The 52,347-nt window shown below is 66.9% G+C and carries 46 protein-coding genes and 4 tRNA genes (1 of these 50 cut by a window edge); 36 read left to right on the top strand and 14 right to left on the bottom strand.

The features are described from left to right. Positions 1-469: 469 nt before the first annotated feature. Positions 470-1,384, bottom strand: coding sequence for a LysR family transcriptional regulator (locus BM172_RS16940; protein ID WP_026635095.1), 915 nt, complete (start codon positions 1,382-1,384; stop codon positions 470-472). A 128-nt stretch (positions 1,385-1,512) separates the two neighbouring features. Between BM172_RS16940 and BM172_RS16935 the strand changes: the two genes are divergently transcribed. Further along, positions 1,513-1,908 carry a RidA family protein gene (locus tag BM172_RS16935; RefSeq protein WP_026635096.1) on the top strand — a complete coding sequence of 132 codons (396 nt, stop codon included), beginning with the start codon at positions 1,513-1,515 and terminating at the stop codon, positions 1,906-1,908. Between the two features lie 93 nt (positions 1,909-2,001). Here the strand turns inward: BM172_RS16935 and BM172_RS16930 are convergent, their stop codons facing one another. Further along, the gene (locus BM172_RS16930; RefSeq protein WP_231504190.1) at positions 2,002-2,553 is read right to left on the bottom strand and encodes a GspH/FimT family pseudopilin; all 552 of its coding nucleotides are present in this window, start codon (positions 2,551-2,553) and stop codon (positions 2,002-2,004) included. A gap of 150 nt (positions 2,554-2,703) precedes the next feature. Between BM172_RS16930 and uvrB the strand changes: the two genes are divergently transcribed. The 4 genes from uvrB (at position 2,704) to BM172_RS16910 (ending at position 5,689) form a co-directional block, all read left to right on the top strand. Then, the gene (gene uvrB, locus BM172_RS16925; RefSeq protein ID WP_026635097.1) at positions 2,704-4,725 is read left to right on the top strand and encodes an excinuclease ABC subunit UvrB; all 2,022 of its coding nucleotides are present in this window, start codon (positions 2,704-2,706) and stop codon (positions 4,723-4,725) included. 76 nt (positions 4,726-4,801) lie between these two features. After that, positions 4,802-4,876 (top strand) — tRNA-Val (locus tag BM172_RS16920). 246 nt (positions 4,877-5,122) lie between these two features. Further along, positions 5,123-5,440: a flagellar hook-basal body complex protein FliE gene (gene fliE / locus BM172_RS16915; protein WP_026635098.1), complete on the top strand. Its 318-nt coding sequence runs from the start codon at positions 5,123-5,125 to the stop codon at positions 5,438-5,440. A gap of 15 nt (positions 5,441-5,455) precedes the next feature. After that, a complete protein-coding gene (locus BM172_RS16910) occupies positions 5,456-5,689 on the top strand; it encodes a hypothetical protein (protein ID WP_026635099.1) in 234 nt (77 codons plus the stop codon). Here the strand turns inward: BM172_RS16910 and BM172_RS16905 are convergent. Genes BM172_RS16905 through flgB form a run of 4 tightly spaced genes read right to left on the bottom strand, consistent with a single transcriptional unit; the run spans position 5,686 to position 8,053 of the window. Then, positions 5,686-6,501 carry a flagellar hook-basal body complex protein gene (locus tag BM172_RS16905; RefSeq protein ID WP_051548625.1) on the bottom strand — a complete coding sequence of 272 codons (816 nt, stop codon included), beginning with the start codon at positions 6,499-6,501 and terminating at the stop codon, positions 5,686-5,688. The two genes, BM172_RS16910 and BM172_RS16905, sit on opposite strands and share 4 nt — an antisense overlap. 9 nt (positions 6,502-6,510) lie before the next feature. Beyond that, positions 6,511-7,209: a flagellar hook capping FlgD N-terminal domain-containing protein gene (locus BM172_RS16900; protein WP_035323287.1), complete on the bottom strand. Its 699-nt coding sequence runs from the start codon at positions 7,207-7,209 to the stop codon at positions 6,511-6,513. A gap of 2 nt (positions 7,210-7,211) precedes the next feature. Continuing rightward, entirely contained in the window at positions 7,212-7,610 is a 399-nt protein-coding gene (gene flgC / locus BM172_RS16895; RefSeq protein ID WP_026635100.1) for a flagellar basal body rod protein FlgC, read from the bottom strand. 2 nt (positions 7,611-7,612) lie between these two features. Then, on the bottom strand, positions 7,613-8,053 hold the full coding sequence (flgB, locus tag BM172_RS16890) for a flagellar basal body rod protein FlgB (protein ID WP_269320410.1): 441 nt from the start codon (positions 8,051-8,053) through the stop codon (positions 7,613-7,615). 46 nt (positions 8,054-8,099) lie between these two features. Here flgB and flgA point away from each other — a divergent pair, with 46 nt between their 5' ends. Then, positions 8,100-8,843: a flagellar basal body P-ring formation chaperone FlgA gene (gene flgA / locus BM172_RS16885; protein ID WP_143096544.1), complete on the top strand. Its 744-nt coding sequence runs from the start codon at positions 8,100-8,102 to the stop codon at positions 8,841-8,843. Positions 8,844-8,930: 87 nt separating this feature from the next. Then, complete coding sequence (locus tag BM172_RS16880; RefSeq protein ID WP_026635103.1) at positions 8,931-9,377, top strand: CopD family protein; 447 nt, start codon at positions 8,931-8,933, stop codon at positions 9,375-9,377. A gap of 58 nt (positions 9,378-9,435) precedes the next feature. Here the strand turns inward: BM172_RS16880 and BM172_RS16875 are convergent, their stop codons facing one another. Then, entirely contained in the window at positions 9,436-10,446 is a 1,011-nt protein-coding gene (locus BM172_RS16875) for an NAD-dependent epimerase (RefSeq protein WP_026635104.1), read from the bottom strand. A 254-nt stretch (positions 10,447-10,700) separates the two neighbouring features. Between BM172_RS16875 and thrS the strand changes: the two genes are divergently transcribed. From thrS to BM172_RS16830, 9 genes are all read left to right on the top strand, one after another. Beyond that, positions 10,701-12,602: a threonine--tRNA ligase gene (gene thrS / locus BM172_RS16870; RefSeq protein ID WP_026635105.1), complete on the top strand. Its 1,902-nt coding sequence runs from the start codon at positions 10,701-10,703 to the stop codon at positions 12,600-12,602. 44 nt (positions 12,603-12,646) lie between these two features. Continuing rightward, positions 12,647-13,171, top strand: a complete 525-nt coding sequence (gene infC, locus BM172_RS16865; protein WP_331279771.1) for a translation initiation factor IF-3 — start codon at positions 12,647-12,649, stop codon at positions 13,169-13,171. Between the two features lie 227 nt (positions 13,172-13,398). Continuing rightward, positions 13,399-13,596: a 50S ribosomal protein L35 gene (rpmI, locus tag BM172_RS16860; RefSeq protein WP_026635107.1), complete on the top strand. Its 198-nt coding sequence runs from the start codon at positions 13,399-13,401 to the stop codon at positions 13,594-13,596. Between the two features lie 16 nt (positions 13,597-13,612). Further along, a complete protein-coding gene (rplT, locus tag BM172_RS16855; RefSeq protein WP_026635108.1) occupies positions 13,613-13,972 on the top strand; it encodes a 50S ribosomal protein L20 in 360 nt (119 codons plus the stop codon). A gap of 214 nt (positions 13,973-14,186) precedes the next feature. Next, entirely contained in the window at positions 14,187-15,182 is a 996-nt protein-coding gene (pheS, locus tag BM172_RS16850; protein ID WP_026635109.1) for a phenylalanine--tRNA ligase subunit alpha, read from the top strand. A 142-nt stretch (positions 15,183-15,324) separates the two neighbouring features. Then, positions 15,325-17,703, top strand: coding sequence for a phenylalanine--tRNA ligase subunit beta (gene pheT, locus BM172_RS16845; protein WP_026635110.1), 2,379 nt, complete (start codon positions 15,325-15,327; stop codon positions 17,701-17,703). Position 17,704: 1 nt separating this feature from the next. Continuing rightward, positions 17,705-18,004 carry an integration host factor subunit alpha gene (ihfA, locus tag BM172_RS16840; RefSeq protein WP_026635111.1) on the top strand — a complete coding sequence of 100 codons (300 nt, stop codon included), beginning with the start codon at positions 17,705-17,707 and terminating at the stop codon, positions 18,002-18,004. Next, the gene (locus BM172_RS16835) at positions 17,985-18,341 is read left to right on the top strand and encodes a MerR family transcriptional regulator (RefSeq protein ID WP_026635112.1); all 357 of its coding nucleotides are present in this window, start codon (positions 17,985-17,987) and stop codon (positions 18,339-18,341) included. Before ihfA ends, BM172_RS16835 begins: the two co-directional genes overlap by 20 nt. 67 nt (positions 18,342-18,408) lie before the next feature. Then, positions 18,409-18,485 (top strand) — tRNA-Pro (locus BM172_RS16830). An 87-nt stretch (positions 18,486-18,572) separates the two neighbouring features. Here the strand turns inward: BM172_RS16830 and BM172_RS16825 are convergent. Further along, positions 18,573-18,887, bottom strand: coding sequence for a UBP-type zinc finger domain-containing protein (locus BM172_RS16825; protein ID WP_026635113.1), 315 nt, complete (start codon positions 18,885-18,887; stop codon positions 18,573-18,575). Between the two features lie 142 nt (positions 18,888-19,029). On the opposite strand from BM172_RS16825, the gene BM172_RS16820 reads away from it, so the two are divergent. Then, positions 19,030-19,785, top strand: coding sequence for a hypothetical protein (locus BM172_RS16820; RefSeq protein ID WP_051548627.1), 756 nt, complete (start codon positions 19,030-19,032; stop codon positions 19,783-19,785). On the opposite strand, the gene BM172_RS16815 is transcribed toward BM172_RS16820, so the two are convergent. Then, a complete protein-coding gene (locus tag BM172_RS16815; protein WP_090423607.1) occupies positions 19,782-20,789 on the bottom strand; it encodes an NAD(P)H-quinone oxidoreductase in 1,008 nt (335 codons plus the stop codon). The genes BM172_RS16820 and BM172_RS16815 overlap by 4 nt on opposite strands. Positions 20,790-20,886: 97 nt before the next feature. Continuing rightward, positions 20,887-22,119, bottom strand: a complete 1,233-nt coding sequence (gene serA, locus BM172_RS16810) for a phosphoglycerate dehydrogenase (protein WP_026635115.1) — start codon at positions 22,117-22,119, stop codon at positions 20,887-20,889. 113 nt (positions 22,120-22,232) lie between these two features. On the opposite strand from serA, the gene BM172_RS16805 reads away from it, so the two are divergent. Then, complete coding sequence (locus BM172_RS16805) at positions 22,233-23,636, top strand: FAD-binding oxidoreductase (RefSeq protein ID WP_035323293.1); 1,404 nt, start codon at positions 22,233-22,235, stop codon at positions 23,634-23,636. 44 nt (positions 23,637-23,680) lie between these two features. Then, positions 23,681-24,634: a prolyl aminopeptidase gene (gene pip / locus BM172_RS16800; protein ID WP_026635117.1), complete on the top strand. Its 954-nt coding sequence runs from the start codon at positions 23,681-23,683 to the stop codon at positions 24,632-24,634. A 172-nt stretch (positions 24,635-24,806) separates the two neighbouring features. On the opposite strand, the gene BM172_RS16795 is transcribed toward pip, so the two are convergent. The 4 genes from BM172_RS16795 to BM172_RS16780 form a co-directional block, all read right to left on the bottom strand. Continuing rightward, positions 24,807-27,641: a lamin tail domain-containing protein gene (locus BM172_RS16795; RefSeq protein WP_026635118.1), complete on the bottom strand. Its 2,835-nt coding sequence runs from the start codon at positions 27,639-27,641 to the stop codon at positions 24,807-24,809. 184 nt (positions 27,642-27,825) lie between these two features. Next, positions 27,826-28,467, bottom strand: a complete 642-nt coding sequence (gene upp, locus BM172_RS16790) for a uracil phosphoribosyltransferase (RefSeq protein WP_026635119.1) — start codon at positions 28,465-28,467, stop codon at positions 27,826-27,828. 119 nt (positions 28,468-28,586) lie between these two features. Beyond that, entirely contained in the window at positions 28,587-28,922 is a 336-nt protein-coding gene (locus BM172_RS16785) for a PsiF family protein (protein WP_026635120.1), read from the bottom strand. A gap of 114 nt (positions 28,923-29,036) precedes the next feature. Further along, entirely contained in the window at positions 29,037-30,533 is a 1,497-nt protein-coding gene (locus tag BM172_RS16780) for an aminotransferase class III-fold pyridoxal phosphate-dependent enzyme (RefSeq protein WP_026635121.1), read from the bottom strand. Between the two features lie 282 nt (positions 30,534-30,815). Between BM172_RS16780 and BM172_RS16775 the strand changes: the two genes are divergently transcribed. From BM172_RS16775 to BM172_RS16695, 17 genes are all read left to right on the top strand, one after another. After that, complete coding sequence (locus BM172_RS16775) at positions 30,816-31,742, top strand: ABC transporter ATP-binding protein (RefSeq protein WP_026635122.1); 927 nt, start codon at positions 30,816-30,818, stop codon at positions 31,740-31,742. A 50-nt stretch (positions 31,743-31,792) separates the two neighbouring features. Beyond that, positions 31,793-32,539 (top strand): ABC transporter permease, encoded by a 747-nt coding sequence (locus tag BM172_RS16770; protein WP_231504196.1) that lies wholly within the window; start codon positions 31,793-31,795, stop codon positions 32,537-32,539. 105 nt (positions 32,540-32,644) lie between these two features. Further along, positions 32,645-33,835, top strand: a complete 1,191-nt coding sequence (locus tag BM172_RS16765) for a sensor histidine kinase (RefSeq protein ID WP_035323294.1) — start codon at positions 32,645-32,647, stop codon at positions 33,833-33,835. Next, positions 33,835-34,995, top strand: coding sequence for a sensor histidine kinase (locus tag BM172_RS16760; RefSeq protein WP_035323296.1), 1,161 nt, complete (start codon positions 33,835-33,837; stop codon positions 34,993-34,995). Before BM172_RS16765 ends, BM172_RS16760 begins: the two co-directional genes overlap by 1 nt. Further along, the gene (locus tag BM172_RS16755; protein ID WP_026635125.1) at positions 34,992-35,594 is read left to right on the top strand and encodes a response regulator transcription factor; all 603 of its coding nucleotides are present in this window, start codon (positions 34,992-34,994) and stop codon (positions 35,592-35,594) included. The genes BM172_RS16760 and BM172_RS16755 overlap by 4 nt, the downstream gene beginning before the upstream one ends. Positions 35,595-36,255: 661 nt before the next feature. Beyond that, positions 36,256-36,326 (top strand) — tRNA-Ala (locus BM172_RS16750). A gap of 5 nt (positions 36,327-36,331) precedes the next feature. Then, positions 36,332-36,402 (top strand) — tRNA-Val (locus BM172_RS16745). A 371-nt stretch (positions 36,403-36,773) separates the two neighbouring features. Beyond that, positions 36,774-37,898 (top strand): slipin family protein, encoded by a 1,125-nt coding sequence (locus BM172_RS16740; protein WP_026635126.1) that lies wholly within the window; start codon positions 36,774-36,776, stop codon positions 37,896-37,898. A 54-nt stretch (positions 37,899-37,952) separates the two neighbouring features. Further along, the gene (locus BM172_RS16735) at positions 37,953-39,164 is read left to right on the top strand and encodes an RtcB family protein (RefSeq protein WP_026635127.1); all 1,212 of its coding nucleotides are present in this window, start codon (positions 37,953-37,955) and stop codon (positions 39,162-39,164) included. A 90-nt stretch (positions 39,165-39,254) separates the two neighbouring features. Next, positions 39,255-40,460 carry a DUF3142 domain-containing protein gene (locus tag BM172_RS16730; protein WP_051548629.1) on the top strand — a complete coding sequence of 402 codons (1,206 nt, stop codon included), beginning with the start codon at positions 39,255-39,257 and terminating at the stop codon, positions 40,458-40,460. A 73-nt stretch (positions 40,461-40,533) separates the two neighbouring features. Further along, positions 40,534-42,960 (top strand): hypothetical protein, encoded by a 2,427-nt coding sequence (locus BM172_RS16725; RefSeq protein ID WP_035323298.1) that lies wholly within the window; start codon positions 40,534-40,536, stop codon positions 42,958-42,960. A gap of 30 nt (positions 42,961-42,990) precedes the next feature. After that, entirely contained in the window at positions 42,991-44,076 is a 1,086-nt protein-coding gene (queA, locus tag BM172_RS16720; RefSeq protein WP_177218831.1) for a tRNA preQ1(34) S-adenosylmethionine ribosyltransferase-isomerase QueA, read from the top strand. Positions 44,077-44,238: 162 nt separating this feature from the next. Beyond that, entirely contained in the window at positions 44,239-45,354 is a 1,116-nt protein-coding gene (tgt, locus tag BM172_RS16715) for a tRNA guanosine(34) transglycosylase Tgt (RefSeq protein ID WP_026635129.1), read from the top strand. A 239-nt stretch (positions 45,355-45,593) separates the two neighbouring features. Continuing rightward, positions 45,594-45,932, top strand: coding sequence for a preprotein translocase subunit YajC (yajC, locus tag BM172_RS16710; protein WP_026635130.1), 339 nt, complete (start codon positions 45,594-45,596; stop codon positions 45,930-45,932). Positions 45,933-46,055: 123 nt separating this feature from the next. Further along, entirely contained in the window at positions 46,056-47,927 is a 1,872-nt protein-coding gene (secD, locus tag BM172_RS16705) for a protein translocase subunit SecD (protein WP_026635131.1), read from the top strand. A 13-nt stretch (positions 47,928-47,940) separates the two neighbouring features. Then, positions 47,941-48,894 (top strand): protein translocase subunit SecF, encoded by a 954-nt coding sequence (gene secF, locus BM172_RS16700; protein WP_026635132.1) that lies wholly within the window; start codon positions 47,941-47,943, stop codon positions 48,892-48,894. Between the two features lie 537 nt (positions 48,895-49,431). Further along, positions 49,432-52,347, top strand: partial view of a TonB-dependent receptor gene (locus tag BM172_RS16695; RefSeq protein ID WP_026635133.1) — the 5' portion only. It continues 93 nt past the right edge of the window; 2,916 of the gene's 3,009 nt are visible here — the first part of the coding sequence; its start codon is at positions 49,432-49,434; its stop codon lies off the right edge, out of view.

Here is a 52,347-nt window from a genome sequence, read left to right as displayed (position 1 = left end):
TCAGGTGCCTACGAAGCCTGGGTGCCATACAACACTCCTCACGCCTTGGCGCTTATAGTGTGTTGCAACGACCGGCTGAAATCGCAGTCGAAAGCGGAGCTTCCGGAGCTGCATCTTATCGAGGCTCGGAGAAGTACTGCCATAAGTTCGATCTGGCTTGGGTTGCAAAGAGGAGCCCGCCACAAGTGTTGAAAATTGAGCGGCAAAACACGGCGCCAGGCGAGTGCAGCCGGGAGATTGTTGAAAAATAAGCAGCCTAAATCACTGAAATAAAAGTACAAGCGCACTGACTGTTAATCAGGGGGCGTTGGTTCGAGTCCGACATCGGGCGCCATATACCGCAAGGGCCGCGAGCGATCGCGGCCCTTTGCTTTTGTCTGCTATCCGGGCTCTTATCTATTGTCGGTGGGCCGAACCCGTTCCGGCCTGGCCCGGTAGAGCTTGTTCGCGGCTGCTTATCGTTGCTGCTTCAACGAGCCACAGGTGCATGCTGCGCCATCAGCTCCACCATCCAATCGATGAAAACGCGAAGCTTTGCGCTTACATGCCGGTTGGGCGCGAACGCCAGATAGAGCGGCATCGGGTCCATGTGCCAGGCGCCGAACAGTGGCACCAGGTCGCCTCTGGCCACGGACTCCTTGGCCATGTAGCGAGGCAGCCACAGCACGCCAAGCCCGACGAGACCGGCTTCGAGATATGCATTGCCATCGTCGACGGACAAGACGCAACGTCCCTGGACTCGTACGGCTTCGCCGCCTTTGCGCATGACATAGGGAAGGGCCTTGCCGCTGCGCGACCACAGGTAGCCAACGACGCGGTGGTGTGTGTCTTCCAGCTCGCGCGGATGTGAGGGCTCGCCCGCGCGCTCGAGGTAACTCGGCGCGGCGTACACACCCAGTGGCAGATCTCCGATATGCCGCGCCTTCAGGGACAGGGAGGTGAGTTCGCCGCCGCGCACGACGCAATCGACGTTCTCGCCGATGATATCGACCATGCGATCGCTCACGCCCAAGTCCAGCCGCAGGTCGGGATAGCGCGCATGAAAAGCAGGAAGGGCCGGCACAAGAATCATGCGGGCCAGCGGACTGGGCACGTCCACCCGCAACCTGCCCCTTGGTAGTGCCGATGCCTTGGAAAGGCTGCTCTCGGCATCTTCCAGATCGGCCAGCAGCCGGATCGCGCGTTCGTAATACGCGACGCCATCGGCGGTGGCGTTGACCTTGCGCGTGGTCCGGTTGAGGAGCTTCACGCGCAGTCTGGCCTCCAGCTGTTGCACCAGCTGGGTCACGCTGGTCTTGCTCAAGTCCAGGGTCTGCGCCGCCCTGGTGAAGCTGCCGGTCTCCACGACACGGACGAACGCCTGCATCGCATCGAATCGGTCCATGGCTGCTCCACGCGGCGAGGAATTGTTTGGATTCTACAAACAGTGCCGACGGGAATGCCCGGTTTATCGTGGCCGCGCGGCTGCCTAGAGTGCGCCTCATCGTTTCGATCATTGATGGAGATGGATCCATGGCAACACGCGACGTCGTTTTTCCCTCCGGCCGTCGAGCGCTTTATGAGCGCAACCGCTACTCCCCGGCTGTTCGCTCGAACGGCTTCCTGTTCGTTTCGGGGCAGGTCGGGAGCCGCGACGACGGTACGCCCGAGCCGGACCTGGAGCGGCAGGTCGAGCTGGCGTTCGAGCATCTGAATGAGGTGCTGGCGGCGGCCGGATGCACGTTCGAGGACGTGATCGACGTAACCGTCTATCTGGTCGATCCTGCATCGACATTTGAGAAGGTCTGGGGCGTCGTGCCGGCGTATTGGGGTAGTGCGCCTTACCCGGCGCTGACGGCGGTCGGTGTGACCTGGCTTTATGGGTTCCAGTTCGAAATCAAGGCGATAGCGAAATTGCCTGCTGGTTAGGGTCCGCTTGAGCAGGAGTTGTCTTCCGCGAGGCCCTGCAGCAAGGCGGGACCTCGTGCTTTGCGCATGCCCGCCATCGCTGCGCGCCGCGCCTTACCCGCTTCCGCATAGACGCAATTCCGCCGGCGTGCCCTTATCGCCGCGTACACGGCCGGCGTTTGAGACTTTCACGCTCAGCGCGCGGCTGTCGTCGCCGCGGTGGCAGATCAGCAAGGTGACATTGCTGCCACCGGCCGAGCCGTCGGGCTGGAACTGCACGCTGCGGCGCCCCTGCGCGCTGCGGATGCGCAGTTGCCTGGACGGATTGCTGCGGCGAAGGCCGGGCGCGCCCTCGAGCTGGCCGGATCGCTCGCCGCGCAGGCCGACCAGCCAGTCGCCGCCCCAGTCGGCCTCGTCGCTGCAATGCGCACCATCGCGCGTAGGGCAGGCGAGCGCGACCCGGCCGGCCTGGACCGCGAGCGTGCGGGCGTGGTTGAGCACGGCGATCAGCTCGGTCTGCGCCTGGCGCAGTTCGCCGCTCGCCGCCAGGCGACGCAGCGAGGGCAGGCCGATGCAGGCGAGCACGGCCGCGATGGCGACGACCAGGATCTGCTCGACCAGGGTCGTGCCCCGCGGCGGGATGCGGCATGTCGGGCGGTTCGGCACGCAAGGCTCTCCAGATGAACCGCCACCATGCTAGACAGGCCGCCGCCTCGCGCCTGCCGGTCTTTCACGCGCATTCCTGTAAGAGCCTGCTGACACAGCCTGTCAGCAGGGGCGATTTAAAATGCTGCGACGCGACCGCATGTGACTGCCATGACCGACCGTTTCGAACTCGTCTCTCCCTACCAGCCCGCCGGCGACCAGCCCCAGGCCATCGAGCGCCTGGTCAAAGGCTTCGATGCCGGCCTGGCCTCGCAGACCCTGCTCGGCGTCACCGGCTCGGGCAAGACCTTCACCATCGCCAACGTGATCCAGCAGGTACAGCGGCCGACCATCGTGATGGCGCACAACAAGACGCTGGCCGCGCAGTTGTACGGTGAGTTCAAGGAGTTCTTCCCGCACAACGCGGTGGAGTACTTCGTCAGCTACTACGACTACTACCAGCCCGAGGCCTACGTGGTCGCGTCCGATACCTTCATCGAGAAGGACGCCTCGATCAACGAGCATATCGAGCAGATGCGCCTGGCCGCGACCAAGGCGCTGCTGTCGCGCAAGGACTCGCTGATCGTGGCCACGGTGTCGGCGATCTACGGTCTGGGCGATCCGGAGGATTATCTCTCGCTGCGCCTGATCCTGGCGCGCGGCGAGCGCATCGAGCAGCGCGCGCTGATCCGCCAGCTCACCGAGCTGCAGTACACCCGCAACGAGCTGGAACTGCGCCGCGGCACCTACCGCGTGCGCGGCGAGATCATCGATGTGTTCCCGGCCGAATCGGAAACCGAGGCGCTGCGCATCGAACTGTTCGACGGCGAGGTGGAAAACCTCTCGCTGTTCGACCCGCTCACCGGCGAGACCATCCGCAAGGTGCCGCGCTACACGGTGTACCCGCGCACGCACTACGCCAGCACGCGCGAGAGCGTGCTCAACGCGATCGAGACCATCAAGGTCGAGCTGAAGGATCGCCTGGAATATCTGTACAAGGAGAACAAGCTGGTCGAGGCGCAGCGCCTGGACCAGCGCACGCGCTTCGACCTGGAGATGATGGCCGAGGTGGGCTATTGCCAGGGCATCGAGAACTACTCGCGCCATCTCACGCGGCGCGGTGCCGGCGAGCCGCCGCCGACGCTGTTCGACTACCTGCCGGCGGATGCGCTGCTGGTGGTCGACGAATCGCACGTGACCATCCCGCAGCTCGGCGCCATGTACAAGGGCGACCGCTCGCGCAAGGAAAACCTGGTGGAGTACGGCTTCCGCCTGCCGTCGGCGATGGACAACCGTCCGTTGCGTTTCGAGGAATGGGAGCGCCGCGCGCCGCGCACCATCTATGTGTCGGCGACGCCGGGCAAGTACGAGATGGGAAAATCCGACGACTCGGTGGTCGAGCTGGTGGTGCGCCCGACCGGCCTGATCGATCCCGAGGTGGAGGTGCGCCCGGTGCGCACCCAGGTCGACGACCTGCTCGGCCAGATCCGCGATCGCGTGGCGATGGGCGACCGCGTGCTGGTCACCACGCTGACCAAGCGCATGGCCGAGAACCTCACCGAATACCTGAGCGAGCACAACATCAAGGTGCGCTACCTGCATTCGGATATCGAGACGGTGGAGCGCGTGGAAATCATCCGCGACCTGCGCCTGGGCGAGTTCGACGTGCTGGTGGGCATCAACCTGCTGCGCGAAGGCCTGGACATGCCCGAGGTCTCGCTGGTGGCGATCCTGGACGCCGACAAGGAAGGCTTCCTGCGCTCCACCGGCTCGCTGATCCAGACCATCGGCCGCGCCGCGCGCAATGTGCGCGGCAAGGCCATTCTCTACGCCGACAACATCACCCGCTCGATGCAGGCGGCGATGGACGAGACGGCGCGCCGCCGCGAGAAGCAAGTGGCCTACAACGAGGAGCACGGCATCGTCCCGCAGTCGGTGGTGCGCCGCATCGCCGACATCATGGAGGGCGCGCGCAGCGCGGTGCCGACCCGCGGGCGCGGCGGCAGGGGCGCGAAGGCCGCGGCGGTGGCGGAGCAGGGGGCGGACTACAAGGCGCTCAGCCCCGACCAGGCCAGCGCCATGATCAAGAAGCTCGAGGCCCAGATGTACAAGCACGCCGAGAACCTGGAATTCGAGGACGCGGCCCGCCTGCGCGATCAGATCCACCAGCTGCGCGAGAAGGCCCTGCGCTGAACCGGCGGCGGGCAGTTGTGGCTGCCGGGTGGCTCGTGTATGCTACGCGGCTCGCGCCGTCCTGCGGCGCGACTTCGGGCGGTTAGCTCAGCGGTAGAGCACTTCCTTGACATGGAAGGGGTCACAAGTTCGATCCTTGTACCGCCCACCATTTACCGACAGAAACGGCGCGATCTTCAGATCGCGCCGTTTCTGCTTATGGCGGCGGGCCAGCCGCCCCATCGGCGCTCCCTGCTCAAGAAGCATTGAGATTGCTTGATCGCCGCGGTGCGCGCGGCCTTGCCTACGCACCGCGCGCAGCTTCATTCACATTCGTTTGAGATTACCCGCGGGCTCCCGAGCCCGCCCGGACAATGCGCGGCCTTCCCAGCCACGACCTCTGTCCCCGGAATCTCTCATGAAGATCGAACTGTCCAGTCCGATGCTCCAGGCCATGCTCGGCACCCGCGCGGGCATGGTTCCCGGCGTGGCGGAACAGGCTGAGGCCTCGGCCGGCCCCGGTTTCGCGCAGACCATGAAGTCCGCGATCGACCAGGTCGATGCGCAACAGCATGCCGCCAGCGACAAGACCGCTGCCGTCGAAAGCGGCCAGAGCGACGACCTGATCGGCGCCATGCTCAGCAGCCAGGAAGCCGGCCTGTCGTTCTCGATGATGATGCAGGTGCGCAACAAGCTGATGAGCGCCTTCGACGACATCATCAAGATGCAGGTCTGACGGGTGCGCTGAGCCATGCTTGCGAAACTCAAAACGACCGCTGCAGGTCTGGGCCAGTCCCTCAAATTCCCCTCGCCGGCCGCGCTGACGAAACTGCTGCCCCTGGTGGTGCTGGCTATCGGCCTCACCGCGCTGACCATGATGTTCATGTGGCGCAGCGAGGCCGGCTACAAGCCGCTGTTCGGCGCGCAGGAAAACGTTGCCGCTGCCGACACCATGGCCGCGCTCGACGCGGAAAAGATCCCCTAGCCGTCGGCGTGGTTGGTGGTGGTGGACATCTCACCGGCATACATGGTGCAGTCGGCGTAGTCGATATCGAGCGCCATGGGCAGGGCGCCGTCAGGCGTGCCCAGGTCCAGGGTGACGTTCTCGGTCGGCGCGGTCATGTTGCCGTCGGGGCCGAAGCTCATGTCCGTAGGCGTGCCGACTTCCGTGCCGTCCATGGCGTAGTGCACCTGCATGCTGTTGCCTTCGCCTTTCACGAAGTACTGGGTGACCGTGTGTTCGCGGCCGAGCGAATCGTAGACGCGGCTGACCTGCATGCCGTTATAGGACGACGGGTCATCGGCGCTGAACGGCGTCGTGGCCGGCTGCTCCCAGTCGGCCGACATGTTGGCGGCGAAGGTGAGTTCGGAACTTTGCTCGGCGCCGCTGCCGCCGCTGGGCACGACAATGTCGTCGATGTTACCGTCGCCATCCTCACCGTAGCCCTGCACGTGGCGGCCGAACGCATCCACCAGCAGCCCGTCCTTGTTCACGTTGAACATGCCCACGCGCGAATAGCTCATCGCGCCGTCCTCGCCGCGGCTGACGAAGAAGCCGCGGCCCTGGATCGCGGCGTCCAGGCCGCGCCCGGTGGACAGCAGGTTGCCGCCGATATCCATCGATTGCGAAGTGGAGCCGATGTACACGCCCTGCGGCGCGCCTTGCATGTACGACGAGGCGAAATTGGCGCGGCCCGACTTGAAGCCGAACGTGCCGCTGTTGGCGATGTTGTTGCTGATCTGGTTGAGCTGGCCGTTGACGGCCTGGATGCCGGACAGGGCGATATTGAGGCTCATGGCGGTTCCTTAAGAAAGAAAGGGGACGTGGCTGTCGGGACGGCCGAGGAAGCGCGAGATGTCGGCGGCGGTGACGTCGCCGACGCCGGCTACGCTCAGCACTACCTGGCCGTCCGCGCCCAGCCGGACGCTCTGCAGTTCGCCCTGGATTTCGGTGCGCACGGTTTCCCCGGTATTGGTATCCACGCGCATGCTGTAGTTGCCGGGTGGCAGGCCGAGTTTTTCGGGGTCGATGTCGAAATCGACTTCGCCGGCTTCCTGCGGGCCCAGGTCGATCGGATGTTCCACGCCATCGGGGCCGGTCAATACCAGCTTGGTATCGCTGGCGCTGTCGTTCAGCACGAAGCCGCCCTTGACGGGCTGATCGCCAAGCGCTACCGAGTCGGTGGCGACCATCACCTGCGAGCCGACCTGCGAGCCGAGCGTGACCACCAGCATGCTTTCCTGCATCGCCGCGGCGGCCGCATTGATGCTGGCCATCGACTGCATCGCTTCGACCTGGCTGAGCTGGGCGAACTGGGTGACGAACTGGCCTGCTTCCATGGGCGCCAGCGGATCCTGGTTCTGGATCTGCGCCGCCAGCAAGGTGGTGAACATGTCGGAGATGGACGAGTTGCCGTTGTTGCCGCCAGCGGCGCCGGGATCGGCTGCGCTGTTCTGGTTGGCCGGCGCGGTGGCGTTGCGATGGAGCGATTTGTCGATCAGCATGGTCAGCCTTGCCCCATCTTCAGCAGTTCCTGTTGCAGGCCGTTCACGCGGGCCATCACTTCGAGATTGGTCGAGAACGCGCGCGAAGCGGACATCATGTCGGTCATTTCCTCGACCGGGTTGACGTTCGAGTCGTAGACCATGCCCTGCTCGTCGGCCATCGGATGATCGGGTTCGTAGCGGGCATTCAGCGGCTCGTTGCTGCTGACGACATCCAGCACCTGTACGCGCGCGCCACTGCCCTGGAACACGGATTGGAATACCGGTTTGCGCGCGCGATAGGCGCTGCTCTCGGTGCCGGTGGTTTCCGCATTGGCGAGGTTGCTGGCCACGGTATTCAGGCGCACGGTCTGCGCGCTCATGGCGGAGCCGGCGATCTGGGCGATGCTTTTGAAAGTCACGGTCAGCTGTTCCCGTTGATGGCTGCCGAAAGACCTTTCAGTTTCATATTGAGAAAGGTCAGGCTGGTCTGGAAATCGATGGCGTTCTGCGCGAACTCGGCCTGTTCGGCGGCGAGATCCACGGTGTTGCCGTCCTGCGAGGCGCTGCCGGGCACGCGGTACTTGAGCCGGTCCGAAGCAAACTCCAACGCTTGCGCATCACCCTGCGCGGCCTCGCGCAGGCTCGCGCGGAAATCGATGTCGTGCGCCAGGTAACCCGGCGTGCTTTCGTTGGCGAGATTGGATGCGATCACTTCGGCGCGCTCCGCGCGGAGCTTCAGTGCGGCCGGATGCACGCCAAGCGCTTGTTCAAGACTCAATCCCATCGCGGGCCCCTCGGTGTCGAATACGAAGGCGGCGATGGTAGGAGCGGCTCCATCGCCGCTTGAGAAATCTAAAGACACCTTGAGCGGCGCGTGCGCATGGGCGCACGCATAATGCGTCGCCGCGTTGGCGCGGCAGGATGGAGATGAATGGATGGTTGTCTGGTATCTACGGCGCGGCGTGCTGTTGGCTTTGCCGCTGCTGGTTCCGCTGCATGTGCGCGCCGGCGAAGTCGATGGCGTGGTGGCGAATGCCGCGCGCAGCTGGTTGGTCGATTGGGTCCGGCAGAAGGCGTGGCCGGATCCGCGCATCGATGTGGTGGTGCTTGCGCAGCGCCGTCCGGCACCGCAATGCGGGCAGTCGCTGCAGATCGTGCCGATCGATGTTTCGCAACCGGCGAAATTGCGCTTTTCCGCGCGTTGCCCGGATGGAACGGCGCAAACCTATACGGTGCGCGCAGCGGTGCATACCAAGGCGCTCGCCGTATCCATGGCGCAGCCAGCCGGCGAGCCGATCGGCAAGGGCGATCTGCAGCTTGCGGATGTCGACCTGGCGCTCATGCCGGATGCCACGCTCGACCCCGGCGAGATCGCCGGCCGTGTCAGCCAGCGGCCGCTGCGTGCGGGGCAGGTGGTGCAGGTGCGTTTCCTGAAAGCTGCGGCCGGTGTGCGCCGCGGCCAGCTGGTCGAGATCGTGTCGCGCCAGCAGCAGTTCCGGATCAGCGCGCAGGGCACGGCGATGGAGCGGGGCGAAGGCGGCGCGCTGGTGCGCGTGCGCAACGGAGCGAGCGGAAAGCTGATTACGGCCCGGGTGATGGGGCCGGGCGTGGTGGAGCCGGCCGGAGCCGGCGCACCGGCAGCCGGCGATTGAGGTGCGCGGCGTGTGGCCGCAAGCACTGACGATGCGGCGTGGATCGACGTACCATCGCGCGGTTCGCCGCCGCCGACTGGAACGACCATGACCTACCTGTGGATCAAGAGCCTGCACCTGCTGTTCGTGATGGCCTGGGTGGCCTCGATCTTCTATCTGCCGCGGATCCTGGTGAACATCGCCGAGGCCGGCAGCGAGCCGGCGACCAAGGCGCGGCTGGAACTGATGGGGACGCGCCTGTACCGCTTCGGCCACAACATGTTCGGCATGGCGCTGCTGTTCGGCGCCACGCTGTGGCAGGGCTGGCGCTTGTTCCCGGGCACGCTGCCGAACTTCGGCCAGGCCGAATGGCTGTACGCCAAGCTCACCCTGGTGGTGCTGCTGCTGGTCTATTACGTGTGGACCGGCCGGCTGGTGAAGCGCAGCGCCAGGGGCGGTGCGCTGCCCAGCGCGAAGACACTGCGCCTGATGAACGAGCTGCCGGTGTTCGTGTTGCTCGGCATCATCTTCCTGGTGATCGCCAAGCCGTTCTGAGCGGAGTCATGGCGCCTGTTGGGGTTCGCTGCGCTCACCCCAACCTACGCCGGTTGTTTCAGGGCAGGTGGTGATATTCGCGGTACCACGCGACGAAGCGCCGCACGCCTTCCTCGATCGAGGTGTTCGGCGCGTAGCCGACGTCGCGGCGCAGCGCGGAGACATCGGCCCAGGTGTCCGGCACATCGCCCGGCTGCATCGGCAGCAGGCGCTTTTCCACGCTGCGGCCGAGGTTCTGCTCCATCAGCTCGATGAAGCGCAGCAGCTGCACCGGCTGGTCGTTGCCGATGTTGTAGACGCGGTACGGCGCCTGCGAGCTGCCCGGGTTCGGCTGCTCGACGTCATGGGACGGATCGGGCTGGGCGACGTGGTCCAGCGTGCGGATCACGCCTTCGACGATGTCGTCGATATAAGTGAAGTCGCGGCTGTGGTTGCCGAAGTTGAACACGTCGATCGGCTCGCCGCGGCTGATGCGGTCGGCGAACAGCATCGGCGACATGTCCGGGCGGCCCCAGGGGCCATACACCGTGAAAAAACGCAGGCCGGTGGTCGGCAGGCCGAACAGGTGGCTGTAGGTATGCGCCATCAGCTCGTTGGCCTTCTTGCTGGCGGCGTAGAGGCTGACCGGGTGGTCGACCGGGTCTTCCACCGAGAACGGCAATTTGCGGTTGGCGCCGTAGACCGAGCTGGACGAGGCGTAGACCAGGTGCTCCACCGCGTGATGCCGGCAGGCTTCCAGGATGTGGGTGAAGCCGACCAGGTTGCTGCGCACGTAGGACTGCGGGTTCTTCAGCGAATAGCGCACGCCGGCCTGGGCGGCCAGGTTGGCCACGCGCTGGGGCTGGAAGCTGGCGAAAGCCTGTTCGACTGCCTCGCCGTCGGCCAGGTCGGCACGCTGGTGCGTGTAGCGAGGGTGGCCTGCGAAACGGGCCAGGCGGGCTTCCTTCAGCGCCGGGTCGTAGTAGTCGTTGTGGTTGTCGATGCCATGGACCTCGTCGCCGCGGACGAGCAGGCGCTCGGCGAGGGCGGAGCCGACGAAGCCGGCGGTGCCGGTGACCAGGATGCGCATGGGGCTGTACTCGGAATGGATGCGGCGAATTCTATCGGCAGCGGCGTTTCGGACACCTGCCGAATTGACGCCGGAGCGGCGCTAAAGTAGCGTTCTCTACTTCCTATCGATCGGAACCAAGGTGGCCCGCGTCCAAAGCGCCGGCCGAGCGTGCGACATGACGACTACCAAGCGCCAACGCTGATTCCGCCACGCCTTGTGATTCCACAAAAAGGCGCTGGGCGCCTTTTTTGTTACCCAGAGCATCATTCCCCATGATCCAGATCACGCTACCCGACGGCAGCAAGCGCCCCTTCGACCATCCCGTCACGGTGCAGGACGTGGCCGCCTCCATCGGCGCCGGCCTGGCCAAGGCCACCCTGGCCGGCAAGGTGGACGGCAAGCTGGTCGACGCCAGCTATCCCATCGCGCAGGACGCCAGCCTCGAGATCGTCACCGAGAAGAGCCCCGAGGCGCTGGAGATCCTGCGCCACTCCACCGCGCACCTGCTGGCCCAGGCCGTGCAGCGCCTGTATCCCGGCGCGCAGGTCACCATCGGCCCGGTGATTGACAACGGCTTCTATTACGACTTCGCCTACGAGCGTCCCTTCACGCCGGACGACCTGGCCAGGATCGAAGAGGAAATGCACAAGATCGTGCAGGAAGCGCTGCCGGTGACGCGCAGCGTGAAGTCGCGCGACGACGCGGTGTCGTTTTTCCGCGGCATCGGCGAGGAGTACAAGGCCGAGATCATCGAAAGCATTCCGGCCAATGAAGAGCTCTCGCTGTACACGCAGGGCGAATTCACCGACCTATGCCGCGGCCCGCACGTGCCCAACACCGGCAAGCTGCGCGCTTTCAAGCTGATGAAGGTAGCCGGCGCGTATTGGCGCGGCGATTCCAACAACGCGATGCTGACGCGCGTGTACGGCACGGCCTGGCTCAACGACAAGGACCTCAAGGCCTACCTGCACCAGCTGGAAGAGGCCGAGAAGCGCGACCACCGCAAGATCGGCAAGGCGCTGGACCTGTTCCACCAGCAGGAAGAAGCGCCGGGCATGGTGTTCTGGCATCCGAACGGCTGGGCCATCTGGCAGGCGGTGGAGCAGTATGTGCGCGGCGTGTACCGCTCCAGCGGCTACCAGGAAGTGCGCGGCCCGCAGATCATGGACGTGAGCCTGTGGAAGAAGTCCGGCCACTGGGACAACTACCAGGAAAACATGTTCTTCACCGAGTCGGAGAAGCGCACCTACGCGCTCAAGCCGATGAACTGCCCCGGCCACGTGCAGATCTTCAACACCAGCCTGCACAGCTACCGCGACCTGCCGGTGCGCTACGGCGAGTTCGGCGGTTGCCACCGCAACGAGCCGTCCGGCGCGCTGCACGGGATCATGCGCGTGCGCGCCTTCACCCAGGATGACGGTCACATCTTCTGCACGGAAGAGCAGATCGAATCCGAGGTCACGGCCTTCCACCAGCAGGCGATGAAGGTGTACGGGGACTTCGGTTTCGAGGACATCGCGCTCAAGATCGCGCTGCGCCCGGACAAGCGCATCGGCAGCGACGCCGTGTGGGACCGCGCCGAGGACGCGCTGCGCGCGGCCCTGCGCTCGGCCGGGGTGGAATGGCAGGAGCTGCCGGGCGAGGGCGCCTTCTACGGCCCCAAGATCGAGTACCACATGAAGGACTCGATCGGCCGCGGCTGGCAGGTCGGCACCATGCAGGTGGATTTCATGATGCCCGAGCGCCTGGGCGCCGAGTACGTGGACGAGCACAGCCAGCGCCGCCATCCGGTGATGCTGCACCGGGCCATCGTGGGCTCGATGGAGCGCTTCATCGGCATCCTGATCGAGCACCACGCCGGGCACCTGCCGGCCTGGCTGGCCCCGGTCCAGGCCCAGGTCTTCAGCATCACCGACGCCCAGGCCGACTACGTGCGCGAGGTCACGCAAGCCCTTGTCGGCAAAGGTTTCAGAGTCAAGGCGGATTTGCGCAACGAAAAGGTCGGCTATAAAATCCGCGAACATACGTTGCAAAAGGTCCCGTACCTGCTCGTGGTCGGTGACCGTGAGAAGGAAGCTGGGGCCGTTTCCGTGCGTACCCGTGCCGGTGAAGACCTGGGCAGCATGCCGCTGGCCGCCTTCATCGAGCGCCTGGAGGCCGAAACGCGGCGCTGAGCGCCCGTCCGGCCAACTCGTTAATTCTTCTGGAGGATAGTGGTATCGCTACCACCGACAACAAGGGTAATCGCCGCAACCATGAGATCCGCGTCCCGCGCGTACGCGTGATCGGTGCGGATTCTGAACAGCTGGGCATCCTCACGCGCGACGAGGCCCTGCGCCTGGCCGAAGAAGCCGGGATGGACCTGGTCGAGATCCAGCCGAACGGCGATCCGCCGGTCTGCCGCATCATGGATTACGGCAAGTTCAAGTTCGAAGCCCAGAAGAAGGCCCAGGCGGCCAAGAAGAAGCAGAAGCAGGTCGAGATCAAGGAAGTGAAGTTCCGTCCGGTCACGGACGTGGGCGACTACCAGATCAAGCTGCGCAACATGCTTCGCTTCCTGGAAGAGGGCGACAAGGTCAAGGTCACCATCCGCTTCCGCGGCCGCGAGATGTCGCACCAGGATCTGGGCCAGAACCTGGCCAGGAAGATCCAGGAAGACGTCGGCGAGAACGGCGTGGTGGAGTCCTTCCCCCGCCTGGAAGGCCGCCAGATGGTCATGATGATCGGCCCGAAGAAGAAGTAATCCGGGCCGGTATCCCGCAATGGCGGCCCTTGGGCCGCCGTTGGCATTTCCGGGACCTGGCCGGGCCTGGAGCCCGCCGCACCGCACCACTGGCAAACCGCCCCCGATCCCCGTACAATCGCCGGTTCGACCCACCAGGACGGGTCGTGAACCGATCGTGGCAGGACGGAAAGCGCGGCTCCAGGGCCGCCGCCAGATCAGTCAGAAACCGAGATACGGAGCAACCCATGCCCAAGATCAAGACCAACCGGGCGGCGGCGAAGCGTTTTCGCAAGACCGCTTCCGGCAAGTTCAAGGCCGGTCACGCCTTCAAGTCGCACATCCTGACCAAGAAGTCGACCAAGCGTAAGCGCAACCTGCGCGCTACCAATCACGTCAAGGCCTGCGACACCAAGGGTGTTGCTCGCATGTTGCCGTACGTCTAAGGCGGAGGACTGAACCATGGCTCGTGTAAAGCGTGGCGTTACCGCCCGTCGTCGTCACAAGAAGATCATCGGCCGCGCGAAGGGCTACTACAACGCCCGTCGCAAGGTCTTCCGCGTAGCTAACCAGGCCGTCATCAAGGCCGGCCAGTACGCCTATATCGGCCGCAAGCAGAAGAAGCGCCAGTTCCGCGCCCTGTGGATCGTGCGTATCAATGCTGCCGCCCGTCAGTTCGGCCTGTCCTACAGCCGCCTGATCAATGGCCTGAGCAAGGCCGGCATCACCGTCGACCGCAAGGTCCTGGCGGACATCGCCGTGCACGACATCAAGGCTTTTGGCGCCATCGCTGAAAAGGCGAAGGCCAGCCTGGCCGCTTGATCGTCAAACACTGACGAAATGATGTGAATCAAGCGGGGAGAGGGCCTCAAGCCTTCTCCCCGTTTTTGTTTTGGGTCGGATGACTCGGGAATGGGGGATAGGGGCAGGGAATAGGAAGTGCAGAAGCAGCACCTCGCAGCTCGTGATTGACTGCTTTTCCTATTCTCAACTCCCTATTCCCGATTCCCTGCCAAAAACCACAGGAACCGCACCGATGGACGACCTGGACACCCGGGCCGCGCAAGCCCTGGCCGAGATCGCCGCAGCCGACACGCTCGATGCGCTCGACGCGCTGCGCGTCGGCCTGCTCGGCAAGAGCGGCATCGTCACCGCCGCGTTGAAGACGCTCGGTGCGCTCCCGCCGGAAGAGAAGAAGGCGCGCGGCGCCGAGGTCAACCGGATCAAGGAGCGTCTCGCCGACGCCCTGGCCGCGCGCAAGCAACTGCTGGAGCAGGCCGAGCTCGATCGCCGCCTGGCCTCCGAGAAGCTCGACATCACGCTGCCGGGCCGCGACGGCGAGCGCGGCGGCATCCATCCGATCACGCGGGCGCTGGAGCGCATCTCGGCGATCTTCGGCCGCCTGGGCTACCAGCGTGCCGATGGCCCGGAGATCGAGGACGACTGGCACAATTTCGAGGCGCTGAACTTCCCGCCGCACCATCCGGCGCGCGCCATGCACGACACCTTCTACTTCGGCGACGGGCGCCTGCTGCGCACGCATACCTCGCCGGTGCAGATCCGCTCGATGCAGGGCCGGCAGCCGCCGATCCGCATCATCGCGCCGGGCAAGGTCTATCGCAGCGATTCGGACCAGACCCATTCGCCGATGTTCCACCAGATCGAAGGCCTGCTGGTCGACGAGACCTCCAGTTTCGCCGACCTCAAGGGCACCCTGGCCGAATTCATCCGCGCCTTCTTCGAGCGCGATTTCGAGATGCGCTTCCGTCCCAGCTACTTCCCCTTCACCGAACCCTCGGCCGAAGTGGACATCCGCTGGGATGCGGAAGACGGCTCCACGCGCTGGCTGGAGGTGCTCGGCTGCGGCATGGTCCATCCGAACGTGCTGAAGAACTGCGGCATCGATCCGGAGCGCTACACCGGCTTCGCCTTCGGCCTGGGCGTGGAGCGTTTCGCCATGCTGCGCTACGGCGTGTCCGACCTGCGCGCGTTCTTCGAGAACGATCTGCGTTTCCTCAGGCAATTTGCCTGAGGAACGGGAATAGGGAATGGGGAATCGAGAATAGGAAGAGCTGGCTCTTTCGCGCTTCGAGTCCCGAGTCCAGCCCTCCCTGTTGCCATAACGCGCTTTTCCTATTCCCTATTCTCCATTCCCTATTCCCGGATCAAAACCCATGAAATTCTCCGAGAACTGGCTGCGCGAACTGGTCGACATCAAGGCCGACCGCGCCGCCCTGGCCCACGCGCTGACCATGGCCGGGCTGGAAGTGGAAGAGCTGACCCCGCTGGGTGAGCAGCTCGCCGGCGTGGTGGTGGCCGAGATCGTCGGCGCCGAGAAACACCCGGAAGCCGACCGCCTCCAGGTCTGCCGCGTCGACGCGGGGCAGGGCGAGCCGCTGCAGATCGTGTGCGGCGCGCCGAATGCCCGCGTCGGCATCAAGGTGCCGCTGGCCACCGTGGGCGCCGAGCTGCCTGGCGGCATCCAGATCAAGGCGGCCAGGCTGCGCGGGGTGGAATCGTCCGGCATGCTGTGCTCGGCCAAGGAGCTGGGCATCGATGCCGACGCCTCCGGCCTGCTCGAACTGCCGGCCGATGCGCCGGTCGGCCAGCCGCTGGCCGCCTACCTCGGCCTTCCCGACGCCAGCATCGAGCTGAAACTCACCCCGAATCGCCCGGACTGCCTGGGCCTGGTCGGCCTCGCCCATGACGTCGCCGCGCTGTTCGGCAGCCACGTGCGCATGCCCGCGCTGGCCGAAGCGCCGGTCGGCGTCGACGCGCGCCGCGGCATCCGCCTCGAAGCCGGCGCCGACGCGCCGCGCTACCTGGGCCGCATCATCGACGGCGTCGACCCGCAGGCGCGCACGCCGCTGTGGCTGGCCGAGCGCCTGCGCCGCGCCGGCCTGCGTCCGATCAGCGCGATCGTCGACGTCACCAACTACGTGATGCTGGAACTGGGCCAGCCGCTGCACGCCTTCGACGACGACCAGCTCGAAGGCGACATCGTGGTGCGCCATGCGCGCGCGGGCGAGACGCTGAAGCTGCTCGACGGTTCGCAGGCCAGGCTCGATCCCGGCTTCCTGGTGATCGCCGACGAGCACAAGGCGCTGGCCGTGGCCGGCGTGATGGGCGGCTACGACTCGCGCGTCACCGACGCCGCGCGCCGCATCTTCCTGGAATCCGCGCATTTCGCACCGGCGGCGATCATGGGCCGCGCGCGCAAGCTGGGCATGCATACCGATGCCTCGCACCGCTTCGAACGTGGCGTCGATCCGGAGCTGCCGCGCCGTGCCTTGGAGCGCGCGACGGAGCTGCTGCTGGCTATCGCCGGCGGCAAGGCCGGTCCCGTGCTGGCCGCCGAAAACCCGGCCGACCTGCCCAAGCCGGTGCCGGTGGTGCTGCGCCGCACGCGCCTGAAGCGCGTGCTCGGCCTGGAAGTCGCCGACGCGGAAGTGGCGCGCATCTTCGGCGCGCTCGGCATGCAGGTCGAATCGATCGCCGACGGCTGGCGCATCACCGCGCCGACCAGCCGCTTCGACATCGAGCGCGAAGAGGACCTGGTCGAGGAAGTGGCGCGCATCTACGGCTACGACCACGTGCCCACGCATACGCCCTCCGGCGCGCTGCGCCTGGCCACCGAGGCCGAGGCGCGGGTGCCCGAGCTGGCGCTGCGCGAGCAGCTCGCCTCGCGCGGCTACTACGAGGCGGTGAACCTGTCCTTCCTGTCGGCCGAGCTGCTGGCGCGCTGGGGTTTCGTCGACGCCCTGGTGCCGCTGGCCAATCCGCTGTCGGCCGACCTGGCGGTGATGCGTCCGTCGCTGCTGCCGGGCCTGATCGAGGCGCTGCGCCACAACCGCGCGCGCCAGCAGGAGCGCGTGCGGCTGTTCGAAGTGGCGCGGGTGTTCGCCGCCGGCGATCCGCCGGTGGAGACGCCCAGCCTGGCCATTGCCGCCTGCGGTTCCGCCCGCGCGGAACAATGGGGCGAGGCCAGCCGGCCGCTGGATTTCCATGACCTCAAGGGCGAGCTCGACGCGATCGTCGCCTGGGGCGGCGAGCCGCAGCGCTGGTCGGTGCATGCCGACGGCCTGCCGGGCTGGCTGCATCCGGGCCGCGGCGCGCGCGTCGCACGCGACGGCCACACCGTGGGCTACCTCGGCGCGCTGCACCCCCAACTGGCCAAGGCGCTGGACCTGGGGCCGGATGTGCACGTGCTGGAACTGGCCCTGGAACCGCTGCTCGCCCGTCGCCTGCCCAAGGCCACTGCCGTGCCGCGCTTCCCTTCGGTGCGCCGCGATATCGCGGTGGACCTGCCCGAGGAAGTGAGCTGGGCGCAGGTCGAGCAGACCGTCCGCACGGCCCTCGGCGGGCCGCTGATCGAGCTTCGGCTGTTCGACCGCTACGCCGGCAAAGGCGTCGAGACTGGCCGAAAGAGTCTCGCTATGGGCTTGATTTTGCAGGACGCTTCACGCACGCTTACTGACGACGACGCGGACCGCTTCGTGCGCGAAGCGATGGCTGCGTTGGAGACTTCATGCAAGGCAAGATGGCGAGGATGACATGGCGCTGACCAAGGCGGAGATGGCCGAGCGCCTCTTTCTCGAGGTGGGCCTCAACAAGCGCGAGGCGAAAGAATTCGTGGACGCCTATTTCGAGGTGGTCCGCGAGGCGCTGGAAAAGGGCGAGCAGGTGAAGCTGTCGGGTTTCGGCAACTTCGACCTGCGGCAGAAGAACCAGCGTCCAGGGCGTAACCCGAAGACCGGCGAGGAGATCCCGATCTCCGCCCGGCGCGTGGTGACGTTCCGGCCGGGGCAGAAACTCAAGGTGAGAGTGGAGAGCTATGCTGGACCAAGGGAATAACACCGAGCTCCCGGCCATCCCGGCCAAGCGCTACTTCACCATCGGTGAGGTCAGCGAGCTGTGCGGCGTGAAGCCCCATGTGCTGCGCTACTGGGAGCAGGAGTTTCCTGCGCTCAATCCGGTCAAGCGTCGCGGCAACCGCCGCTACTACCAGCGCCACGACGTGCTGATGATCCGGCAGATCCGCGCCCTGCTGTACGACGAAGGCTTCACCATCACCGGCGCCCGCGCCCGGCTGGAAGGCCCGCAGGCGCGCATGGAGTCGAGCATTTCGCACCAGATCGTGCGCCAGGTGCGCATGGAGCTGGAAGAAGTGCTGAGCCTGCTGCGCCGCTGAGCGGGCGGGCTTCCAAGCTTTCGCAAGTCCCGGCCTAGCTGCTAGACTTGCCCACTTGCCGTAGCGTCGGGGCGTAGCGCAGCCTGGTAGCGCATTTGCCTGGGGGGCAAAGGGTCGTCGGTTCGAATCCGGCCGCCCCGACCAATTACGGTGACATTCGAAAGGCGCCCTTGGGCGCCTTTTTAATTTGGTAAGCCGGCGCCCTTGGGCGCCTTTTTCTTTGACGTGGCATTACTCGTCCACGTACCGCGGTATCGGCCCCGGATGCGGCGTCTTGCGGTCCGAGAGATCGAACATCGCCTCGTCCACGTAGCACCAGCCCCAGCCCTCCGGCGGATCGTAGCCCTCGATGATGGGATGCCCCGTCGCGCGGTAATGCTTGGTGGCGTGCCGGTTGGGCGAGTCGTCGCAGCAGCCCACGTGGCCGCAGGTCCGGCAGATACGCAGGTGCACCCAGGGGCTGCCGGTCTTCAGGCATTCCTCGCAGCCGGCGGCGCTGGGGGTGACCTCGCGGATGCCGTCGAGATGGCTGCAGCTGGCTTTCATGGCGGTCTCCTTGCATCGGCCTGGCGCGCGAAGCGGCCATGCCATGGGCTTTCAGAGTTCTTCAAGGCTTTTTCAGATGCGTTTCAGGACTCGAACGCGTCGGCTGGCGAGGCTGTGGATATCCCCGCCATCGAGAGGCTACATGAAGACACTCGCTCCCATCGCCGCGCACGCCCCCGTAGGCTTCGGCGATCGCACCGTCTGCAAGCTGCGCAGGGTGCTGGACCGCTGGTTCTACTTCGGCATGGCCTGGCTGGTGCTGGCGGTGGTCGCCTACGGTTTCGGCCGCGGCCTGGGCGAAAGATTGCTGCATCGGGCGGAGCCGTTGCCGTGGATCCTGCATGTGCACGCCATGGTGTTTTCCGGCTGGGTGCTGCTGTTCCTGGCGCAGTCCGGATTGGTGCACCGGCATGCCGTGCGCCTGCATCGGCGGCTGGGCATGTTCGGCGCGGGCCTGGGCACGGTACTTCCCCTGCTGGGCGTAGCCACCGCGCTGGCGATGCGCCAGTGGCACGCGCGCCAGGGGGCGGTGCACGACACCTTCCTGGCGATCTCCTTCAACGACATGCTGACCTTCGCGGTGGCTTTCGGCCTGGCGCTGCGCTGGCGACGGCAGCCGGACGTCCATCGGCGCCTGATGCTGATCGCCACCTGCGCACTCACGGTGGCCGCCTTCGCACGCTTCCCGCGCGCGCTGGTGCCGGCCAATGCCTGGTATGCGTATGTGGATGGGCTGATCGGCCTAGGCCTGCTGCGCGACCTGATCGTGGAGGACCGCGTGCATCGGGTCTATGCGATCGGGCTGCCGTGCGTGGTGGCGGGGCAGGCGCTCGCGCTTTACCTGGCGTTCGCCGCACCCGCGGGGTGGCTGGCGCTGCTGCACGCCGCGCTGGACTAGGCCACCTTCAGCACGATCTTGCCTACATGCTCCCCGCTTTCCATCAGCCGGTGCGCATCGGCCGCACGCACCAGCGGAAACACCTCGTGCACCATCGGCAGGCAGCGTCCGGCGGCGAGTACCGGCCACACATGCGCGCGCAGGTCGTTGGCGATCTCGGCCTTCTCCGGGCCGCTGCGCGCGCGCATGGTCGAGCCGGTCACGGTGGCGCGCTTGAGCGCCAGCATCTGCAGGTCGACTTCGTCCGCGCGGGTGCCGCCGAGGAAGCCGATCACCACCAGTCGCCCGTCGCGCGCCAGCGCCGCCAGGTTCCGCTCGAAATAGGCGCCGCCCATGATGTCCAGGATCACGTCCACGCCGTGCCCGTCGGTCTTGGCCAGGATGGCCAGGGCGAAGTTCTCGTCGTGGTAGTTGATCGCCTCGGCGCCGAGATGGCGCACTACCGCGCACTTGCGTTCGCTGCCGGCGGTGGCGAAGGCGGCGATGCCGAATTCGCGGCACAGCATCAAGGCGGTGGTGCCGATGCCGCTGGTGCCGCCGTGGATCAGCACGCGCTCGCCCGGCACGGCGCGGCCGATGCGGAACAGGTTGGCCCACACGGTGAAGAAGGTTTCCGGAATCGCCGCGGCGTGGATCGAATCCACGCCATCGGGAATCGGCAGCGCCTGGCCTGCCGGCAGCGCGCAATATTCGGCATAGCCGCCGCCATTGGTCAGTCCGCACACGCGGTCGCCGACTGCGAAGCCCTCGGCATCGGCGCCCAGCGCGACGATCTCGCCGGCGATCTCCAGGCCCGGCGTCGGATGCGCGCCGGGCGGCATGGGATAGCGGCCCAGGCGCTGGATCACGTCGGGGCGGTTCACGCCCGCCGCCTGCACCCTCACCAGTATTTCGTCGCTTGCAGGTACCGGCAGCGGCACCGTGCGCGGCTGCAGCGCCTCGGGTGGACCGGGCGTATCGATCCCGATCTCGATCATCCGGTCCGGCAGGAGGATTTTGCTCATGGCGCGCGGATCATTCCTTTGCGTCCGCTTCGTTTACGCGGCGAGCGGTGAAGGACGCGTATCGGCAACGCGCCTTCCGTTCAAACAAGTGCGCGCTTCAGTACAGCACGCGACTGCGCAAGGTGCCCGGGATCGCCGCCAGCCGGTCCTTCAACGCGCCGGCCTGCGCCTCGTCCGCGGACACGTCGATCACCACGTAGCCCACCTGCGAATCGGTCTGCAGGAACTGCGCGTCGATGTTGATGTTGCCGGCCGAGAACAATTCGTTGATGCGCGACAGCACGCCCGGCACGTTGCGATGGATGTGCAGCAGGCGGCGGCTGTTCGGATGTTCCGGCAAGGTCACCTCGGGGAAGTTCACCGCCGACAGGGTGGAACCGTTGTCGCTGTAGCGCACCAGCTTGCTCGCCACTTCGATGCCGATGTTGTCCTGCGCCTCCAGCGTGCTGCCGCCGATATGCGGAGTGAGGATCACGTTGTCCATGCCGACCAGCGGCGACACGAACGGATCGTCGTTGCCCTTGGGCTCCAGCGGGAACACGTCCACCGCCGCGCCGGCGACATGGCCGGTGCGCAGCGCCGCGGCCAGCGCGTCGATGTCGACCACGGTGCCGCGCGAGGCATTGATCAGCGCCGCGCCCTTGCGCATCTTGGCCAGCTCGGTGGCGCCGATCATCAGCTTGGTGGCCGGGGTTTCCGGCACGTGCAGGGTCACCACGTCGGCGCGTTCCAGCAGGTCGTCCAGGCTGCCGGCGGCGCGCGCGTTGCCCAGCGACAGCTTGGTCTCGATGTCGTGGAAGATCACCCGCATGCCCAGCGACTCGGCCAGCACGCCGACCTGGGTGCCGATATGGCCGTAGCCGACGATGCCCAGCACCTTGTCGCGCACCTCGAAGCTGCCCGCCGCCGACTTGGTCCAGCCGCCGCGGTGGCACAGCGCGTTCTTCTGCGGGATGCCGCGCAACAGCATGATCGCCTCGGCGATCACCAGCTCGGCGACGCTGCGCGTATTGGAGTAGGGCGCGTTGAATACCGGCACACCCTGCTGGCGCGCCGTTTCCAGGTCGACCTGGTTGGTGCCGATGCAGAAGCAGCCCACCGCGATCAGCCGGCGCGCCTGCTCAAGCACGTCGGCGGTGAGATGGCTGCGCGAGCGGATGCCGACGATGTGCGCCTCGGCGATGCGCGCTTTCAGTTCCGCTTCCGGCAGCGATTTCTCATGGAACTCGATCTGGCTGTAGCCGGCGCGGCGGAAGACTTCCACGGCGCTCTGGCTGACGCCTTCGAGCAGGAGGACCTTGATGTCTGCTTTCGGATACGAGGTTTTCATGGGCCGCCGGGCGTGTTCGGGTGAAGGATGGCAAAGCGGCACTATGCGGCAGCGCAGCACTGGACCGCAACGGCTGCGGCTGGCAGGCTGGACGACTCGCTTCCGGAGCCGCCATGACCGCACCCGCTCAGTCCCCCAAGGTCGCCGCCCTGGCCGAACTGGCCGCCCGCCTGCCCGGGCTGCGCCTGCTCACCGCGCCGGCCGACCTGGAGCACTACGGCCGCGACTGGACCCGGCGCTGGACCCCGGCACCGTTGGCCATCGCCCTGCCGGCCACGGTAGAGGAGGCCCAGGCCGTACTGCGCTGGGCCAACGAGCACGGCGTGGCGGTGGTGCCCTCCGGCGGCCGCACCGGCCTGTCCGGCGGCGCGGTGGCGGCGCAGGGCGAGCTGGTGCTGAGCCTGGAACGGATGAACCGCGTGCTCGGCTTCGACCCGATCGACCGCACCCTCACCGTGCAGGCCGGCATCGCCCTGCAGGCCGTGCACGATGCGGCGCGCTCCCATGGGCTGATCTACCCCGTCGACTTCGCCGCCCGCGGCTCCTGCTCCATCGGCGGCAATATCGCCACCAATGCCGGCGGCATCCGGGTGATCCGCTACGGCAACACGCGCGAATGGATCGCCGGCCTGAAGGTGATCGCCGGCAATGGCGAACTGCTCGAACTCAATCGCGGGCTGATCAAGAATTCCAGCGGCTACGACCTGCGCCACCTCACGATCGGCTCCGAGGGCACGCTCGGCATCGTGGTCGAAGCCACCCTGCGCCTGGCCGAGCCGCCGCCGCCGTCGCAGGTGATGCTGCTGGCGCTGCCGGACATGGCCGCGCTGATGCAGGTGTTCGCGCTGTTTCGCGCGCGCCTGAAGCTGCAGGCCTTCGAGTTCTTCACCGACATCGCGCTGCGCCACGTGCTGGCGCATGGGGCGCAGCGCGCGCTCGACGGCGAGCATCCGTTCTACGTGGTCACCGAATTCGACGCCGCCGACGAGGCCGCGCAGGACGCCGCCCTGGCCGCGTTCGAGCACGGCGTCAACGAGGGCTGGATCGCCGACGGCGCGATCGCGCAGAGCGAGGCCCAGGCTGCCGCACTGTGGCGCCTGCGCGAAGGCATCACCGAGAGCCTGGCACCGCACAAGCCGTACAAGAACGACATCTCGCTGCGCATCGGCGCGCTGCCGGCGTTCCTGGATGAGATCCAGGCGCTGCTGGGCGATGCCTATCCGCATTTCGAAGTGGTGTGGTTCGGCCATATCGGCGACGGCAACCTGCACATCAACGTGCTCAAGCCCGAGGGCCTGGCGGATGCCGAGTTCATCGCGCAGTGCGAGCAGGTGACCAAGCTGCTGGCCGCCGCCCTCCAGCGCCACGGCGGCAGCATCTCGGCCGAGCACGGCATCGGCCTGGTCAAGAAGCCCTACCTGGAAAGCACGCGCAGCGCGGCGGAAATCGCGCTGATGCGCGGCGTGAAGCAGGTGTTCGATCCCAACGGCATCCTCAACCCCGGCAAGCTCTTCTAGGGCCTTGCGGTATCCTCCGCGCTTTGATCGCCGGAGACGCCCGCATGACCCAGCACCGCCGCAAGCTGTATCCCGAGCTCGAGCCGTTCGACACCGGCACGCTGCAGGTGTCGGAGCTGCATACGCTGTACTACGAACAGTGCGGCAACCCGGACGGCAAGCCGGTGGTGTTCCTGCACGGCGGTCCCGGCGGCGGCATCAATCCGCAATACCGCCGCTTCTTCGATCCCAAGGCCTACCGCATCGTGCTGTTCGATCAGCGCGGCTGTGGCCGGTCCACGCCGCACGCGGAGCTGACCGACAACACCACCTGGCACCTGGTGGCCGATATCGAGCGCATCCGCGAGCACATGGGCATCGATCGCTGGCAGGTGTTCGGCGGCTCGTGGGGCTCGACCCTGGCGCTGGCCTATGCGCAGACCCATCCGGACAAGGTCACCGAGCTGGTGCTGCGCGGCATCTTCATGCTGCGCCGCTGGGAACTGGAATGGTTCTACCAGAAGGGCTGCGACGCGCTGTTCCCCGATGCGTGGGAGAGCTATCTGGCGGCGATTCCCGAAGCCGAGCGCGGCGATCTGATGAGCGCGTACCACCGCCGCCTTACCAGTACCGATCCATCGCTGCGCGTGGAAGCGGCGCGCGCCTGGTCGGTGTGGGAAGCGGCGACCAGCCATCTCTATCAGGATCCGAGCCATATCGCCTCGAGCGGCGAGGACGAATTCGCGCTCGCCTTCGCGCGCATCGAATGCCATTACTTCGTGCATGGCGGCTTCTTCGAGCACGACGACCAGCTGCTGCGCAATGTCGAGCGCATCCGCAGGATTCCCGCGGTCATCGTGCAGGGGCGCTACGACGTGGTGTGCCCGATGCGCAGTGCCTGGGATCTGCATCGCGCCTGGCCGGAAGCCGACCTGCGCGTGGTGGCGGATGCGGGGCATTCGGCGCTGGAGCCGGGCATCGTGCACGAGCTGCTGGAAGCCACCGACCGCTTTCGCTGAGCTGCCGCCGACACCAAAGAGAAAGGCCACGCCCGGCGACGGGCGTGGCCTTTTGGTTACTGCGGATTGGCGTAGGTTGGGGTGAGCGAAGCGAACCCCAACATGACCGCCTTCATGCGCATCGCAGCGTTGGGGTTCGCCTGCGGCTCACCCCAACCTGCGCACTAGGCACTTAATGATCCTTGCCGTGACCGTCATGCCCATGGTGGCCGTGATCGTCATCGTGGCCATGGTCGTTGTCATGCCCATGATCGTGGTCGCCATGCGGATCGAACATCGCCGGCGCGAACAGGTCGAGCACGAAGCCGTCGTGGTCCGAGGCGCCGATCGCCTTGGTCCAGTCCGCCGCGTTGGCGGCATCGGCTTCGGTCTGCGCCGGTGCGTCGAGATCGGCGCGGCCGTACTGCATGTGCAGGAAGCGGAACGAGGCGGCGCGGTTGAGCAGGGCATGGTCGAGCACCTGCACCGTCGGCACTTCGCGGCCGGAGTTGCCGCTGCCGGCCTGCGTATAGCCCTGGATCTCGCCGAAGTTCTCGGTGAACAGGAACGAGTAGCGATCGTTCTCCGGCACCGATTCCACCGCGTTCCACAGCGCCGGATGCACGATGTTCTGGCCCAGCTTCAGCAGGTTCTCGCTGTCCTTGTACTTGCCCGAGATCATGCCGACCACGTCGACCCAGCCATCGCTGAACTGGTAGGCGTTGAAGTCGCCCACCACCAGCAGCGGCTGCGAGGGATAGCGGGTCTGCAGTTCCTGCACCTGCTTGGCCAGCGACACCGACTGGGTGAAGCGCTTCAGGCGATCGCGCACGGCGGTGGCGTTGTCCTTGTCCACGTTGGTGCGGGCCTTCGGATGCACCGAGATGACGTGGAAGCGCATGCCGCGCACTTCGGCCGTCAGCAGCAGCGGCGGATGGTCGTGGACGAAGGCGGTGCTGCCGTTGTCGTCCCAGGTCTCGTCCGCGCCGAGCTGGCGCACCGACAACACGCGCACGCCGCGATCGGCGCGCACCAGGAAGCCGACGTTGATGCCGCTGGGGTCATGGCCCGGCAGCAGGTAGGCGTCGTATTTCACCGGGTAGTCGTCGCCCAGCTGCTTGGCCAGGCCCTGCAGCACGGCCAGGCTCTTCACCTCTTCGGTCGATAGCACGTCCGGCAGCTTCAGCACGCTGCCGACATAGGCCGACAGGCGGCGGGTCTTCAGCGCCACCTGGTCCGGCGTCGGCTCCTTGCTGTCGCCGCTGCAGGTGAAGGTGGTGTTGAACTCGCTGTCGCAGAAGCGCTCCATGTTGAACGCGCCGATGCGCAGCGCGAACGGCGGCGTCGGCAGCACGGGGCGCGGCATCGGCGCGGCGCGCTTCACGTCGATCCTGGTCGGGATGAAGGTATAGGCGCCGAAGTCGTACGAGATGATGCCTTCCGCGCGGAAGGTGGTGCCGGCGACGAACGGCGTGTTGATCGGCACCGCGCCGAAGTCGTCGGTGTTCATCTTGAACACTTCCGGATTGCCGCTCCAGTTCGGCAGGTCGACGCCCGCCGGCACCGGCACGCTGAAGCGCACGCCCGGCTGGCGCAGCGAACGCTTGCCGTTGGCGGTGATGCTCACTTCCGCGAACGGTTCGGTGCTGAAGCGCTTGTTGCCGGTGTTGATCATGCCGTTCTCGATCACCACGCGCATGCCGACGAAGCACTGGAAGTTGGTGGCGCCGCAGGACAGCTTGTTCGGATCGGACGACGGCGTGCGCGCGCCGAACACCACCGCCTTCGGCAGCGTGGCGCCGTGCGCGGTGACGGTGACCGTGGCGTTCTTCAGTTCCGTCAGGTGGTAGTAGTTGTCGACCTTGGCGGCCACGTCGACCACGTCGCCGATGGCGACCGTCGGCTTGGCCGAGGTGAACACGTACACGCCGTTGGAGGTGAGCGGATCGGCATCGGCACGGCTGTCGGGCGTCTGCATGGTGAAGCCGGCCGGGCCCACCGCGGTGACGATATTGCCGGTGGTGGTCACCGACTTGCCTAGCAGCGGCGAGGTCTGCTCGCGGCCCTGGATCTGCCAGATCTCCGCGGCGACCGGGATGTCGTATAGGATCGCGCCGATCGCGCTGTCGCGCGCCAGCGTGGCGCCGCCGGTGACCTGGTCGAGCTTGACCACGAAGGCCTTGTCCGGCGAGCCGGTGGTGCGGCCGTGCACGACCACGTTGAAGCTGGCCTGGGTCTGGCCTTCGGCCACAGTCAGCGTGGTGTCGACGGCGTCGTAATCGCCCGCGGCGACGGTGGCGCTGTCGTCCTGGGTCACCGCATGCACGCTCACGCCGCCGGCCGGAGCCGGCTGGTTGAGCGTGACGGTGAACGGCATGCTGACGTTGGCCGCGCCGTGCACGGTGGCGCTGGAGTCGGCGATCGACAGCGACAGGTTCATCACGGCGCAGGCGCTGGCCGCGTTGTGCGGCGCGGTGGGCGTGACCACCACGAAGTCGGCCTGGTTGTCGCCGGTGTTCTGCGGCAGGCCGGCGCCGTTGGTCTTGCGGCCGTAGCCCTTGTCCGCATTGGTGCTGCCCAGCGAGGTCAGCGGCGTGCCGGCCTTGTAGGCGGAGCCGGCGGAAAGGCCGACCTGGTCGACCGGCTGGCCGCCGGCATCGAGCAGGGCGAGGCCGCCGTCATCGGTGACGCCGGTGCTGTATTTGAGGTCCCCGGCGACGCTGCCGGAGTAGCCGCCGCTCGCGCTGTTGGTCAGCAGCAGGTGGCAACCCGGCGCGATCGAGGTTCCGCTCGGGAAGGTCAGGCGCGTGCCGGTGGTGCCGCTCGCGTTCGAGGCGTTGAATTTGTAGCCGGAGAGGTCCAGCGTGGTGGTGCCGGCGTTGAACAGTTCGACGAATTCGTCGTTGCCGCCGGACGGGCCGCGTACGCGGAACTGGCTGATGCTGAGGTCGGCCGCCTGGGCTGATGCGATCGACGCGATTCCTAGCAGCGCGGCCCATAGGGCGCGCCGGGCGTGCTTTGCTTCCATTGACCCACTCCCTCTCTGGGGATCCGGACGGATCCTTCCGCGGCGGAGGCTAGCAAGTTAATGCGACAAAATTGCTAATCAGGTTCTCAGCACAGGACGTAGGTTGGGGTGAGCCGCAGGCGAACCCCAACAGTGCGCAACGTTGGGGTTCGCCTTCCGCTCCCCCCAACCTGCGCCGGCCATGTCAGCCGGCGGGCAACTGCTTCGTGCCGAAGATCTTGTCACCCGCATCGCCCAGCCCCGGCAGGATGTAGCCGTGCTCGTTGAGGTGGTCGTCGATGGCGGCGGTGTAGATCTCGATGTCCGGATGCGCCTGTTCGATGCGCTTCAACCCTTCCGGCGCGGCGACCAGGAACAGGCCCTTGATGCGCTTGCAACCGGCCGCCTTGAGCATGTCCACCGTGGCGACCAGGGTGCCGGCGGTGGCCAGCATCGGGTCCACGATCAGGGCGATGCGCTCGTCCATGCGGCCCGTCAGCTTCTCGTAGTAGGCGATCGGCTGGAGCGTTTCCTCGTCGCGCTGCAGGCCGACCACGCTGACCTTGGCGGCGGGGATCAGGTCCAGTACGCCGGGCAGCATGCCCAGGCCGGCGCGCAGGATGGGCACGATGGTGATCTTCTTGCCCTTGATCTGGTGGACCGTGAGCGGGCCGGCCCAGCCGTCGATGTGCTTGTCCACCGTCTCCAGGTCCTTGGTGGCCTCGTAGGTGAGCAGCGCGGCGACTTCGGAGGCCAGCTCGCGGAACTCCTTGGTGCTGATGCCGGCGCGGCGCATCAGGCCAAGCTTGTGCTGGATGAGCGGGTGGCGGACTTCGACGAGCTTCATGGGGCGTCCTGCGTAGGCGGAGTGCGGGGATTATGGCGTACCGGGCCTGGGCGGTCCCAACAAAGCAAAGGCGCCGCTCCAGCGAAGCGGCGCCTTGCGGCGGACAACCGATGGGTGGCTTACGGGCTCGCCGCGGCGCTGCCGCTCAGACACGAGCTCATGAACTTCTTGCGGTCGTCGCCCTTGAGCGACTTGGCTTTCGGGTCCGCGTTGCAGGCCTTCATCTTTTCCTGCTGGGTCATCTTCGCCGGCGCGGCGGCTTCGCCCTTCAGGCAACTGCTCATGAAGGCCTTGCGCTCGTCGCCTTTCTTGCCGGTCGCCTGCTTGCTGCAGTCGGCCATGCGCTGCTGCTGCGGGGTCAGCTCCTTCTTGGCCTGCGGCGCGGCGAAAGCGGCGGTGGAAACGGCGAGGGCCAGGGCGATGCTGGCGGCGGTCAGGCTGAAACGCAAGAACATGCGGGTACCCTCCTGGATTGACCGGCGAGTGCCGGCGGGCGCAAGTCTATGCCGCTCGCCGCGGTTGGCTAGAGGGGGAACGCCGGGCGCGCGGCCCGGCGTTCATGCGAAGCCTCAGGCAGCTTCCGCCTTCAGCTTGCGCGGGCCCTGCTGCAGCGCCTGGCGCACGTGGGCGACCACCAGGTCGACCTCGGCGCTGGTCACCTTGAAGTGCGGCGTGAAGCGCAGCGAATTGACGCCGCCATGGATCACGCCCACGCCGCGCTCGCGCATGTATTCCTCGATCGAACCGGCGCCGTAGCACTTGAACTCCGGCGACAGCTCGCAGGAGAACAGCAGGCCGGTGCCCTGCACCTTGGTGATCAGGCCGCCGAGTTCGTTCTTCAGCGCGTTGAGCTTGTCGACGAATTCCTTGCCGCGCTCGCGGATGTTGGCGCGCACCTCGTCGGTGAGCTCGTCCAGCGTGGCCAGCGCGACGTCGAGCGCGCGCGGGTTGGCGGTCATGGTGTTGCCGTAGATGCCCTTGCGGTACAGGCCGGCGGCGCGCTCGTTCACCGCCAGCACCGACAGCGGATACTGGCCGGCGTTGAGCGCCTTGGAGAAGGTTTCCATGTCGGGCGCGGGCAGGTTCTCGAAGCCGGGATAGTCGGTAAGCGAGAGCACGCCGTGCGCGCGCAGGCCGGCCTGGATCGAATCGATCAGCAGCATCGAGCCGTGCGCTTCGGTGAGCTCGCGCGCGGCCTTGTAGAACTCCGGCGTCACCGCGCGGCCGGGATCGCCTTCGCCCATCACCGGCTCCAGGAACATCGCTTCGATGAACCAGCCGTGGCGATCCGCATCGGCGAACGCGGCTTCCAGCTGCGCCACGTCGTACGGTGCCACGGTGATCAGCGTGTCCTCGTGGCGATAGCTGGCCAGGTGCTGCTGGTAGGTCTTGCGGGTGGAATCGGAATACAGCGCCGGCTTTTCGGTGCGGCCGTGGAAGGCGCCCTTCACCGCGAGGCGCTTGATCGTGCGGCCCGCATAGCGCGCGCCCGGCTCGGTCATCGCCTTGGCGTTGACGTCGGCGATGCGGCAGGCCAGCGAGACCGACTCCGAACCGGAATTCAGGCACAGATAACGCGCATACGGATTGCCGCCGCGGTTGCGGCCGAGCTCGCGGTCCAGCGCCTGCGCGAAGCGCATCTGCGAGACGTTCGGCGTCATCACGTTGGCCATCACCTGCGGGCGGCTCATCGCCGTGCGGATCGCCTCGTTGTTATGGCCGAAGCCGAGCATGCCGTAGCCGCCGTTGTCGTGGATCACCGAGCCCTTCAGCGTGACCACCCACGGGCCGCGCGCGGCGGCGGGCAAGTAACGGTTGATGCCGTCGTCGGGATAGAAATTCACGAAGCCCGCCTGCGCCACCTGCAGCTGCTCGGCTTCGTCGAGCTTGAGGAAGTCGCTCAGGTCGGCGCGCAGCGCGCGATGTTGTTCGACCGCCTCGCCGATCGCCTGCGCCAGCTCCGGGTGGCTGGCGGCAAAGCGCTCGATGATCGCGTCGTCCAGGCCGGTGGTCTGCGGCGCGCCGCCGAAATCGCGCAGTTCGCGCAGCTGATCGATCACACCCATGATGGTTCCTCCTCAAGGTACGCAGGGGCCATGGGGGATGGCGCGTCCTGCCAACATCGCGATGAATGCTTGGCGGGTCCGATAACGATCTGGAATGCCCGCTCAGTCATGCGCGCCGCGCAGGTTCATGCGTCGGCGATTCACCGAGGATAACCCGCCTTCGTCGGCGCCGTAACCCCGGGGGAGCCGGGCGGATGACGGCTGTCACCTGCACGGGCTGACGCCCGCGAATGCCCGCCGGGCCTTGCGATGCCTAGCATCTCGGGCAAAGGAGGGAAGCCCATGAACACGACTGGTTCACCTATCGCGCAGCTGTCTTCGGTGGTGAAGCGCTACGGCAATCACACCGCCGTCGACGGCCTGGATCTGATGCTGCATCGCGGCGAAATTTTCGCGCTGCTCGGCCCCAACGGCGCCGGCAAGAGCACCACCATTTCGATGCTGCTTGGCCTTGCCAGGCCCGACGCGGGCCGCGTCGAACTGTTCGGCGAGGATCCGCAGCAGCTCGTGGCGCGCCGCCGCATTGGCGTGATGCTGCAATCCGCCGCGCTGCCGCCGACGCTGCGCGTCGGCGAACTGCTGCGGCTCACCGCCAGCTACTACCCCGCGCCGCGCGACGAGCGCGAGACGGCGGAACTGGCCGGCGTGGCCGATCTGCTGAAGCGTCCTTACGCCGCGCTGTCGGGCGGCCAGCAGCGTCGCGTGCAATTCGCGCTCGCGCTGTGCGGCCGCCCCGAACTGCTGTTCCTGGACGAACCCACCGTGGGCATGGACCTGGAAGCGCGCCAGAAACTCTGGGTCGCGCTGCGCCACCTGGTCGCCGAAGGTGCGGGCGTGGTGCTGACCACGCACTACCTGGAAGAAGCCGAGGCGCTGGCGCACCGCGTCTGCGTGATGGCGCGCGGCCGCGTGCTGAGCGAAGGCAGCGTGGACGACCTGCGCGCCCGCGTCGCGCTCAAGCGCGTGCGCTGCATCACCCGCCTGCGCGCGGCCGAGGTGGCGGCGTGGCCGGAAGTGGCCGAAGCGCGCGACGAAGGCGAACGCCTGTGGCTGTCCACCGATCGTGCCGAAAGCGTGGTGCGCCGCCTGCTCGACGCCGACGCGCAACTGGGCGAACTGGAAGTCCAGCGCGCCGGCCTGGCCGAAGCGTTTACCGAACTGACACGCGCCGCCGAGGCGCCCACCGAAGCCACCCGCGAGGCCGCCTGATGAACGCCGTCTCCTCTGCCGTCATGTCCGCCGCATCCGCTTCCCGCGAGATGAGCTTGCGCCGGGTCCTCGGTGCCTACCTGCAGGAAGCGCGTGCCGAATGCCTGCGCTATCTGCGCAACCCCGGCTTCATGATCCCGACCCTGATCCTGCCCACCGCGTTTTATCTGATGTTCGGCATCCTGATCGGCCACGCCAACGGACCCGATGCACCACGCTATCTGCTCGCCGCCTACGGCACCTTCGGCGTGATGTCGCCGGGCCTGTTCGGTTTCGGCGTGGCCTTGTCGATGGAGCGCGACAACGGCCTGCTTACGCTCAAGCGCGCCTTGCCGATGCCACCGGGCACCTATCTGCTCGGCAAGGTGGTGATGTCGATCTTTGCGGCGGCGGTGGTGTCCTGCATCCTGGTGCTGCTTGCCACGCTGGTCGCCCACGTGCAGCTGTCCCCGGCACAGATGGCGGGGCTGTTCGCCACCAACCTGTTCGGCGCGTTGCCGTTCTGCGCGATGGGCCTGATGCTGGGCATGCTGATCAAGGGCACTGGCGGGCCAGGCATCGTCAACCTGATCTATCTGCCGATGGCCTTCATGTCGGGCCTGTGGTTTCCGCTGTCGCTGATGCCCAAGGCCGTGCAGGACATCGCGCTGGTGCTGCCGCCGTATCACCTCAACCAGGTGGCGCTGACCGTGGTGGGACTGGGGCACGACGCGGTGTGGCCTCACGTGGCGGCCCTGGCGGCCTTCTCGGCGGTCTTCCTCGCCATCGCCGCGCGCCGCCTGCGGCGCCACGGTTGAAGTAGCATGCGGGAGGCCGCGCAACTCTCGGTTGCGCGGCCTGAATCGATCAAGACGATTGTTGCGCCAGTTGTTGTCACGCGACCTGTGGGGAGGGTCACCGCCATGCTCAAGCAGTTGCGCTCCTGGTTCGCGCCAGCGCCGGATTCGCGTGTCGCTTCGATCCGGCGGCAGGGCAAGTCGGTGTGGGCCGAGAGTGTGCACCTGCTGTGGTCGGTGTGGGTCTTCATCACCCCCGCCATGGGCAGCCACTACGACTTGAGGTGGGCACTCCTCACGCTGCTGTCGTACCCGCTGTTCCTGACGCTGTTCGCCAAGTCGATGCTGGCGGCGCGGCGGATCGCTCCGCGCTACGCGATCGGGCTGATGGGCATGAGCATCGTGCTGGCGCCGTGGTACCCGAGCGGCATGGCGTATTTCGTCTACGGCTGCGTGTCGTACAGCATGGCCAGCGCGAAGCGGATCATGCCCTTGCTGTTGCGCCTGTTGCTGGCCAATTCCTTCTATGTGGTCGTGGCGGGTTTCATCGGTTATCCGTGGCAGGCGCTGGTATCGATCCCCTGCACGACCATCATCATCGCCGTCGTGACCCACGTCGAACGCTATGCGCACGAGAAGGACGCGGCGCTGAAGCTGTCGCAGGAAGAAGTGCGCCGCCTTGCCGCCACCGCCGAGCGCGAGCGCATCGGCCGCGACCTGCACGACCTGCTCGGGCATACGCTGTCGCTGATCACGCTGAAGCTGGAGCTGTCGCGCAAGCTGTTCGACCGCGATACCGAGGCGGCCAAGCGCGAGGTGGCCGAAGCCGAACGCGTGGCGCGCCATGCCTTGGCGGAAGTGCGCTCGGCGGTCACCGGCATCCGCGCCACCGACCTCGCCGCGGAGCTCGCGTCGGCACGCCTGCTGCTGGAATCCTCCCGCGTACACCTGGATTACCTGGCGCCGCCAGCCGACATGCCGGCGGAGATCGAGCGCGGCCTGTCGCTGATCCTGCGCGAGGCCGTCACCAACATCGCCCGCCATGCGCAGGCGAGCAAGGCGCGCATCGACCTGGAACGCGATGCCCACACCTTGCGCCTGCGCGTGAGCGACGATGGCCGCGGCGGCGTCGGCGAAGACGGCAACGGCCTGTGCGGCATGCGCGAACGCGTGCGCGCGCTGGGCGGCCATCTGAGCATCGAATCGCCACGCGGCCGCGGCACCGTGCTGCTGGTCACCGTGCCATGGCCGCAGCCGAAGCTGCTGCAGCCTGTGGCCATGGAAGCCGCGCCACGGCCGCAGTCGACGAGCGTGTGATGCGCCTGCCGTTCGCGCCCGCGCCGGATTCGCTGTACAGCCAGCTCCGCTCGCCGGCGTTCGTGCTGCGCTCGGCGCTGGGGCAGGCCATCTGGGTGGTGATGCTGCCGGTCGTGCCTTTCAGCGTGCATGGCTTTGCCTGGTCGTGGTTCGCGCCGACCTTGCTGAGCATGGCGGTTTTCCTCTATCTGCACGCGCAGGTGTATTTCGGTTCCTCGCGCCGCCTGCACTGGTATGTGATGGGCATGGTCGTGATGGGCCTGGGCCTGTGGCGGGCCAATCCGGTGGCGCTGGGCTATGTGGTCAGCGCCTGCACCGCCTTGTCGGCGTCGCCTTCGTATCGCCTGTGGCTGCGGGGCGTGGCCATGATCGCGCTGGCGACGCTGCTGGCCACCGTGCTCTGGGTCCAGGTGCCCTGGTGGGTGATGCTGGTGATGTTCGTCGGCGCCGTCCTCGGCGGATCCAGCAACTTTCTCTACATCAACAATCTGCGCAAGGACGCCGACCTGCGCCTGACGCAGATCGAAGTGCGCCGCCTGGCCATGCTGGCCGAGCGCGAGCGCATCGGCCGCGACCTGCACGATCTGTTGGGGCATACGCTGTCGCTGGTCGCGATCAAGTCAGAACTGGCGCGTCGCCTGGCGCTGGAAGACCCGCCGCGTGCCCAGCAGGAAATGACCGAAGTGGAGCGCGTGGCGCGCCATGCGCTGGCCGAAGTGCGCGCCGCGGTGACCGGCATGCGCCGCAGCGACCTCGCTTCGGAAATCATCTCCGCGCGCCTGATGCTGGAAGCCTCCGGCGTGAGCTTCGACAGCGAACTGCCGGAAGGCAGCGCGCTGCCTCCCGCGGTCGAGGCGCCGCTGGCGCTGGTGCTGCGCGAGGCGGTCACCAATATCCATCGCCACGCCCGCGCCAGTGCGGCCAGCGTGCGTTTCGTCCACGACAAGGCAAGGTTTCAGATGCACATCAGCGACAACGGTTGCGGCGGGCTTGCCGCGCACGGCAACGGCGTCAGCGGCATGCGTGAGCGCGTGCGGGCCCTGGGCGGCAGCCTGGAGATCGATTCGCCGAAGCGGCGCGGCACCTGCCTGCGCATCGAGGTGCCGCTGGCCAGGCTGGCGCACGCGGCCCCTGCGAGCCTGCCGGAGAGCGCCGCATGATTCGCGTACTGCTCGCGGAAGACCAGGCGATGGTGCGCGGCGCGTTGACCGCGCTGCTCAATCTCGAGTCGGATATCGAAGTGCTCGGCTCCGCGGCGGACGGCGAAGCCGCGTGGCGCGAAGTGCAGCGCCTGAAGCCCGACGTGCTGGTCACCGACATCGAAATGCCTGGCATCACCGGCCTCGAACTGGCGCAGCGCATCCAGCGCCACGAGCTGCCGATGAAGGTGATCATCGTGACCACCTTCGCCCGTCCGGGTTTCCTGCGCCGCGCGCTGGATGCGGGCGTGTCGGGTTACCTGCTGAAGGACGCGCCGGCGGAGAACCTGGCCGAGGCGCTGCGCATGGTCCATCGCGGCGGCCGCGCGATCGATCCGCAGCTTGCGCTCGAAGCATGGTCGGAAGCCGATCCCTTGAACGACCGCGAGCGGCAGGTGCTGCGCCTTGCCGGCGAAGGACAATCGGCCAGCGAGATCGCCGCGCAGTTGAATCTCTCGCACGGCACGGTGCGCAATTATCTTTCCGAGGCGATCGGCAAACTGGGTGTCGCCAATCGCATCGAGGCTTATCGCCTCGCGCGCCAGAAAGGCTGGCTGTAAGAATTATTCTTAAGCGTTAAAAAAGTGCTTGCTTCGATAATCGGGCTCGCGTAATGTTCGCGCCTCGCCAATAGCGGCGATGTGCATTAACTGAAAAGGCCAGGATTAAACCCATGTCGCTCCACGTCACTCACAACACGCTGTCCTCGCGCGAAAGCCGCGACGCGCTGCCGTGCGTGCATGGCATGCGGCCGGCGCTGGGCGGCTGCTTCATCCATATCGACTGATCTCAAGCTTGCGCGGAGATCGGTCACCCCGATCTCCCGAGGCAACGCGAACGCCCTCGGGTTCACCACCCGGGGGCGTTTTGTTTTCGGCGTTCGCAAGGACGAGTTCATGCACCGGAAGGTGATGGGACTGTCGATGACCGGAAGACCACTTCCGCCCTGAGGCATCCGGCCGCATCGCGACCGAAGCAGGGGCGACCGCGAGCGGCGCTTGGATGCGCTGTGCCTTGATGCTTCGGTACGGGCGGGCGGGTGATCGGCAGTGTTTCAACAGGATTCGGGTGCTTTGCGCCCATGCGCATGACCGGTTGGCGACAGCCGGCCATGCGAAGCATCGCCACGACAGGCTCCAGCGGTACGGGTTCAAGCGCCCGTCCGGTGCGCGCGGCTTTGCCGGCAGCGTATGCCGGGCCTGCACGTTCGGTGTTTCGCGAATGACGTTAGCTCAGTCGGGTAGAGCATTGGCTTCGCATGCCATTGGCCGCCGGTTCGAATCCGGCACGTCGCTGCTTTGGAAAGCTCAGTGGTCGAGCATCGGCCTGACACGCCGGGTGTCGCGGGTTCGATTCCCGCTCCAAACCCCGGGAGCGAAAGCTCCCAGCACAGGAATCGCCCCGCGCGGCGCCGAAGGCCTCATCAGGGAAGGTGAGCCTTCGTCGCCGCAGCGCAGGCCACGCCGGACTGTCGTCCCGAAATGGGGCGGAGGTTCGCCGGCAAGCGGATGGCGTCCGTCTCCCCCGTGGAGGCGCGACGGTCCCGCGTCGCCGACGCCAGGGGCGCTTCCACCCTATTAATTCGATCGGCCATGAAAAGGTTATGGCCGATTATCCCGAGAGGGAGGGCGTGTTACGCCCGTTGATTATCAAGGCGGTTTTTCGCGCGCCACGGATCGCCCGTGCGAAAGGCATTAATAGAAGGCGACCCGAATAACGGGATAAAAGGAGTCACTCCCATGTTCTGGATCAAGCAAATCGTGGTCGGCGACGGCGAGCGCGGTCTGCTGTACCGCAACCGTCGACTGCAGCAGGTGCTCGCCCCCGGCGTGTACCGCTGTTTCGATCCGCTCGGCCGCATCGCCGTCGTGCTGCACAACGTGGCGCGCGCCGAATACGCCGGCAGCGATGCCGAGGCGCTGATGGCCGGCATGGATACGCGGCTGGCGCCGCGCTTCCTGCTGGCCGACGTCGGCGTCGACCAGGTCGGCCTGGTGCTGAAGAACGGCAAGCTGGAAGACGTGCTCGCACCGGGTACGCGCAAGCTGTACTGGAAGGACCTGGTGCCGGTGGAACTGCGCCTGCTGCCGCTGGCCGGCACGCTGGAAGTGCCGGCCGACGTGGTCAACCGCCTGCGCCAGCTCGGCCTGTTGTCCAGGGTGGCGCTGGCGCTGGAGGTCCCGGCGGAGTCGGCCGGCCTGCTGTTTATCGACGGCAAGCTGGTGCGCACGCTGGCGCCGGGCAGCTACGCGTTCTGGCAGTTCAGGAAGAACGTGGCCGCCGAGGTGATCGAGCTGCGCGTGCAGTCGCTGGAGGTGTCGGGCCAGGAACTGCTGACCCGCGACAAGGTGAGCCTGCGCGTGAACCTGGCCGCCAGCCTGCGCGTGACCGACCCGGTCGCCGCGCGCACCAAGGTGGTCAAGTACGGCGATTACATCTACCGCGAGCTGCAGTACGGGCTGCGCAAAGCGGTGTCGTCCAAGACGCTGGACGAGCTGCTGGGCGACAAGGCCTCGCTGGATGCGGACATCTTCGCCTACGTGTACAGCCGCGTGGCCGAGCTGGGCGTGGAAGTGCTGGGCGTCGGCATCAAGGACGTGATCCTGCCGGGCGAGATGAAGGACATCTTGAACAGCGTGGTGCAGGCGGAGAAGGCGGCCCAGGCCAACGTGATCCGCCGCCGCGAGGAGGCGAACGCCACGCGCTCCCTGCTCAACACCGCCAGGCTGATCGAGGAGAGTCCCGTGCTGATGCGCCTGAAGGAATTGGAGGCGCTGGAGAAGGTCACCGAGAAGATCGACAAGCTGACCGTGTTCGGCGGCCTGGATGGCGTGCTGAAGCAGCTGGTGACCCTCAAGGAGTAAAACAGCCGGTGCGGCGGAAGGAATCGCCGCGGCGGCCCTTAAGGAACGACAAACATGAGTACCGAAACTTCATATCAATTACTGCATGCCGAAGGCGCCAAGCCGATCAAGGGCTGGGTCGACGGCGTGCCGCTGGAAGCGCAGGCGCATGCGCAGCTGCGTAATATCGCGGCCTTGCCGTTCGTCGGCCCGTGGGTCGCGGTGATGCCGGACGTGCACCTGGGCAAGGGCGCCACGGTGGGCTCGGTGGTGCCGACGCGCGGCGCGATCATCCCGGCCGCGGTCGGCGTGGACATCGGCTGCGGCATGGCCGCGGTGCGCACCACGCTGCGCGCGACGGACCTGCCGGACAGCCTGGCGCAGCTGCGTTCGAGCATCGAGCGCGGCGTGCCGGTGGGCAGCGGCGAGCACCGCAGGATCCCGGATGGCATCGGCACGCGGCTGGTGCAGTCCGGACTGGCGCAGCGGCTGGAACTGATCAAGGCGAAGCACCGCAGGATCCGCACCGACAAGATGGAACAGCAGCTGGGTACGCTCGGCGGCGGGAACCACTTCATCGAACTGTGCCTGGACGAGGAAGAGCGCGTGTGGGTGATGCTGCACTCCGGCTCGCGCGGCACCGGCAACCTGATCGGCACCTACTTCATCGAGCGGGCGCGCGAGCAACTGGCGCATCGCGTGCTGGGTTTCCATCTGCCGGACCGCGACCTGGCCTTCTTCATGGAAGGCGAGCCGCTGTTCGACGACTACGTGGAGGCGGTGTCCTGGGCGCAGGACTACGCGCGGCACAACCGCGAAGCGATGATGGCGCGGGTGCTCAACGAGCTGCGCCACCGCCTGCCGAAGTTCCAGCTCGACAAGCAGGCGGTGAACTGCCACCACAACTATGTGCAGCGCGAGACGCACTTCGGCGAGTCGCTGCTGGTCACCCGCAAGGGCGCGGTCAGCGCCCGCGAGGGCGAGCTGGGCATCATTCCCGGCAGCATGGGCACGAAGAGCTACATCGTGCGTGGCAAAGGCAACGCGGACAGCTTCCACAGCTGCAGCCACGGCGCCGGCCGTGTGATGAGCCGCGGCATGGCCAAGCAGAGCATCACGCTGGCCCAGCACCGAGCGGCCACCGCGCACGTGGAGTGCCGCAAGGACTCCGGCGTGCTCGACGAATCGCCGGCGGCCTACAAGTCGATCGATGCGGTGATGGCCGCGCAGACCGACCTGGTGGAAGTGGTGCACACGCTGCGCCAGGTGCTGTGCGTGAAGGGCTGAGCCTGTGTGCCGGTACGTTTTCGACGCCGCCTCCGGGCGGCGTTTTTTTTCGTGCGGCTAGAATGCGCGCTGCTCTGGCGGGAGGGACGCATGGTGCGCGAGGCATGGAGGAGGGGGCTGCGCTGGCTGGCCGTGGCGATGGCCTGTGCCTGCGTGGCCGCCTGCCAGCATCCGTCCGCGCCGCTGCCGCACGATGCCTATGTCTGGCAGCGCCAATGGAACCCCGCGGTCACCTCCGCGCTGGCGCAATCGGCCGACTTGATCCGTACATGGCGCGTGCTGGCCGCGCAGACCGATGCGCACGGCCAGTTGCAGCCCGTGGCGGTGGATCGCGCCGCGCTGGCCGCCACGCACCGGCCGGTGGTGCTGGTGGTGCGCATCGACGGGCAGTTGCCGCAGTGGGATGCGGACGCCTTGCTTGCGCAGACGCTCGTCCTGCGTGAGCGCTGGAAAGACCTGCCGCTTGCCGGCATCGAGATCGATCACGACTGCGGTACCGCGCGTTTGCCGGCCTACGCGGATTTCCTGGCGCGGCTCAAGCGCGACCTGGGCACGACGCCGCTGTCGATCACCGCCTTGCCGGCCTGGCTCGCTTCCGGCGAACTGGAGCGCGTGACCGCGCAGGTCGACGAGGTGGTGCTGCAGGTGCATGCGGTGCAATCGCCGCGCGCGGGCCTGTTCGAACCTGCGCTGGCGCGCAGCTGGATCGACCGGTTCGCCGCGCGTGTCGGCAAGCGGTTCCGCGTCGCGCTGCCCACCTACGGTTCGCGCGTGTCCTGGGACGACAACGGGCGCGTCGTCGCCATCGAAAGCGAGGCGCCCTTGCTGGCCGGCGGCCGCGAGGCGAGCGAGCTGGTTGCCGCGCCGGCCGAGGTGGCAAAGCTGCTGGCCGGCCTGCGCAAGGATCCGCCCGCGCACCTGGCCGGCATCGTGTGGTTCCGCCTGCCCACCGTGCAGGACGCACGCGCCTGGAGCCTGCCCACCTGGCGCGCGGTAATGGCCGGCGCACCGCTCAAGGAAACGCTGGCGGTGTTCTTCCAGCCCGGTGCGGCGCCCGGCGCATCGGACGTGGTCCTGCGCAACGACGGCGAAGTGGATGCGCGCCTGCCGTCCCGCATCGAGCTGCCCGCGGGCTGCACCATTGCCGATGGGGTGAACGGCTATGCGTTGGCTTACCGGGAAGGTCGCCCTTTCTTGCGACGCGAGCGCGACGGCTGGCTGCGCGCGCACTACCAGCGCGCCGTCGGCTGGGCGCGTTGCGGCGACGCCGCCGGGCAACCTGCGCTGGCGCCTTGAGCCGGCTATTCCGCTGCGCCGGCTTTCCCCGCATCATTCGCAGGTCAAGCGTCTCCCCAAGGGAAGGATTCGGATGTACAAGCGCCAATGGATTGCGGCCGGCCTGCTCGCCGGCATCGCGGGAGCCGCCGTCTGGGCCTGCGGCCCCGATTTTCCCAGCCAGCTGCTGGATCATCGCGAGACCACGCTGAAGGCCACGCCGCGGAACAGCTTCGCCTTCGAGGCGGCCGACCTGCTGCCCGCCACCGACAAGATTCCCGGCGACGCCTCGGAAGAAGCGCCCAAGGCGGACGACGCCGCGGCGATGGCCAAGTCGCTGGGCCTGACACCAGAGCAATGGACGCAGCTCCAGTCGCTGAACCAGCTGCAGAGCGGTGCAGAGGTCTACGCGAAGAGCACCGGCCTGCCCGAGGATCTGCGCCTGTATGCCGCCGGCGCGGCGGACTTCGAGATCGCGCAGGGCGCCTGCGAAGGCGAGGGCGCCGCCAGCGAGGCGGCACCGGCCGAGCATTGCCTGGTTTCCACCGGTCCCGCCATGGACCACGCCGTCGCCAGCTTCGAGAAAGTGCTGGCGCTGCTGCCGGAACAGGCGAAGCTGCGCGCGGTGTGGGCGGCGTACATGCTCGGCCGCATCCATGCCGAGCGCGCCCGCGACCAGGCCGGCGATGCCGCCGCGTTCAAGCGCGAGAGCGATGCCGCGGCCAAGGCCTTCCAGCTGGCGCGCACGCGTGCGCTCGACGGCGGCAGCGATACGCTGGGCCTGGCGCTGTCCAGCTTCGGCGAGGAGGCGCGCCTGCATCTGTATGTCGACGGCAAGCCCTGCGCCTGGAATGAGATCGCCGGCCCCGACAACGATTGTGGCCTGCGCCTGGCGCCGGACGACATCAAGCACGCCGTCACGCTGTACGCCGCGCAGGCCGGGCATGGTTCGGGCAGCGCGGTGCAGTCGCTGTCCATCCTGGCCGGCAATGCGCTGCGCGATGACGAGCTTGCCGCCAGGTTGATCGATCATCCGGTGTCGCAGCGCCTGCTGGTCATCTATGCGCTGGCGCGCACGGATGACGTGCTCAGCGAAGCGCCCGACGGCAAGAGCACGACCAGCAAGCCCAACCCGAGCCTGGTGGCGCTGGTGGCGGCGATCGAGCAGCGTGGGCTGGAGCATGTGGAAGGCGCCGATCGCCTGGCCGCGCTGGCCTATCGCGCCGGCCGCTACGACCTGGCGGCCAAGCTGGTCGACAAGGCGCCCGGCCCGCTGTCGAGCTGGGTGCGCGCCAAGCTGGCGCTGCAGAAAGGCGACCTCGCCGCGGCCACGGCCGCCTATGCCGAAGCGGTGAAAGCCTTTCCCAAGGCCAACGATCCCAAAGCCAGCATCGATCCCGACAACACCCACCTGCTGGTCGGCGAGCAGGGCGTGCTGGCGCTGGCGCGCGGCGAATACGTCGAGGCGATGGGGCGGCTGTACGACGCCGCCGTCGCGGTGGGCGGCAGCGGCAACGAGTTCTATCCCGCGGACGAGACCAGCGGCATCGGCTTCGGCAACGACGTGACCTACCTGGCCGAGCGCGTGCTCACCATCGAGGAGCTGAAGAGCTTCATCGATGCGCGCGTGCCGGCCTCGCCGCCGCCGGCGCCGGCCAGGCCGGGCTCGTCCGCGCCGGGCTATTACCCCGGCTCGGCGCCGTTCGGCGACAACCTGCGCTGGGTGTTGGCCAGGCGCCTGATGCGCGCCGGCCGCTACGACGAAGCGCAGGACTATTTCCCGGCCAGCGGCGACCCGCGTTTCGGCAAGGACGACCTGCGCGCCAAGGCGCGCGAATTCGCTCAAGAACTGCACGATGCCGAGCATGCCTGGACCGACATCGGCAAGGCCGAGGCCCGCTACAAGGCGGCGGCGATCCAGCGCGAGCTGGGCATGGAGCTGTTCGGCTACGAGCAGGGGCCGGACTACAACGACATGGGCGGCGGCTTCCAGGGCGGCAGCGGGCACAGCGCCGACGACCTCAAGCAATCCCTGGTCACCGACGGCGAGCGCCAGCGCTACGCCGACACCGCGCCCAAGCCCGATCGCCGCTTCCATTACCGCTATCTCGCCGCCGACCGCGCCGCCGGCGCGGCCGACCTGCTGCCGCCGCGTTCGCAAGCTTTCGCCGCGGTGCTGTGCAAGGCCAGCGGCTGGATGCTCGACGGCCCGCCGGACTACGGCGACAACGGCGACGGCACGCCGCCGGTGGTGCCGGAACGCTTGCTCAAGGCCAAGGCGCTGTACGACCGCTATGTGAAGCAGGGCGCGTACGTGCCGTGGGCCGAGCACTTCGGCGAGAGCTGCCCGGAGCCGGATTTCGCCAGCGCCCGGGTGATGCAGCGGCATCTTTATGTGGTGAAGGCCAGGCGTGCGGTGCGGCATAACGTGCCGTTGCTCACCGGCGGCCTGGTGCTGGTGATCGGTCTCGTCAGTTTTACCGTCGTGCGCCGCCGCAGGCGGACGGCCAAAACCGCGTAAAGCGTGCCGGGGCGGCCGGGCTGCGGGATAATGCGCCATTTCCCGCCGCCCATCGCCCGCCGCCCGCGGCCTCTGCCGAGCCGACCGTTGAAGAAGTCAGATTTCGATTTCCGCCTGCCGCCCGAACTGATCGCCCAGGCCCCGCTGCCGGAGCGTTCGGCCAGCCGCCTGCTGCTGCTGGATACACAGGCGCAGGCGCTGCAGGACCGCATGTTCCGCGAGCTGCCCACGCTGCTGCGCGCCGGCGACCTGATGATCTTCAACGACACCCGCGTGCTGCCGGCGCGGCTGTACGGGCGCAAGGAAAGCGGCGGCGCGGTGGAGATCCTGCTCGAGCGCGTCACCGGCGCGCATGAGGCGACCGCCCAGCTGGGCGTGAGCAAGAAGCCGAAGGAGGGCGGGCGCATCGAGCTGGCCGATGGCAGCCATGCGGTGGTGCTGGGCCGCGACGGCCAGTTCTTCCGCCTGCGCTTCGAATCGCCCGAGCCGCTGGAGCGCCTGCTGCGCCGCCTGGGCGAGATGCCTTTGCCGCCCTACATCGAGCGCCATGCCGACGCCAGCGACCTGGAGCGCTACCAGACCGTGTTCGCGCGCGAGCCCGGCGCGGTGGCCGCGCCCACCGCCGGCCTGCATTTCGACGAGGCCATGCTGGCGCAGCTGCGCGAGCTGGGCGTGGACTTCGGCTACGTGACCCTGCATGTCGGCGCCGGCACCTTCCAGCCGGTGCGCGCCGAGGAGATCAAGGATCACCAGATGCACCGCGAATGGCTCAATGTCGGCGCGGGGCTGGTCGAGCAGGTGCGTCGCGCGCGGGCGCGCGGCGGGCGGGTGATCGCGGTCGGCACCACGGTGGTGCGCGCGCTGGAGAGCGCCTGCCGCGACGGCGAGCTGCGGCCGTTCGCGGGCGAGACGCAGATCTTCATCTTCCCGGGCTACAAGTTCAGCAGCATCGACGGCCTGATCACCAACTTCCACCTGCCGCAGTCGACCCTGCTGATGCTGGTGTCCGCGCTGGCGGGGCGGGAGTTCGTGCTGCAGGCGTACCGGCATGCGGTGGCGCAGCGGTATCGGTTCTTCTCGTATGGCGACGCGATGATGATCCTGCCGCCGGGCTGAGGCTTGAGCCCCTCTCCCTCCGGGAGAGGGGTTGGGGTGAGGGTGCGGGCGGAGTGGGGCGCACCACTTCGCCCGTACCCTCATCCGCCTGCCGGCACCTTCTCCCGGAGGGAGAAGGACTTCCAGTTGGGAGGCAAGCCACAAACCGGCGATAATCTCCCGATGACTTCCCTCCGTTTCGACATCTCCGCCACCGACGGCGCGGCCCGGCGTGGCCGGCTCAGTTTCGACCGCGGTACGGTGGAAACCCCGGCTTTCATGCCGGTGGGCACCTATGGCTCGGTCAAGGCGATGACGCCGCGCGACATCGTCGAGATCGGCGCCGAGATCATCCTGGGCAACACCTTCCATTTGTATCTGCGGCCCGGCCTGGAGATCGTGGAACAGTTCGGCGGGCTGCACCGCTTCATCGGCTGGGACAAGCCGATCCTCACCGACTCCGGCGGCTTCCAGGTGTTCTCGCTGGCGCACAAGCGCAAGATCACCGAAGAGGGCGTGACCTTCGCCTCGCCGGTGGACGGCTCGAAGGTATTCCTCTCGCCCGAGGAATCCATGCGCATCCAGAAGACACTGGATTCGGACGTGGTGATGATCTTCGACGAGTGCACGCCGTATCCGGCCACGGAGAAGGTGGCCGCCACCTCGATGGAGCTGAGCCTGCGCTGGGCCGAGCGCTCGCGCCGCGCCTTCGACGAGCTGCACAATCCCAATTCGCTGTTCGGCATCGTGCAGGGCAGCGTGTACGAGAACCTGCGCCGCCGCTCCGCCGAGGGCCTGGTCGGCATCGGCTTCGACGGCTACGCCGTGGGCGGCCTGGCGGTGGGCGAGCCGGAGGCCGAGCGCAACCACACGCTGGACTTCACCGTGCCCCTGCTGCCGGCGGACAAGCCGCGCTACCTGATGGGCGTGGGCCGGCCGGAGGACATCGTCGAGGCGGTGCGCCGCGGCATCGACATGTTCGACTGCGTGATGCCCACCCGCAACGCGCGCAACGGTTTCCTGTTCACCGCCGAAGGCACTTTGCGCATCCGCAATGCCAAGTTCGCCATGGACACGCGGGTGATCGAGGAAGGCTGCGACTGCTACGCCTGCGCCGGCGGCTTCAGCCGCGCCTACCTGCGACATCTGGACCGCTGCAACGAGATCCTGGCCAGCCAGCTCGCCACCATGCACAACCTGCGGCATTACCAGCGCCTGATGGCGGGGCTGCGCGAGGCGATCGCGGCCGGGAAGCTGGAGGAGTTCGTGGCGGAGTTCTACGCGAGGCGCATGGATTGACGTAGGTTGGGGTAAGCCGCAGGCGAACCCCAACACCGCCGCCAGGTTGGGGGAAATCGGGGTAAAACGCGCCGGCCTGCTTGCAAGCGCCCCCCGGGGAACCCCATAAACCCCGGTCCTGTCCGAGCCAGGCCATCCGGCCCGTGTGCGTGGGAACCGGGGGGCGTGGCATAATCCACGATCTTTTTCAGGCTTCCGGCGGAAATTTCAGCCGGCACCGCTACTTACGAGACAAGAAGATGAACTTTGCCAGCACTTTCGTGATCGCCCAGGCCGCGCCGGCCGCCGGTGCCCAGGCGCCGAACCCGCTGATGACCTTCGGTCCGCTGATCCTGCTGTTCGTGGTGTTCTACTTCCTGATGATCCGCCCGCAGATGAAGCGGCAGAAGGAACATCGCGCGATGGTCACGGCCCTGGCCAAGGGCGACGAAGTGGTGACCAACGGCGGCCTCGCCGGCCGCGTGGACGAGGTGGGCGAGTCGTTCATCACTCTCGAGGTCGCCCCGAACGTGAAGATCAAGGTGCAGAAGGGCGCCGTGTCCCAGGTGCTGCCGAAGGGCTCGCTGAAGTCGTCCTGACGGAATCAGGAAGCAGGCGGAGCCATCCGCCGAAGGCCGTCCCGCGGGGGCGGACGGCCTCGCCGCAACGCGAACGATGCTACCGCCGCGGCCCCCGTGCCGCGGCTCTGACGGATGCAAGGCATGAGTGATTTTCCACGCTGGAAATATTTCCTGGTCGCCATCGTTTTGGTGCTGGGCATCGTCTACGCGTTGCCCAACGCGTTCCTGCCGCAGCCGGCGGTGCAGGTCACGGCCAATCGCAACGGCGTGGTCAACCAGGCGCTGCAGGAAAAGGCGCTGCATGCGCTCAAGCAGCAGAACATCGCCTACCAGAGCGCCGAGCTGAGCAACGACCACCTGCTGGTGGCGTTCGGCAACGCCGACGTGCAGAAGACCGCCGGCGACGCCATCAAGGCGGCGCTGGGCGACGACTACACCGTGGCCTTCAACCTGAAGTCCACCGTGCCGCACTGGCTGTCGATGATCTTCGCCCGCTCCATGCCGCTGGGCCTGGACCTGCAGGGCGGCGTGCACTTCCTGATGGAAGTGGACCAGAGCGACGTGGTGGACAAGCAGGAAACGCGCTACGCGGATGACATCCGCAGCATGCTGCGTGACAAGAACATCCGCTACGACTCGGTCAGCCGCAACGCCGTGCGCGGGCAGGGCGTTGCCGTGGTGCTGCGCTCCGCCGCGGACCGCACCGCGGCCGCCAACGCCATCGCCGCCGAGTATCCGGACCTCTCCGTGCAGGACGGCCAGGTCACCGGCGACCGCTTCGTGCTCAACGCCGTGCTGCGCCCCGACAAGCTGCGCGACATCTCGCTCAACGCCGTGCGCCAGAACCTGGGCACGCTGCGCAACCGTATCAATGCGCTGGGCGTGTCCGAGCCGATCATCCAGCAGCAGGGCGACAGCCGCATCATCGTCGAGCTGGCCGGCGTGCAGGACACCGCCGAGGCCAAGAAGCTGATCGGCGCGACCGCCACGCTGGAATACCGCGCCGGCTACGGCAGCCCGCAGCAGGCCATGGATGCGCAGCGCACCGGCAGCGTGCCGCCGGATGCGCGCCTGTACAAGGACCAGCGCGGCAACCCGGTGCTGCTGAGCAAGAAGATCATCGTCACCGGCGACCAGCTGGTCGACGCCGCTTCCGGCACCGAGCAGCAGAGCGGCTCGCCGATGGTGTCGGTGACGCTCAATGCCGCCGGCGCCAAGAAGATGCTCGACTTCACCACCAGCAACGTCGGCAAGCCGATGGGCGTGGTCTATGTCGAGCGCGTGGTCGAGACCAAGGTGGTGGACGGCAAGGAAGTGCGCACGCCGAAGATCACCGAGGAAGTGATCAACTACGCCACCGTCAACGGCGTGTTCGGCAAGAACTTCCAGACCACCGGCCTGCGCAGCGCCAAGGAAGCCTCCGAGCTGGCCCTGCTGCTGAAGGGCGGCTCGCTGGCCGCGCCGATCGACATCGTCGAGGAGCGCGTGATCGGTCCCAGCCTTGGCCAGGACAACATCGCCAAGGGCATGAAGGCCGTGCTGATCGGCCTGGGGCTGGTGCTGCTGGCGGCGGCCATCTACTACAAGCTGTTCGGCCTGGTGGCCGACGTGGCGCTGTTCTTCAACCTGGTGATCCTGGTCGCGGTGATGTCGCTGGTCGGCGTCACCCTGACCATGCCGGGCATCGCCGGTATCGTGCTGACGCTGGGCATGGCGATCGACGCCAACGTGCTGATCTGCGAACGCGTGCGAGAAGAGCTGCGCAACGGCTCCTCGCCGCATGCCTCGATCCGCGCCGGCTACGAGAAGGCGTGGGCGACCATCCTGGACGCCAACGTCACCCACCTGATCGCCGCGCTGGCTTTGACCACGATGGGTTCCGGCCCGATCCGCGGCTTCGGCGTGACGCTGCTGATCGGCATCCTTACCTCGATGTTCACCTCGGTCACCGTGACCCACGCGATCACCGCGCTGATCCACGGCCATCGCAAGCTCAAGACGCTGTCGGTCTGAAGAGGAATCAAGCATGGAAATCTTCAACCACAACGCAAACGTCAACTTCCTGGGCATGCGCAAGGTCAGCATCGGCATCGCCGTGCTGCTGATGCTCGTCTCGATCGCCCTGCTGGCCGTGCGCGGCCTCGACTACGGCCTGGACTTCACCGGCGGCATCTCCGCCGAGATCAGCTACCAGCAGCCGGTGGCCGTGGCCGACGTGCGCGAGGCGCTGGCCAAGGCGGGCATGGAGCACGCCGTGGTGCAGAGCCTGGGCGGCACCAAGGAGGTCTCGGTCCGCATGCAGCCCACCGCGGCGATGCTGGACCAGGGCAAGGTCAACCTGGACAAGGTCTCCGACGTGGTCAGCCGTGCGCTGAAGGCGGCGCGGCCGGACGCCCAGCTGAAGAGCCGCTCCTCGGTCAGCTCCCAGGTCGGCGACGAGCTGCGCAGCGACGGCACCGTCGCCGCGATCTTCGTGATCCTCGGCATCGGCCTGTACCTGTGGGTCCGCTTCGAGCGGCGCTTCGCCATCGCCGCGCTGGCGACCGAGGTGCACGACGTGCTGGTCACCCTCGGCGTGCTGGCGATCACCGGCCGCGAATTCGACCTGACCGTGCTGGCCTCGGTGCTGGCGGTGATCGGCTACTCGATCAACGACAAGGTGGTGGTGTTCGACCGTATCCGCGAGCTGTTCCGCCTGGCGCGCAAGGCCGAGCCGGTGGAAGTGCTCAACCGCTCGATCAACAGCACGCTGTCGCGAACCATCATCACCTCGCTGTTCACCGCGATCACCATGGCCGCGCTGTACTTCATCGGCGGCGCGGTGGTGCAGGGCTTCGCCATCACCATGCTGATCGGCATCCTGGTCGGTACGCTCTCCTCGATCTTCGTGGCAAGCCCGATCCTGCTGTGGCTGGGCGTGTCCAAGCAGGACCTGATGCCGCAGACCAAGGAGAACCCGGAACTGGCGCGCCGGCCGTAAGCCGCCGCATCAGGACCTGAGAAGCCCGGCCTCGCGCCGGGCTTTTTTATGCACGCTTTTTAAGCGTCCGGTATAGGAATTCCGATTACCGACAAAATGCCCACGCTAATGTCAATGGGCTATCGGCAAGTGCCGGAACGCGATTACTTGCCGCGATTATGCGCAAGTTTTTACGAGTGCACTCAAGGCCTTGCCCGGAGGGAGCGCAGGCTTTCGCCGCCTGATCCGCAAGAAGGGAAGCCCGAATGGAGCTGTGAAACCGCGGCGCTATGCGATTCATTAAGTAAATGTTGACTTGATGTAACGGTCGACGTTATTTTCCGGAGTGTTCCAGTTGCGACAGTCAGACGACAGCTTGCTTACAGCCACGGGAGGCCCGCAAGAAATCGTCGTCGCAACGGGGAATGCAGGGGCAATCTGCAGGGGGAGTTTCCTACAGGTGCAGTCTTGCAACCTCTTGGCCTGTCGCCCAGCCCGCCTGGGCGATTTTGCTCAGTTTTGCCCACCCCCCAAGTGGGCTTTTTCGGGGAGATCCAAATGAGTTTTCGTTCGTTGAATCGCGGTTATCTGCGCTATACGGCGCTCGCCACGGCTCTGGCGATGGGCCTGGCCGGCACGGCCTTCGCCCAGTCGACCACCGGCGGCATCTACGGTCAGGCCGAACCCGGCGACACCGTGGTCGTCACCAGCAACTCCGGTCTGACCCGCCAGGTGCCGGTCGACGCCTCGGGCAAGTACCAGGTCAACAACCTTCCGGTCGGCACCTACAGCGTGTCGCTGCAGAAGGGTGGCTCGGTGGTCGACACCCGCAAGGACGTCACCATCAAGGTCAGCGGCAACACGGAAGTCTCGTTTGCGTCCGCCGGCAATGCCTCGTCGCTGTCGGCCGTGACGGTCACCGCGAACGCGCTGCCGGCGATCGACGTCACCGGCGTCGACTCGCGCACCGTGATCACCTCGCAGCAGCTGGCCAGGCTGCCGCTGGCCCGTTCCTCGGAAGCCATCGCGCTGCTGGCGCCGGGCGCCGTGCAGGGCAGCGGCTTCTTCACCGGCCCGAGCGGTCAGTCGCTGGTCTCGTTCGGCGGCGCCTCGGTGGCCGAGAACGCGTACTACATCAACGGCATGAACGTGACCGACCCGCTCAACGGCCTGGGCGGCATCGACCTGCCGTACGGCTCGATCGAGCAGCAGGAAACGCTGACCGGCGGCTACAGCGCCGCGTTCGGCCGTTCCGACGGCGGCGTGATCAACATGGTCGGCAAGCGCGGCACCAACGACTGGCACTTCGGTGGCCAGGTGCTGTGGACCCCGGAAGCGCTGCGCTCGGATCCGAAGAACATCCGCCTGAGCAACGGCAAGCTGTACCAGTACCGCAACGAGAACAAGGGCTCGAGCGAAATCGCCAGCGCCTACGTCGGCGGTCCGCTGATCAAGGACAAGCTGTTCATGTTCGCGTCGGTGGAAGGCAACAAGTCCGACGACAAGCTGGTCAACACCGTCGCCTCCGGCACGGAAGTGCGCCGCCACTTCTCCGATCCGAGCTGGTACACCAAGCTGGACTGGAACATCACCGACAGCCACATCATCGAGCTGACCGGTGCGTCGACCAAGCATAACTACGACGGCAACATCTACGCGTACGACAACGACACCCGTACCCGCGGCGACTTCCTGCAGTCGGATCTGCCCAGCAAGACGTCGTCCACCATGTGGATCGCGAAGTACACGGGCTATATCACCGACGCGCTGACCGTCAGCGCGCAGTACGGCAAGCAGAAGACCGACCTGTGGACGAGCCTGGGCAGCGACTTCAACGCTGGCCTGACCAACGTGCTCAGCCCCGACCTGCAGAACCCGGCCCTGAACGGCGGCAGCAGCACCGGTATCGGCAACACGCAGACCGTGCTGACCACCACCGATCCGTCGCACCAGACCAAGGGCGCGAACTACCGCTTCGACGTCACCTACGTGCTGGGCAGCCACACCATCACGGCCGGTATCGACAACCAGCGCACGCAGGACCTGAACGACGGTTCGTACATCCCGACCAACGCCGGCTACGCGTGGGAGTACAACCACCGCTCGAACCCGAACTCGCCGATCGCCGAAGACAACGCCGGCAACGTGCTGGTCGACGCCCCGGCCAACTACCCGGGCGGCGCCACCGGTTACTACGTGGCGCAGTACTTCTTCAAGACCGCCGCGTCGGTTCGCGTGGAGCAGCGCGCTCAGTACATCGAAGACACCTGGCAGATCAATGATCGCTGGATGGTCAAGATGGGTCTGCGCAACGACCAGTTCACCAACTACAACAGCGACGGCGAACCCTACATCCGCCAGACCAAGCCGCAGTGGGCTCCGCGCCTGGGCTTCAGCTGGGACGTGAACGGCGACTCCAGCTTCAAGGTCTACGGCAACGCCGGCCGCTACTACCTCGCGCTGCCGACCAGCGTGGCGCTGCGTGGTGCCTCCGGTTCGCTGTACACCCGCATCTACTACACCTACACGGGCATCGATCCGGCCACCGGTTATCCGACCGGCCTGACCCCGGTCAACACCTCCAAGGGCGCGGGCGCCCCGTACTCCGAGAACAACGAGTACGGCCAGGCTCCGGATCCGAAGACGGTGACGGCGCGCAACCTGAAGGCGCAGTACCAGGACGAATACATCCTGGGCTTCGACAAGAAGCTCAACGATGAGTGGAACTACGGCGCGAAGGCGACGTACCGCACCCTGCGCAACATGATCGATGACACCTGCTACACCGATCTGTTCCAGACCAAGGCCGCCGAGCAGGGCATCGACGTCTCCGGCCTGCGCGGTTGCTACTTCTTCAACCCGGGCCGCGGTGCGGTGTTCCAGCTGCCCAACGGCACCGGCGGCTACGGCCAGCTGGAGATCAGCGCCAAGGACTTCGGCTTCGCCAAGCCCAAGCGCGATTACTACGGCCTGAACCTGTACCTGGAGCATCCGTTCGACGGCAAGTGGCAGGGCCGCATCGACTACGTCTTCTCGCGCTCCTACGGCAACACCGAGGGCCAGGTGAAGTCCGACATCGGTCAGTCCGACATCGCCGCGACGCAGGACTGGGATTACCCGGTGCTGATGGAATACGCCGGCGGCGTGCTGCACAACGACCACAAGCATCAGTTCAAGGCCTACGGCAGCTACCAGGTCACGCCTGAGTGGATGGTCGGCGGCGTGGTCAACCTGATCTCCGGCGCTCCGTACGACTGCCTGGACTACTACGGCCCGAACGGCACCTCGCCGGCTTACGACGGTCCGTACTACCACTGGTGCAACGGCAAGCCGTCGCCGTCGGGTTCGGCCGGTCGTCTGCCCTGGCAGAAGACCGTGTCGCTGAATGTCCAGTACCGTCCGGCCTTCGCCGATCACAAGCTGGCCTTCACGATGGACGCGTTCAACGTGCTGAACTCGCAGCAGGAGACGTAC

Origin of the sequence: Dyella marensis, from assembly GCF_900112865.1 — a bacterium.
Classification (GTDB): Bacteria; Pseudomonadota; Gammaproteobacteria; order Xanthomonadales; family Rhodanobacteraceae; genus Dyella_D; species Dyella_D marensis_A.
This window is presented reverse-complemented; position numbering and strand designations above follow the sequence as displayed.

Bases quoted from the DNA above. Each gene is read 5' to 3' on its own strand.
- BM172_RS16825 (WP_026635113.1), bottom strand. From the start codon at position 18,887: ATGAAAGCCAGCTGCAGCCATCTCGACGGCATCCGCGAGGTCACCCCC.
- BM172_RS16935 (WP_026635096.1), top strand. From the start codon at position 1,513: ATGGCAACACGCGACGTCGTTTTTCCCTCCGGCCGTCGAGCGCTTTAT.
- tgt (WP_026635129.1), top strand. From the start codon at position 44,239: ATGACTTCCCTCCGTTTCGACATCTCCGCCACCGACGGCGCGGCCCGG.
- BM172_RS16755 (WP_026635125.1), top strand. From the start codon at position 34,992: ATGATTCGCGTACTGCTCGCGGAAGACCAGGCGATGGTGCGCGGCGCG.
- BM172_RS16815 (WP_090423607.1), bottom strand. From the start codon at position 20,789: ATGAGCAAAATCCTCCTGCCGGACCGGATGATCGAGATCGGGATCGAT.
- BM172_RS16875 (WP_026635104.1), bottom strand. From the start codon at position 10,446: ATGCGCATCCTGGTCACCGGCACCGCCGGCTTCGTCGGCTCCGCCCTC.
- serA (WP_026635115.1), bottom strand. From the start codon at position 22,119: ATGAAAACCTCGTATCCGAAAGCAGACATCAAGGTCCTCCTGCTCGAA.
- pheS (WP_026635109.1), top strand. From the start codon at position 14,187: ATGGACGACCTGGACACCCGGGCCGCGCAAGCCCTGGCCGAGATCGCC.
- BM172_RS16940 (WP_026635095.1), bottom strand. From the start codon at position 1,384: ATGGACCGATTCGATGCGATGCAGGCGTTCGTCCGTGTCGTGGAGACC.
- yajC (WP_026635130.1), top strand. From the start codon at position 45,594: ATGAACTTTGCCAGCACTTTCGTGATCGCCCAGGCCGCGCCGGCCGCC.
- thrS (WP_026635105.1), top strand. From the start codon at position 10,701: ATGATCCAGATCACGCTACCCGACGGCAGCAAGCGCCCCTTCGACCAT.
- rpmI (WP_026635107.1), top strand. From the start codon at position 13,399: ATGCCCAAGATCAAGACCAACCGGGCGGCGGCGAAGCGTTTTCGCAAG.
- BM172_RS16735 (WP_026635127.1), top strand. From the start codon at position 37,953: ATGAGTACCGAAACTTCATATCAATTACTGCATGCCGAAGGCGCCAAG.
- BM172_RS16725 (WP_035323298.1), top strand. From the start codon at position 40,534: ATGTACAAGCGCCAATGGATTGCGGCCGGCCTGCTCGCCGGCATCGCG.
- pip (WP_026635117.1), top strand. From the start codon at position 23,681: ATGACCCAGCACCGCCGCAAGCTGTATCCCGAGCTCGAGCCGTTCGAC.
- BM172_RS16775 (WP_026635122.1), top strand. From the start codon at position 30,816: ATGAACACGACTGGTTCACCTATCGCGCAGCTGTCTTCGGTGGTGAAG.
- BM172_RS16760 (WP_035323296.1), top strand. From the start codon at position 33,835: ATGCGCCTGCCGTTCGCGCCCGCGCCGGATTCGCTGTACAGCCAGCTC.
- uvrB (WP_026635097.1), top strand. From the start codon at position 2,704: ATGACCGACCGTTTCGAACTCGTCTCTCCCTACCAGCCCGCCGGCGAC.
- pheT (WP_026635110.1), top strand. From the start codon at position 15,325: ATGAAATTCTCCGAGAACTGGCTGCGCGAACTGGTCGACATCAAGGCC.
- BM172_RS16780 (WP_026635121.1), bottom strand. From the start codon at position 30,533: ATGGGTGTGATCGATCAGCTGCGCGAACTGCGCGATTTCGGCGGCGCG.
- BM172_RS16770 (WP_231504196.1), top strand. From the start codon at position 31,793: ATGAGCTTGCGCCGGGTCCTCGGTGCCTACCTGCAGGAAGCGCGTGCC.
- BM172_RS16910 (WP_026635099.1), top strand. From the start codon at position 5,456: ATGCTTGCGAAACTCAAAACGACCGCTGCAGGTCTGGGCCAGTCCCTC.
- upp (WP_026635119.1), bottom strand. From the start codon at position 28,467: ATGAAGCTCGTCGAAGTCCGCCACCCGCTCATCCAGCACAAGCTTGGC.
- BM172_RS16730 (WP_051548629.1), top strand. From the start codon at position 39,255: ATGGTGCGCGAGGCATGGAGGAGGGGGCTGCGCTGGCTGGCCGTGGCG.
- BM172_RS16795 (WP_026635118.1), bottom strand. From the start codon at position 27,641: ATGGAAGCAAAGCACGCCCGGCGCGCCCTATGGGCCGCGCTGCTAGGA.
- BM172_RS16765 (WP_035323294.1), top strand. From the start codon at position 32,645: ATGCTCAAGCAGTTGCGCTCCTGGTTCGCGCCAGCGCCGGATTCGCGT.
- BM172_RS16905 (WP_051548625.1), bottom strand. From the start codon at position 6,501: ATGAGCCTCAATATCGCCCTGTCCGGCATCCAGGCCGTCAACGGCCAG.
- BM172_RS16785 (WP_026635120.1), bottom strand. From the start codon at position 28,922: ATGTTCTTGCGTTTCAGCCTGACCGCCGCCAGCATCGCCCTGGCCCTC.
- secD (WP_026635131.1), top strand. From the start codon at position 46,056: ATGAGTGATTTTCCACGCTGGAAATATTTCCTGGTCGCCATCGTTTTG.
- BM172_RS16880 (WP_026635103.1), top strand. From the start codon at position 8,931: ATGACCTACCTGTGGATCAAGAGCCTGCACCTGCTGTTCGTGATGGCC.
- BM172_RS16835 (WP_026635112.1), top strand. From the start codon at position 17,985: ATGCTGGACCAAGGGAATAACACCGAGCTCCCGGCCATCCCGGCCAAG.
- fliE (WP_026635098.1), top strand. From the start codon at position 5,123: ATGAAGATCGAACTGTCCAGTCCGATGCTCCAGGCCATGCTCGGCACC.
- queA (WP_177218831.1), top strand. From the start codon at position 42,991: ATGCGCCATTTCCCGCCGCCCATCGCCCGCCGCCCGCGGCCTCTGCCG.
- BM172_RS16740 (WP_026635126.1), top strand. From the start codon at position 36,774: ATGTTCTGGATCAAGCAAATCGTGGTCGGCGACGGCGAGCGCGGTCTG.
- BM172_RS16820 (WP_051548627.1), top strand. From the start codon at position 19,030: ATGAAGACACTCGCTCCCATCGCCGCGCACGCCCCCGTAGGCTTCGGC.
- BM172_RS16900 (WP_035323287.1), bottom strand. From the start codon at position 7,209: ATGCTGATCGACAAATCGCTCCATCGCAACGCCACCGCGCCGGCCAAC.
- secF (WP_026635132.1), top strand. From the start codon at position 47,941: ATGGAAATCTTCAACCACAACGCAAACGTCAACTTCCTGGGCATGCGC.
- rplT (WP_026635108.1), top strand. From the start codon at position 13,613: ATGGCTCGTGTAAAGCGTGGCGTTACCGCCCGTCGTCGTCACAAGAAG.
- ihfA (WP_026635111.1), top strand. From the start codon at position 17,705: ATGGCGCTGACCAAGGCGGAGATGGCCGAGCGCCTCTTTCTCGAGGTG.
- BM172_RS16805 (WP_035323293.1), top strand. From the start codon at position 22,233: ATGACCGCACCCGCTCAGTCCCCCAAGGTCGCCGCCCTGGCCGAACTG.